The organism is uncultured Thiohalocapsa sp. (genome assembly GCF_913063425.1).
Lineage (GTDB): Bacteria > Pseudomonadota > Gammaproteobacteria > Chromatiales > Chromatiaceae > Thiohalocapsa.
In genome coordinates this window covers 1-56701 of sequence record NZ_CAJXYK010000015.1, presented here as the reverse complement: position 1 = coordinate 56701, position 56701 = coordinate 1, and the positions used below count along the sequence as shown (strand labels likewise).

At 69.7% G+C, this 56701-nt stretch carries 54 protein-coding genes (1 of these 54 cut by a window edge); 24 read left to right on the top strand and 30 right to left on the bottom strand.

Going from position 1 to position 56701, the window contains the following annotated elements:
- Positions 1 to 553, top strand: partial view of a TRZ/ATZ family hydrolase gene (locus QZ607_RS10490; protein ID WP_295882502.1) — the 3' portion only. It extends 803 nt beyond the left edge of the window; 553 of the gene's 1356 nt are visible here — the last part of the coding sequence; its start codon lies beyond the left edge, outside the window; it ends in the stop codon at positions 551 to 553.
- Positions 554 to 711: 158 nt separating this feature from the next.
- Here the strand turns inward: QZ607_RS10490 and QZ607_RS10485 are convergent, their stop codons facing one another.
- The 3 genes from QZ607_RS10485 to ubiG all read right to left on the bottom strand — a co-directional run bounded on the left by QZ607_RS10485 (position 712) and on the right by ubiG (position 3085).
- The gene (locus QZ607_RS10485) at positions 712 to 1608 is read right to left on the bottom strand and encodes a Uma2 family endonuclease (protein ID WP_295882500.1); all 897 of its coding nucleotides are present in this window, start codon (positions 1606 to 1608) and stop codon (positions 712 to 714) included.
- 97 nt (positions 1609 to 1705) lie between these two features.
- Positions 1706 to 2317 (bottom strand): NAD(P)-dependent oxidoreductase, encoded by a 612-nt coding sequence (locus QZ607_RS10480; protein WP_295882499.1) that lies wholly within the window; start codon positions 2315 to 2317, stop codon positions 1706 to 1708.
- A 3-nt stretch (positions 2318 to 2320) separates the two neighbouring features.
- Positions 2321 to 3085 carry a bifunctional 2-polyprenyl-6-hydroxyphenol methylase/3-demethylubiquinol 3-O-methyltransferase UbiG gene (gene ubiG, locus QZ607_RS10475; protein WP_295882497.1) on the bottom strand — a complete coding sequence of 255 codons (765 nt, stop codon included), beginning with the start codon at positions 3083 to 3085 and terminating at the stop codon, positions 2321 to 2323.
- 172 nt (positions 3086 to 3257) lie between these two features.
- Here ubiG and QZ607_RS10470 point away from each other — a divergent pair, with 172 nt between their 5' ends.
- The 5 genes from QZ607_RS10470 (at position 3258) to QZ607_RS10450 (ending at position 8704) form a co-directional block, all read left to right on the top strand.
- Entirely contained in the window at positions 3258 to 3593 is a 336-nt protein-coding gene (locus tag QZ607_RS10470) for a hypothetical protein (protein ID WP_295882496.1), read from the top strand.
- A gap of 13 nt (positions 3594 to 3606) precedes the next feature.
- Complete coding sequence (locus tag QZ607_RS10465) at positions 3607 to 3966, top strand: hypothetical protein (RefSeq protein ID WP_295882495.1); 360 nt, start codon at positions 3607 to 3609, stop codon at positions 3964 to 3966.
- A gap of 84 nt (positions 3967 to 4050) precedes the next feature.
- Complete coding sequence (locus tag QZ607_RS10460; RefSeq protein ID WP_295882494.1) at positions 4051 to 5433, top strand: glycoside hydrolase 100 family protein; 1383 nt, start codon at positions 4051 to 4053, stop codon at positions 5431 to 5433.
- Between the two features lie 800 nt (positions 5434 to 6233).
- Positions 6234 to 7271, top strand: a complete 1038-nt coding sequence (locus tag QZ607_RS10455; RefSeq protein WP_295882492.1) for a hypothetical protein — start codon at positions 6234 to 6236, stop codon at positions 7269 to 7271.
- 395 nt (positions 7272 to 7666) lie between these two features.
- Positions 7667 to 8704: a hypothetical protein gene (locus QZ607_RS10450; protein WP_295882491.1), complete on the top strand. Its 1038-nt coding sequence runs from the start codon at positions 7667 to 7669 to the stop codon at positions 8702 to 8704.
- Positions 8705 to 8723: 19 nt separating this feature from the next.
- Here the strand turns inward: QZ607_RS10450 and QZ607_RS10445 are convergent, their stop codons facing one another.
- Both QZ607_RS10445 and QZ607_RS10440 read right to left on the bottom strand, forming a co-directional pair.
- Positions 8724 to 10247, bottom strand: coding sequence for a lipopolysaccharide biosynthesis protein (locus QZ607_RS10445; protein ID WP_295882489.1), 1524 nt, complete (start codon positions 10245 to 10247; stop codon positions 8724 to 8726).
- Positions 10248 to 10271: 24 nt separating this feature from the next.
- Complete coding sequence (locus QZ607_RS10440; protein WP_295882487.1) at positions 10272 to 11147, bottom strand: FkbM family methyltransferase; 876 nt, start codon at positions 11145 to 11147, stop codon at positions 10272 to 10274.
- A gap of 411 nt (positions 11148 to 11558) precedes the next feature.
- Here QZ607_RS10440 and QZ607_RS10435 point away from each other — a divergent pair, with 411 nt between their 5' ends.
- Positions 11559 to 12725, top strand: a complete 1167-nt coding sequence (locus QZ607_RS10435; protein ID WP_295882485.1) for an acyltransferase — start codon at positions 11559 to 11561, stop codon at positions 12723 to 12725.
- Positions 12726 to 12754: 29 nt separating this feature from the next.
- On the opposite strand, the gene QZ607_RS10430 is transcribed toward QZ607_RS10435, so the two are convergent.
- Positions 12755 to 13300 (bottom strand): peroxiredoxin, encoded by a 546-nt coding sequence (locus tag QZ607_RS10430; RefSeq protein ID WP_295882484.1) that lies wholly within the window; start codon positions 13298 to 13300, stop codon positions 12755 to 12757.
- Positions 13301 to 13396: 96 nt separating this feature from the next.
- Between QZ607_RS10430 and QZ607_RS10425 the strand changes: the two genes are divergently transcribed.
- Positions 13397 to 14743: a YihY/virulence factor BrkB family protein gene (locus QZ607_RS10425; RefSeq protein WP_295882482.1), complete on the top strand. Its 1347-nt coding sequence runs from the start codon at positions 13397 to 13399 to the stop codon at positions 14741 to 14743.
- Between the two features lie 88 nt (positions 14744 to 14831).
- Here QZ607_RS10425 and rnhB read toward each other — a convergent pair whose 3' ends face one another.
- The 15 genes from rnhB to rpsB form a co-directional block, all read right to left on the bottom strand.
- Complete coding sequence (gene rnhB, locus QZ607_RS10420) at positions 14832 to 15467, bottom strand: ribonuclease HII (protein WP_295882481.1); 636 nt, start codon at positions 15465 to 15467, stop codon at positions 14832 to 14834.
- On the bottom strand, positions 15464 to 16624 hold the full coding sequence (gene lpxB, locus QZ607_RS10415) for a lipid-A-disaccharide synthase (protein WP_367268179.1): 1161 nt from the start codon (positions 16622 to 16624) through the stop codon (positions 15464 to 15466). The genes rnhB and lpxB overlap by 4 nt, the downstream gene beginning before the upstream one ends.
- Positions 16621 to 17403 (bottom strand): acyl-ACP--UDP-N-acetylglucosamine O-acyltransferase, encoded by a 783-nt coding sequence (lpxA, locus tag QZ607_RS10410; RefSeq protein WP_295882479.1) that lies wholly within the window; start codon positions 17401 to 17403, stop codon positions 16621 to 16623. The genes lpxB and lpxA overlap by 4 nt, the downstream gene beginning before the upstream one ends.
- Before the next feature lie 3 nt (positions 17404 to 17406).
- Positions 17407 to 17841, bottom strand: a complete 435-nt coding sequence (gene fabZ / locus QZ607_RS10405; RefSeq protein ID WP_295882477.1) for a 3-hydroxyacyl-ACP dehydratase FabZ — start codon at positions 17839 to 17841, stop codon at positions 17407 to 17409.
- 252 nt (positions 17842 to 18093) lie between these two features.
- Complete coding sequence (gene lpxD / locus QZ607_RS10400) at positions 18094 to 19140, bottom strand: UDP-3-O-(3-hydroxymyristoyl)glucosamine N-acyltransferase (protein ID WP_295882476.1); 1047 nt, start codon at positions 19138 to 19140, stop codon at positions 18094 to 18096.
- A 35-nt stretch (positions 19141 to 19175) separates the two neighbouring features.
- On the bottom strand, positions 19176 to 19697 hold the full coding sequence (locus tag QZ607_RS10395) for an OmpH family outer membrane protein (protein WP_295882474.1): 522 nt from the start codon (positions 19695 to 19697) through the stop codon (positions 19176 to 19178).
- Between the two features lie 20 nt (positions 19698 to 19717).
- A complete protein-coding gene (gene bamA, locus QZ607_RS10390) occupies positions 19718 to 22000 on the bottom strand; it encodes an outer membrane protein assembly factor BamA (RefSeq protein ID WP_295882578.1) in 2283 nt (760 codons plus the stop codon).
- 302 nt (positions 22001 to 22302) lie between these two features.
- The gene (gene rseP / locus QZ607_RS10385; RefSeq protein WP_367268178.1) at positions 22303 to 23670 is read right to left on the bottom strand and encodes an RIP metalloprotease RseP; all 1368 of its coding nucleotides are present in this window, start codon (positions 23668 to 23670) and stop codon (positions 22303 to 22305) included.
- Positions 23671 to 23673: 3 nt separating this feature from the next.
- Complete coding sequence (gene ispC, locus QZ607_RS10380) at positions 23674 to 24861, bottom strand: 1-deoxy-D-xylulose-5-phosphate reductoisomerase (protein ID WP_295882472.1); 1188 nt, start codon at positions 24859 to 24861, stop codon at positions 23674 to 23676.
- 16 nt (positions 24862 to 24877) lie between these two features.
- Positions 24878 to 25717 carry a phosphatidate cytidylyltransferase gene (locus QZ607_RS10375; protein ID WP_295882471.1) on the bottom strand — a complete coding sequence of 280 codons (840 nt, stop codon included), beginning with the start codon at positions 25715 to 25717 and terminating at the stop codon, positions 24878 to 24880.
- Entirely contained in the window at positions 25710 to 26468 is a 759-nt protein-coding gene (gene uppS, locus QZ607_RS10370) for a polyprenyl diphosphate synthase (protein ID WP_367268181.1), read from the bottom strand. Before uppS ends, QZ607_RS10375 begins: the two co-directional genes overlap by 8 nt.
- 47 nt (positions 26469 to 26515) lie before the next feature.
- Positions 26516 to 27073, bottom strand: coding sequence for a ribosome recycling factor (gene frr, locus QZ607_RS10365; protein ID WP_295882469.1), 558 nt, complete (start codon positions 27071 to 27073; stop codon positions 26516 to 26518).
- The gene (pyrH, locus tag QZ607_RS10360) at positions 27070 to 27804 is read right to left on the bottom strand and encodes a UMP kinase (RefSeq protein ID WP_295882468.1); all 735 of its coding nucleotides are present in this window, start codon (positions 27802 to 27804) and stop codon (positions 27070 to 27072) included. Before pyrH ends, frr begins: the two co-directional genes overlap by 4 nt.
- Positions 27805 to 28062: 258 nt before the next feature.
- Entirely contained in the window at positions 28063 to 28953 is an 891-nt protein-coding gene (gene tsf / locus QZ607_RS10355; protein ID WP_295882467.1) for a translation elongation factor Ts, read from the bottom strand.
- A 53-nt stretch (positions 28954 to 29006) separates the two neighbouring features.
- Positions 29007 to 29819, bottom strand: a complete 813-nt coding sequence (gene rpsB / locus QZ607_RS10350; protein ID WP_295882466.1) for a 30S ribosomal protein S2 — start codon at positions 29817 to 29819, stop codon at positions 29007 to 29009.
- A 627-nt stretch (positions 29820 to 30446) separates the two neighbouring features.
- Here rpsB and map point away from each other — a divergent pair.
- Positions 30447 to 31226: a type I methionyl aminopeptidase gene (map, locus tag QZ607_RS10345; protein WP_295882465.1), complete on the top strand. Its 780-nt coding sequence runs from the start codon at positions 30447 to 30449 to the stop codon at positions 31224 to 31226.
- Between the two features lie 113 nt (positions 31227 to 31339).
- Positions 31340 to 34033, top strand: coding sequence for a [protein-PII] uridylyltransferase (glnD, locus tag QZ607_RS10340; RefSeq protein WP_295882464.1), 2694 nt, complete (start codon positions 31340 to 31342; stop codon positions 34031 to 34033).
- A 116-nt stretch (positions 34034 to 34149) separates the two neighbouring features.
- Here glnD and QZ607_RS10335 read toward each other — a convergent pair whose 3' ends face one another.
- A complete protein-coding gene (locus QZ607_RS10335) occupies positions 34150 to 34323 on the bottom strand; it encodes a hypothetical protein (protein WP_295882463.1) in 174 nt (57 codons plus the stop codon).
- Between the two features lie 106 nt (positions 34324 to 34429).
- On the opposite strand from QZ607_RS10335, the gene QZ607_RS10330 reads away from it, so the two are divergent.
- Positions 34430 to 34855: a hypothetical protein gene (locus QZ607_RS10330; protein WP_295882462.1), complete on the top strand. Its 426-nt coding sequence runs from the start codon at positions 34430 to 34432 to the stop codon at positions 34853 to 34855.
- Positions 34856 to 35036: 181 nt separating this feature from the next.
- Here the strand turns inward: QZ607_RS10330 and QZ607_RS10325 are convergent, their stop codons facing one another.
- Positions 35037 to 35627 carry a hypothetical protein gene (locus QZ607_RS10325; RefSeq protein WP_295882461.1) on the bottom strand — a complete coding sequence of 197 codons (591 nt, stop codon included), beginning with the start codon at positions 35625 to 35627 and terminating at the stop codon, positions 35037 to 35039.
- Positions 35628 to 35643: 16 nt separating this feature from the next.
- On the bottom strand, positions 35644 to 37050 hold the full coding sequence (locus QZ607_RS10320) for a hypothetical protein (RefSeq protein WP_295882460.1): 1407 nt from the start codon (positions 37048 to 37050) through the stop codon (positions 35644 to 35646).
- Positions 37051 to 37337: 287 nt separating this feature from the next.
- Between QZ607_RS10320 and QZ607_RS10315 the strand changes: the two genes are divergently transcribed.
- From QZ607_RS10315 to QZ607_RS10305, 3 genes are read left to right on the top strand one after another with little or no spacing between them, the layout of a single operon-like run.
- A complete protein-coding gene (locus tag QZ607_RS10315; RefSeq protein ID WP_295882459.1) occupies positions 37338 to 37940 on the top strand; it encodes a DUF938 domain-containing protein in 603 nt (200 codons plus the stop codon).
- 42 nt (positions 37941 to 37982) lie between these two features.
- Complete coding sequence (locus tag QZ607_RS10310) at positions 37983 to 38540, top strand: DUF427 domain-containing protein (protein ID WP_295882458.1); 558 nt, start codon at positions 37983 to 37985, stop codon at positions 38538 to 38540.
- A 34-nt stretch (positions 38541 to 38574) separates the two neighbouring features.
- Positions 38575 to 39060 carry an aminoacyl-tRNA deacylase gene (locus QZ607_RS10305; protein WP_295882457.1) on the top strand — a complete coding sequence of 162 codons (486 nt, stop codon included), beginning with the start codon at positions 38575 to 38577 and terminating at the stop codon, positions 39058 to 39060.
- A 69-nt stretch (positions 39061 to 39129) separates the two neighbouring features.
- Here the strand turns inward: QZ607_RS10305 and QZ607_RS10300 are convergent, their stop codons facing one another.
- From QZ607_RS10300 to QZ607_RS10285, 4 genes are all read right to left on the bottom strand, one after another.
- Complete coding sequence (locus QZ607_RS10300; protein ID WP_295882456.1) at positions 39130 to 40173, bottom strand: phosphoglycerate mutase; 1044 nt, start codon at positions 40171 to 40173, stop codon at positions 39130 to 39132.
- A 171-nt stretch (positions 40174 to 40344) separates the two neighbouring features.
- A complete protein-coding gene (locus QZ607_RS10295) occupies positions 40345 to 41925 on the bottom strand; it encodes a peptide chain release factor 3 (protein ID WP_295882455.1) in 1581 nt (526 codons plus the stop codon).
- A 394-nt stretch (positions 41926 to 42319) separates the two neighbouring features.
- Entirely contained in the window at positions 42320 to 42604 is a 285-nt protein-coding gene (locus QZ607_RS10290; protein ID WP_295882454.1) for a hypothetical protein, read from the bottom strand.
- 103 nt (positions 42605 to 42707) lie between these two features.
- Positions 42708 to 42983 carry a hypothetical protein gene (locus QZ607_RS10285; RefSeq protein WP_295882453.1) on the bottom strand — a complete coding sequence of 92 codons (276 nt, stop codon included), beginning with the start codon at positions 42981 to 42983 and terminating at the stop codon, positions 42708 to 42710.
- A 197-nt stretch (positions 42984 to 43180) separates the two neighbouring features.
- Here QZ607_RS10285 and QZ607_RS10280 point away from each other — a divergent pair, with 197 nt between their 5' ends.
- The gene (locus QZ607_RS10280; RefSeq protein ID WP_295882452.1) at positions 43181 to 44416 is read left to right on the top strand and encodes a DUF1570 domain-containing protein; all 1236 of its coding nucleotides are present in this window, start codon (positions 43181 to 43183) and stop codon (positions 44414 to 44416) included.
- A gap of 30 nt (positions 44417 to 44446) precedes the next feature.
- Here QZ607_RS10280 and QZ607_RS10275 read toward each other — a convergent pair whose 3' ends face one another.
- Positions 44447 to 45532, bottom strand: coding sequence for a nitroreductase (locus QZ607_RS10275; protein ID WP_295882451.1), 1086 nt, complete (start codon positions 45530 to 45532; stop codon positions 44447 to 44449).
- A gap of 381 nt (positions 45533 to 45913) precedes the next feature.
- Here QZ607_RS10275 and QZ607_RS10270 point away from each other — a divergent pair, with 381 nt between their 5' ends.
- The 9 genes from QZ607_RS10270 to QZ607_RS10230 all read left to right on the top strand — a co-directional run bounded on the left by QZ607_RS10270 (position 45914) and on the right by QZ607_RS10230 (position 55172).
- A complete protein-coding gene (locus tag QZ607_RS10270) occupies positions 45914 to 46249 on the top strand; it encodes a hypothetical protein (RefSeq protein WP_295882450.1) in 336 nt (111 codons plus the stop codon).
- A gap of 78 nt (positions 46250 to 46327) precedes the next feature.
- Complete coding sequence (locus QZ607_RS10265) at positions 46328 to 46543, top strand: thiosulfate oxidation carrier complex protein SoxZ (protein WP_295882448.1); 216 nt, start codon at positions 46328 to 46330, stop codon at positions 46541 to 46543.
- A 348-nt stretch (positions 46544 to 46891) separates the two neighbouring features.
- Positions 46892 to 47848, top strand: coding sequence for an AAA family ATPase (locus QZ607_RS10260; protein WP_295882446.1), 957 nt, complete (start codon positions 46892 to 46894; stop codon positions 47846 to 47848).
- 43 nt (positions 47849 to 47891) lie between these two features.
- Positions 47892 to 48809, top strand: a complete 918-nt coding sequence (locus QZ607_RS10255) for a DUF58 domain-containing protein (protein ID WP_295882445.1) — start codon at positions 47892 to 47894, stop codon at positions 48807 to 48809.
- 106 nt (positions 48810 to 48915) lie between these two features.
- Positions 48916 to 49536 (top strand): DUF4381 domain-containing protein, encoded by a 621-nt coding sequence (locus QZ607_RS10250; RefSeq protein ID WP_295882444.1) that lies wholly within the window; start codon positions 48916 to 48918, stop codon positions 49534 to 49536.
- A gap of 25 nt (positions 49537 to 49561) precedes the next feature.
- Positions 49562 to 50608 carry a VWA domain-containing protein gene (locus tag QZ607_RS10245; protein ID WP_295882574.1) on the top strand — a complete coding sequence of 349 codons (1047 nt, stop codon included), beginning with the start codon at positions 49562 to 49564 and terminating at the stop codon, positions 50606 to 50608.
- A 57-nt stretch (positions 50609 to 50665) separates the two neighbouring features.
- Positions 50666 to 51739, top strand: a complete 1074-nt coding sequence (locus tag QZ607_RS10240) for a VWA domain-containing protein (RefSeq protein WP_295882443.1) — start codon at positions 50666 to 50668, stop codon at positions 51737 to 51739.
- Positions 51736 to 53304: a tetratricopeptide repeat protein gene (locus tag QZ607_RS10235; protein WP_295882442.1), complete on the top strand. Its 1569-nt coding sequence runs from the start codon at positions 51736 to 51738 to the stop codon at positions 53302 to 53304. Before QZ607_RS10240 ends, QZ607_RS10235 begins: the two co-directional genes overlap by 4 nt.
- A gap of 335 nt (positions 53305 to 53639) precedes the next feature.
- Entirely contained in the window at positions 53640 to 55172 is a 1533-nt protein-coding gene (locus QZ607_RS10230) for a hypothetical protein (protein WP_295882440.1), read from the top strand.
- Between the two features lie 51 nt (positions 55173 to 55223).
- Here the strand turns inward: QZ607_RS10230 and QZ607_RS10225 are convergent, their stop codons facing one another.
- Positions 55224 to 56594, bottom strand: coding sequence for a glycosyltransferase family 2 protein (locus tag QZ607_RS10225; protein ID WP_295882572.1), 1371 nt, complete (start codon positions 56592 to 56594; stop codon positions 55224 to 55226).
- Between the last annotated feature and the right edge of the window lie 107 nt (positions 56595 to 56701).

The following is a 56701-nucleotide window of genomic DNA, read 5'->3' as shown; positions in this document are numbered from 1 at the left end:
GACAGACACCCAGGTGGTGCACTGCCCGGAGTCCAACCTCAAGCTTGCGAGCGGCTTCTGCCCGGTGCACGACCTGCTCGCGGCGGGTGTCAACGTGGCACTCGGCACCGATGGCGCCGCCAGCAACAATGACCTGAACATGCTCGGCGAAATGCGCACCGCCGCCCTGCTGGCCAAAGGCGTGGCCGGTGCGGCCAGTGTCTTGCCGGCAGCACAGGCCCTGCGCATGGCCACCTGGAACGGCGCCAAGGCGCTGGGGCTGGATGGGGAGATCGGCTCGCTTGAGGTGGGCAAAGCGGCGGACGTCGTCGCCGTGGACCTGGGCGACCCGCACACCCAGCCGGTCTATCACCCCTGCTCCCAGCTCGTCTACGCCGCCAGCAGCCACCAGGTGCGCCACGTCTGGATCCGCGGCCGGCAGGTGCTGCGCGACGGTGCGCCGCTGACGCTGGACCCGCCGGCGATCATCGCCGCCGCCAAGGCGTGGGGCGCGCGAATCGGCGGAGACGAGTCGCGTGGGCGGGTCAGCACACGCCCCCCGGAATCCGGTTGACCATCGGCGGCTCAACCCCTCCACCGTATGGCGGGACCTCGTCTCCAGGCTTAACCCGACGCGAGCCGCCGTTACATATGGCTGCGCTGATGGCCGCCGCACGGCAGTGCGAAGAGACGATCGGCAGAGCGCGGCCCCGCACCGAGGCGACAACCGGCTCAGGCGTCGCCTTCTTTGCCGATCAGCGCCCGCAACCTGCGCAGCTCTGCCTCGGCGGTTTCGGCGCGGCGGGTCTCTTCGGCGAGTTGGCGCTGGGCTGCGTCGGCCTCGGCCTGCGCTGCTTTTGCCTCGGCTTGCGCGGCTTCCGCCCCGGCTTGGGCGGCTTCGGCCTCGGCTTGGGCGGCTTCGGCCTCGGCTTGCGCGGCTTCTGCCTCGGCTTGCGCGGCTTCGGCCTCGGCTTGGGCGGCCTCGGCATGCGCCTTCTCAGCCGCCGCCTCGGCTTGGGCGATCTCGGTATGCGTCAGCAACAGATTGCCGTCGGCGTCCCACCAGCGCAGCCAGCGGGTCTCGACAGTGCGAAAGCTGCCGTCCCACCAGCCGAGGCGCAGGGCCAGCAGGGGGCTCGGGATCTGCCCCGGGGCGGTGGGCGTCAGGGGCCGGTAGCGGCCGTCCACCAGGGAGAAGCCGGCGAAGTCCTCCGGTGCCCAGGGATCGAACCAGAAATACTCGGCGACCCGCAGCCGGTCCTGGTAGATCTGCTTCTTCTCCACCTTGTCCACCTGACGGCTCGTCTCGGAGACCAGCTCAATGACCAGGTCAGGTCCCTTGCCCTCCTGCCAGACCACCCAGCTCTTGCGCTCATGGGGCGAGACACCGAGGACGACGAAGACGTCCGGGCCGCGAAAGTCCTTGCCGCGCAGCTGCTCCTCACTGAAGTACAGGAACATGTTGCCGCCGACGAAGCAATCACCGCGCGCCTCGGCCCAGGGCAGCAGCGCGTCGATGAGCAGGTCCATTTGCAGACGATGGCGCCAGGTCTCCATCGGCTCTCCGTCGTCGCTGGGGAGATCGTCCTCGGTGGGCAACCGCGGGAGTGCAGCTGCGGGGTGGTTCATGACGGTGTCACATGCGGGCCATCAGCGATTCTCAAAATTCCAGCAGAGGGAATGGGTGCGGTCAAGCCGTTGACCGAAAGCCCGGCGCTGCGAGCGCTCAGCTCACCGCCGGCGCTTGTCGGATGTAGCGATCATCGGTGAGCTGCTTGACCACGAAGTCCGCGACGTCCGCCCGCGACACACGCTTGGCCTTGATGGACTTGTCGGTGCCGGCGGCATACGCACCGGTGAGTGGCCCATCGGTGAGCCCGCCGGGGCGAACGATGGTCCAATCCGTGGCGCTTGCCATGATGAGCCGCTCCTGCGCTTCCTTGGCCTGCATGATGCGCTTGAGCGTCAGATTCATGATGACGCGGAAGGCGAGGTTGATCTGGTCGATGCTGTCGCCCACGCCCATGGAGCTGACGGCGATGAGGCGCCGCACACCCTGCTTGTCCATGGCGGCGAGGATGCGCTCCGTGCCGGCGGCTTCCACGGGCTCGTTGCCGGGCTTGGTGCCCAGCACGCAGATGACGGCGTCCGCGCCCTGCACGCAGGCGTCTGTCGCGGCCTGGTCGAGCACGTCGCCCTGGATCACGTTGAGTCCCTCGTGGGGTGCAAGCTTGCCGGGATCGCGGGCGAGGGCCTGGACACTGTGACCTGCTGCGAGCGCCTGTTCCAGCACCTGCGTGCCGGTGCCGCCGGTGGCGCCGAAGAGTGCGATACGCATGGCTCAGGCGCCCCCGGCGGCGTCGGCGCGCCGGAAGACCATCATGTAGTTGATGCCCTTGTAGCCGCTTAAAGAGAAATGGCGGTTGAAGGGATTCACCCGGACGCCGGTTTCGTCGATGACGGCGAAGTCCTCACCGAGCCCTGCCCGCAGCTCCTGCGGCTTCACCAGCTTGCGATAGTGGTGCGTGCCCTTGGGCAGCCAGCCGAGGACGTATTCGGCGCCGATGATGGCGCTGAGCCAGGCCACCGGCGTGCGGTTGATGGTGGCCACCACCATGACGCCGCCTGGACGCACCAGTTGCCCGCAGCTGGCCAGGAAGTCCGGCAGGTTCTCCACGTGCTCCACCACTTCCATGTTGAGCACGGCATCGAATGTCGCGCCGGTGGCGGCGAGGTCGTCGGCGGTGACGAGCTTGTAGTCGATGTCCGCCCCGGACCAGCCGGCATGAATTTCGGCGACGCGGATGTTCTTTTCCGTGATCTCGGTGCCCGTGACCCGCGCGCCGAGGGCGTGCACCGATTCGCTCAGGATGCCGCCGCCGCAGCCGATGTCCAGGATCTCAAGCCCCTCCAGCGGGCGCGCGGCGCCGGGGTCGCGGCCGAAGGCGGCGCAGAGCCGGTCGCGCACATAGTCGAGCCGAAAGGCGTTCAACTTGTGCAATGGCCAGAACGGACCCTGGTCGTCCCACCAGCGATGGGCGAGCTTCTCGAAGTACTCGACTTCGCTGGGGTCGATGTCCGAGGCGCTGAGGTGGGCGGCGGTCATGGCAGGCGGGAAGCTGTGGAGTCGGCGTTGGCGGCGATATCTGGCTGCGCCGCCGCCTTTGCAAGCGCTCGACTTCGAGGCCAGAGCAGCCCAGCACCAAGCCGGGCGACGGGCTGCGGGCTGGTCCGTTAGACTCTGGTGTTGGTGTCCGCCACCGCAGCAAGAGACGACGATGCACAAACGCCCACCGCCCGGGCTGGTCCTGGGCTTGGCCCTGGCAGCCTGCAGCGCCGCCGGCAGCGCCGGGACGGCCCAACGCGTCGAGGTCTTCAAGGCCGACGGCAGCCGCCAGTGCGAGCCGGACAGCGGCATATCGCCTGCCGCCATGCGCAACGATCTGGAGGCCGCCGGCATCCGCGTCCACGCCGCCCGCTCGGCGTCCGACGGCATGCTGCATGTGCAGGTCTGCGGCGCCCCGACGGGGCGGATCAACGTCTTCAGCATCGACGCGGCCGGGCTCGACGCGGCCCGCTCCCTGGGCTTCCAACCCCTGGCCGGGCCGCGTTAGAGCCGGATCGCCAATGCTTCATCGGCTGCAAGGCTTCGCCCGCTGGCTGCGGCCGGCGCGACCGCTGCTCGTTGCGCTCGGGCTCCTGGCCTTTGCGCTCGCGACCTACCTGGTGCTGTTCGGCGACCCGCAGACCAGCGATCCCCTGCTGCTGCCCGCCATCCTGGGGCTGCTCTGGTGCTTGTGCGCCGTGGTGTTCATCAGCACCTTCGAGACGGTGCCGCCGGCGCCGCCGGCCGATGTCACCGGCTTGAGCCGGCTCAAGCGCCGGGTCGCCCGGCTCTGGTACAGCCTGCTGGCGCTTGCCTTCCTCGGACTCACCGTCGCCGCGCTGCTGCTCACCAACCGCCTCCTCGGCGAAGCGCTCGGCTGACCGGGCGCGCACGCGGGTCGGCGCCGCCCGCCGACAGCCTTCCATCCAAACCCCACAGCCACCGCCCCCGACCGGAGCCCGCGCTTGAACGAAGACGCCATCGCATCCGCCTACGAACTGCTGCACAGCTCGGTGATGACCTATGGCGGCGAGCCCGTGGGCACCGTGGCCGCGATCGCCGCGGGGGGTGCCGAGGCCGAGAATTATCACGACTGCTTCGTGCGGGACTTCATCCCGTCGGCGCTCGTGTTCCTGGCCGACGGCGAGGCCGACATCGTGCGTAACTTCCTGCGCACCGTGCTGCGCCTGCGCAGCCAGCACCAGCGCATCCACGGCCACGAGATCGAGCCCGCAGTGCTGCCCGCGAGCTTCCGCGTCGGCATCGACGACGCAGGCCAGGAGCGCGTGCGCGCCGACTTCGGCGACCATGCCATCGGCCGCGTCGCACCGGTGGACGCCATGATGTGGTGGGTCATCCTGCTCAACATCTACTGCCGCGCCACCGGCGACAAGACGCTCGCCATGGAGCCGGAGGTGCAGCGGGCGCTGCGCGGTATCCTGGATCTCACGCTGCGGGAGGGCTTCGAGGTCTTCCCGACCCTGCTGGTGCCGGACGGCAGCTTCATGATCGACCGGCGCATGGGTGTCTACGGCCACCCGCTCGAAATCCAGTCGCTCTTCTACGGCATGCTGGTGAGCGCCATCGAGCTGCTGCGGGACACGCCCGAGTCCCACGACGTGCTGGTGCTGGCGGAGAAGCGCGAAAACATGCTGCGCAACTACATCCAGCTCTTCTACTGGCTGGACATGGAGCGCCTCAACGAGATCCACCGCTACCGCACCGAAGAGTTCGGCACCGGCAGCGTCAACATGCTGAACATCTATCCGGAGTCCATCCCGGAATGGGTGGTGGACTGGCTGCCGGCACGCGCAGGCTATCTGGTGGGCAACCTCGGCCCCGGGCGCATGGACTTCCGCTTCTTTGCCCTCGGCAACCTGCTCGCCATCATCTTCGGCATCACCAGCCAGCGCGAGGCGCAGGGCATCATGCGCCTGTACCAGGACCGCTGGGAGGACCTCGTGGGCAACATGCCCGCCAAGCTGGTCTACCCCGCAGTCGTCGGCAAGGAGTGGATCTTCATGACCGGCAGCGACCCCAAGAACGTGCCCTGGTCCTACCACAACGGCGGCAACTGGCCGGTGCTCATCTGGGCCTTCGTCGCCGCCGCCATGAAGACCGGCCGCGGCGACCTGGCGCAACTGGCCCTGGATGTCGCCGACCACGGCCTACCGCAGGCCAACTTCCCCGAGTACTACGACGGCCGTGCAGGCAATCTCATCGGCCGCCGCGCGCACCTGCGGCAGGTGTGGTCCGCGGCGGGCTACATCCTGGGCCACAAGATCGTCGAGAACGACCAGCTGCTCGACATGTTCTGCGCGGTCGACCAGCGCGACGCGGGCGACTGACGCGGCTGCGGCCGGCCACCGACCAGCGCCGTCCCAACGCCTGTGACCGGCGCCCGTGACCAGCGCCGGTGCCGGTGCCCAGCATGCTGCCCAATCCTGGCGCCCGGCACGGGCATCGCATCCGCAGCGGACCTGCGGTGCGATGCTGGTGCGCGGTCGCGCCGTAGGACCGCCGCCGTCGGCTCCTTGTCCCGGGTGCACGCCGGCTGCTTGCGGCACACCCCTGCCGGGACCTGTCCCACCCACACCAGGCGGTAGACGCCACCCCCCACCAGCCCGGACACAGCCTGCGGGAGGGGCGCGAAGACGGGCCGCTGGATGTCCGTGCTGCCGCTGACCCCGATCCATCCCTGACGAACGGCCGCACGCCGCCGCACTGCCGCCGGCGTGACAGCGCGTCCACCTCGCCCCGGCGTCCGGCCCGTGATATCGCCCCGCCAGCAGCGGATCGCGGTGATGCACTCAGCCCCAGACCGCGTGCAACCCTGGGCGCCGGGCCACGATCCCAGCGCAGCCCCGCGCGTGACGGCCGACGAGCAGAAGCTCATCACCGATCCTTCAAACAGTAATATCACCGATCTCTTTGACAGTTTCTGTACCGACACTGCTAGACTCATCCGCAGTCCATCACCCCTGCCGCAACTCAGTGTTTCACTGATCTTGCGTTCGGCTGGCCCCGGTAGGCGTACCCCAGGGCCTCGGCAGCCGGGGGCCATGCCGCACAGGTCAGTACCCGTACCTGTGGGGTCACGGCGCAGCACCGGCAGAGGGTGTCTGACACGGGAGTTTGCAAGCAGTCCATGTCGCTTGAGATCGGCCAGCCCGACTTCGGCAGCACCTACGCCACCGTCGATGACTTCGTCGCCGGCGACTATGTCCATACCAGCGCCGCGTCTGACGCATCGGTGGAGCTCCTCCATGTGGTGAATCCGGTGGCCGCCAAACCCGGCTCCGATCTGGTGGTCGCCCAACCGGTGACTTTTGCCTCCATGCACAGCGCGCGCCGCTTCGCAGCCCAGGAAGATCCGGCGCTGTCAGTGCGGCTTGCGGCAACTGTGCTGCCCCAGGACGCCGCGGCTGTGCCCGAGGGCATGGAGCGCTTGCCGGACCTGACGCGCACGGTGCTCGACGTCGCAAGCTTCGAGCGCCCGCGTGCGCTCCCGTTGGTGTTCGACATCCTGGGGCGAGCCCAGCGGAGCGCTCCCGCAACCGACGCCGACCTTGCCGCGGTCGTGCTGACCAATGTCGACATCGGGCTGATGCCCCATTTCTATCTGTTGGCCGCAGACCTGCTGCGGCGCGGCTATGACGCCGTCATCGTCAACCGGCGCTCCATCGCGCGGGCCTTCGCCGCCCCGGAGCAGTTGCCGCTGATGTACGCCCAACACGGCAGCTCCCATCCCGGGCTGGATTGCTTCATCATCGAGCGCAGCCTACTGGATCGCTTCGTTACCAACCGCGCCTGCGTTGGCGGCGGCTTCGTCATGCGCGGACTGCTGTTCAATCTCGTGGCCCACGCCGAGCGCCTGCGCATCCTGCTGGATGCCCAGGCAACCTTCCACATCGGCGACGACGCGGCCTGGGCAACATCGCCCTATGCCGATTACGAAGCACACAACAAGGCCGAGGCCCTGAGCGTCTTCAGGAGCCTGTCCGCCGACCCGGTCAAGGCGGAGCGCTTGCGCCGGTTCGCGATGCAGACCAACGAGAACTGGCTGCCGCCCGAGCTGCTCGGCCTGCCGGCGAAGCAGCCAAGCCTGTTGCAGCCGATCAAGTCCCGCCTGCGCGGCGTGCTGCAGCAGGTGGTGAAGGGTCGCAACGCCGGCCAGCCGGGCTGACGCCGGGCACCCACCGCCGCATCAAGGCTGTGGCAACCGCACGCTGCCGCCAGCCAGCCGCGGACCGGGGGCGGTGAACGCCGTCGCAGCCGGCGCCCCGTCTGAACCCCAGGTCAGCCCCGGCCGCGGGCTTTGCTGCCACCGGGGCAACGCGCATGACGGCGCGGAGCATGCCGCGGGCTGCGAGCTGCCCCTATTCGCACGCAGGCATCCTCCCCGGCTGTCAATGGATACGGCCCACCGTATTATTGAAGGCTTACGCTGGGTCGGTATCGACACCCGGGGGTGGCTTGCACCTGGCCCCGCGCTCCGCCCTACACCGCCGGGCGATGCGCATGGCAGCAGCACGACCGGGTCCAGCCCGGCGTCGCCCGCAGCGGAGCCCGCAACAAGCCATGTCGCCAGCGTCCGGTCAGCCCGACTTCAGCCGCACCTATTCCACCGTCAGCGAGTTCGCCGCCGCGGAGTACCTTCAAGCCACCACGGCGCCGGCCACATCGGTGGAGATCCTGCATGTCGTCAACCCCGTGGCGGCCAAGCCGGGCTCCGATCTGGGCAACGCGCAACCCGTGACCTATGCCTCCATGCGCAGCGCGCAACGTTTCGCGCTTCAGGAAGACCCACAGCTGTCGGTGCGGCTCGCGGCGACCGTACTGCCGCGGGACGCCGCCGCCGTTGAAGACGGCTTCGAGCGGCTGCCGGACCTCGACCGCACCGTGCTCGATGTGGCGAGCTTCGAGCGTCCGCGGCCCCTGCCGCTGTTGTTCGACATCGTCCAACGGGCCGCAGCAGCCCCCGCAGCCGAGCATGCCGAGGTCTCCGCGATCGCGCTGACCAACGTGGACATCGGCCTGATGCCGCACTTCTACCTGCTCGCGGCCGACCTGCTGCGCCGCGGCTACGACGCCGTCATCATCAATCGGCGGACCATTGCGGACGGCTTCACGACACCCGAGCAGTTGCCGATGATTTACGCCGACATCGGCAAGTCACATCCGGGGTTCGACTGCTTCATCGTGCGCCGCGAGCTGCTCGGGCAGTTCGAGGCAAGCCGCGCCTGTGTCGCCGGCGGCTTCGTGATGCGCGGGCTCCTTTACAACCTCGTGGCCCATGCCGAGCGTCTGCGCATCCTGCTGGATGCCCATGCCACCTTCCACATCGGCGACGCCGCCCGCTGGGCGGGCCGGGAGTTTCCGGACTACGAGGCATTCAACAAAGCGGAAGCGCTGCGCGTGTTCGAGCGCTTGTCCGCGGACCCTGTCAAGGCCGCACGGCTGCGGGGATTCGCGATCCAAACCAATGAGAGCTGGCTGCCGCGGGAACTGCTCGGGCTGCCACCGGCGCAGCCGCGTGCCCTCGCGCGCATGAAATCGCGGCTGCGCACCGTCCTGTCACGCTTCATGCCGCCCCGCGACGCGGGTCAAGCGCACTGACCCCCAGGCGGCCCGCCCGTCAGCCCACCTGACCCAGTCTGCGGGCACGCGGTGCCAGGCGCGCGAAGAGCGCACGCACGGCATCGAAGATCTGCAGCCGGGTGTTCGCAAGCGGCACATGGGAGCGCCACGCGAGCATGAGTACGCCGACGGCGACCGCATAGGCACCGAATACCGCGGCGCAGAGCGCAACGAGCAGACCGAAGCTCGCGGCCCCGAAGGCCTCCAGCGCGGGCCCCCGGGCCAGGAGCCCGGCGAGGCAGGCCAGCGTCGCGGCAATCATCGCCGGCGCCACGGCATGACCGAGCTCGGTGAAGCCCAGCGCGATGCGCGAGCGGCGCAGCAGCCGCACCAGCAGGACGAAGAACAGGATTTCGCGCAGGGAGATGCCGATGGCGATGGCCATCAGCCCCCAGGGGGCCAGCACGAGCACGCCGACGATGGTGACCAGCAGCACGCCGAGGTGCACGGACGCCGCCTGCCGCACCAGCCCCTGCGCGTTCACGAAGCTGATGAGGGTCACGGACAGCATCAGGAAGACGGCACCGACAACCATGGCCTGCAATGGGTGACCCGCCGCCGCCCAGGCGCTGCCGTAGATGAGCTCGATGGCATCCGGCCCGGCGACACCGAGCACGACGAACAGCGGCATGGTGACCACGGCGATGGCGGAGATGGCCTTGAAGAAGAGCTGTCGCGACCAGCCGATGTCGTCCTGGATACGGGACAGCGAGCCCATCACCAGCGGCCCCAGGCTTTCGGCGAACTGATCCGATGGGATGCGCGCCAGCGAGAATGCCCGGTTGTAGAGACCGAGCTGTGTGGTGCCGAGCAGCGCCCCCACCAGCATGTTGTCCACGCGTTGCGTGGCCAGGGCCAGTACGTTGTTCACCGTCGCGAAGCTCGAATAGCCCACCAGGCCGCGCACCGGCGCCAAGCTCGGCCAGCCCGGGCGCCAGCGCGTGAAGCGCATGAGGATCACCAGGTTGACCAGTGAGCTCACAAAGGCGCTCAGCACCAGGCTGTAAGCGCCCGCCCCCAGCAGCGCGGCGCCGATGGAGAAGGGCGCCGCGACGGTGAGGGTCACGATGTTGAGCACCGCCACCTGATCGAAGCGCATCTCCCGTCGCAGCAGCGCGAGGGCGACAGCGCTGAACGGCATGAGCACGAAGATGCCGCTCATCAGATACATGACGCTCGCAAACCGCGCTGTCCCATAGACGGCGGACAGGGGCTCCGCGATGAGGACAGCCATGCCCATGAAGACCGCGGCGAGCACGCAAATGGACCAGAATGCCGCGTTGACCTGCTCGTCCGTCAATGACCTGGCCTGGACAATGGCCTGCGGCACGCCGAACTTGACGCCCAGAATGAACAGCGTCGTAAAGGCGGTGACGGCAATGAAGATGCCGAACTCGGACGGCCCCAGGAGGCGTGCGAGCACGATGCCGATGACGAACTGGCCGATGGTGACATAGACCTGGTTCGCATAGGTCCAGGCCGCGCCCAGCCTGACCTGCCTGCTGAAGTTGGCGGTGTTCAAAAGGACGTGGACCGACGCGGCGCCTCAGGCCGCCGGCTTCGCGCGCGGGCCGCCATCCGCCCCGGCCCCGGCTCCTGCGCTGATCGCAGAACCGGCCTCGGCACCCCCGTGCGCCGCAATGGCCTCACGCAGCTCCCGGTTGGGCCGGAAAGCGAAGCGTTTGTTGCGCAACAGCACATCACCGGGATAGACGATGAGCACCTCGAACCCGGGCAGGAGCCGGAGCAGCTCGGCCAATGTCGCCTGCCCTTCGTAGAGCTCTTCGTTGCTGTACTCGGTATAGATGAAATGGGTGCGCTCCAACATGTCGCCGGCGCCCTCCAGCACCTCCCGCTCGGCGCCCTGGACATCCATCCACAGGAAATCGATCTGCTCGATGCCTGCCTCACGACACCAGTCGTCGAGGCGCCGCGTTTCGATCTCGAGTGTGGAGTCGAAACGGATGTCCGCATGCTTCTCAAGGTGCTTCTTGGGCTTCTTGATGCTGCCCGAGGCATCCCAGTCCTGACCCGCCGGCGCCTCGTGCGCGCCGGGCTCGCCGCCGCTGCTCTGGTAGAAGGTCGCCGTCCCCTGCGCGTTGGAGAGCGCGAGCTGGAACAGCTGCACCCGCGCTGCGGGGCCGATGCGGGCCTTGAAACGAGCAACGGCGCGCGGGTCCGGCTCGAAGCAGTAGATGGCGGCATCCCCGCGCAGGTCGAGAAACCACTGGGTATGAAAGCCATCGTTGGCACCCACTTCCACGACGACCGGCTTGCGGGCAGTCAGGCAGGCACGCAGCGTCGGGCGGTCCAGCACCGGGGACGGCGGCTTCGGCGGCGCCTTCACCATGCCGCGATAGAGACTGCGCAGGACGCGCTTCACCGCTGGAAACCGGTCCAGCTTGTCACCGACGTAGGTCATGCTCGTGTTTCTCCGGCGTGTCAGCCCGCGGCCCCGCCGCCTGTGCGCTGCCCTGCGCGCACCCTGGGGTCGCTCGAAAGATCGGCGGTACGCCGGCGGCAGCTGCCGGCCGCGGCGCTCTGAGACCACCGCGCGCAGCGGGCGCGCGGCGCTGGCGAATCGGTGGCGTCGAAGGCTCCATGGCCGTTTTCGAAGCTGTCCCGATCGGGGGGAAAGTGTACCCTCCACCGCTGCGGTTGTCTTTGCCCGTGGGTGACGCCGCCAACGCCGTTCCAGGCATCTTCCGAGGGGGGTTGCGTGGCTTGCGCGGCCGGATCTCGGCTGATCCGCTCCGGCACACCCGCCCTCCCGACGCTCGCGCCGCGGACGCGGTGAGCACGGTTGCCCCCAGACTCTATCGGATGCGCATCCATGGCCGACACCAAGCAGATCGACGGGCTCACCAAGTATGCATACATCGATGCGCTGCGTGGCTGGGCCATCCTGGGCGTGATCCTGGTGCACAGCTCGCAGCGGCTCGCTGATCTGCCGCCGATCCTGCACGGGCTGTTCCAGACGGGACAGTACGGTGTGCAGCTGTTCTTCGTCGCGAGCGCCCTGACCCTGGCCTTGTCGCTGTCCAAGCGCCGTGACCAGGATCGGTTTCCGATTCAGGACTACTTCATCCGCCGTTTCTTCCGCATCGCCCCCCTCTACTACGCAGCGATCGTGCTGTACTTCTTTGTGCACGGCCTGAGCAGCGGCCAATGGCCGCCGCCCAGCCACTTCACGAGCGCAGTGGGGCTCAATGTCCTGTTTCTGCATGCCTGGAATCAATACACGGTGAACAGCGTCGTGCCCGGCGGCTGGTCCATCAGTGTCGAGATGACCTTCTATCTGCTGGTGCCCCTGCTGCTCAGCGTCATCCGCGATCTGCGCGGCGCCCTGATTGCCACCGGCCTCGCGCTGCTGCTCTCGGTGACCGCAGCCTACGCCATGCACCTGCTCGCGGGGCTGCCCTGGCCGGTGCCGAACAACAGCTTCCTGTACTACTGGCTGCCGACGCAGCTGCCGGTGTTCATGCTCGGCTTCGCGCTCTTCTTTCTGATCCGGGACACCGGCCGCTCCGGCGCTCGGCCCGCCGCGGACAGCCCCAGGGCATCGCTCGTGCGGCTTGCCGTGGCGGCGGCACTCTTCGGCATCGGGGCCGCCACCATGTCCTACTCCGCACTCGCAGCCCCGGTGGTGTTCGGCACCGCCGCCGTGTTCTTCGCGTGGGCCTTGGCGCTGCATCCCTGGCCCCTATTCGTCAACCGGCTGCTCTGTCACCTGGGCGAGCTGAGCTTCAGCCTGTACGTGGTCCACTTCGTGTTTGCCTGGTATCTCGCGCCGAGCGTCATTCAGCTCCTCACGGGCCCGGCGGGGCTGCCCGAGCACTGGGCCTGGTCGATGCCGGTGTCGGTGGGCCTGACGCTGCTGCTGTCCGCGGCGACGGCGACACTCACCAACCGCTGGATCGAGCAGCCCGGCATCGATTCCGGGCGCCGGCTGATCGGGCTGCTGGAGGGCCGGCGCAAGCGCCTGCGTGCCACCGGCTGAGCGGCGACCCGAGGCAGGCCAAGACGCGGTCAGCGCAGTTCGCGCACCAGGTCCAGCAGCGCCGGGTCGTCCCAGTCGCGCTCGCCCTGCGCGCGGTAGACCAGGCGGCCCTCGGGGTCCACCACGAAGGTCGTCGGCAGGCCTTTCATGGGCCAGCGCTGGGACACGCTCATGTCGGTGTCCATGGGCAGGGGGAAGCTCACCTGCACCTGCTCCGCGAAGGCCTCGATCTCGCCTTTGCTCTCGCCGACATTGACGGCCACCAGCATGACGCCGTCATCACGCAGCTGCTCCCAGGCGCGCTGCATGGCCGGCATCTCGGCCCGGCAGGGCGGACACCAGGTGGCCCAGAAGTTGACGATCACCGGCTGGCCCAGCATGTCCGCCAGCCGGTAGGTTTCGCCATCTGGGCCCGGCAGCTCGAAGCCTGGGGCCTGCGGCGTCTCGGGCATAGGGTCGAGCAGCCCGGCCGCGCCCGCCGAAGCGGTTTCCGCCTCGGCCTGGACGGGAAGCGGCAGCTGCAGCGCAAGCGTGGTCACGGCAGCAAGCAGGCCGGCGGTGATAGAGTGCTTCATGTGGGTATCACCTCCTGAGGCTTGGGCGGCGCACGGGTCTGCACGCGGCGCCGGTGGGCAACCACGGACGCAGTGGCGACTGCGCGCGAGATTACCATGACTGCACTTCGACAAGCGGCCAATGACGGCGTCGCCGGCGTTTGGCGGCACCTGCTGTGGGACGACCCGGCCGATCTGTCCCCCTGGCAGCTGCACCTGCGGCTGCCGCTGCGCATGGCTCACGCCATCGGCCGCGACCTCGCCGCGGGGCGGCTGACGCTCCAGGCCATGAGCCTCGTCTACACCACGCTGCTGAGCCTGGTGCCGCTGTTGGCGGTGAGCTTCTCCGTGCTCAAGGGCTTCGGCGTGCACAACCAGCTGGAGCCCATGCTGCTGCAGGCACTGCATCCCCTCGGCGCCGGCGCGCAGGAGGTCGCCACGCGCCTCATCGACTATGTGGACAACACCAATGTGCGGGTGCTCGGCGCCGTGGGGCTCGCGGTGCTGCTGTGGTCGGTGCTGTCGCTGATCTCGAAGATCGAGCAGGTCTTCAACATGACCTGGCGCGTGGCCGAGCAGCGCCCGCTGGCGGAGCGCTTCAGCCGCTACCTGAGCGTGCTGCTGGTGGGGCCCGTGCTGCTGTTCTCGGCGGTGGCGGCGTCGGCGTCCGTGCGCAGGAATGCCCTGGTGCAGCAGATCGCCGACATCGAGGTACTCGGCTGGCTGCTGCAGATCGCGGAAAGCCTGTTGCCCTATGCGCTCATCACGCTGGCCTTCACCTTCGTCTACAACTTCGTGCCGAATACCCGCGTGCGCCTGGTCCCGTCGGTGATCGGGGCCCTGTTGGGCGGCGTGCTCTGGCTCATGGCGGGCAATCTGTTCGCGCAATTCATGGCGGGCTCGACCCGCTACGCGGCCATCTACTCGAGCCTGGCGATCCTGATCCTGTTCATGATCTGGCTCTACATCGCCTGGCTCATCGTGCTGGTGGGCGCGAACATCGCCTTCTACCTCCAGTATCCGGAGTACCTCGCGAGCCGCGACCGGGACCTCCGGCTCAGTAACCGGCTGCGCGAGCGCCTGGCCCTGCTGCTCCTGGCCGCCATCGTCCGGCGCCACTATGCGAGCGACGAAGCCGCGGACGCCGAGACCCTGTCGCATGGGCTCGGCATGCCGCTCACCAATGTCCGCAAGCTGCTGCACATGCTCGCCGACGGCGGCTATCTGGTCGCCACGGCCACGTCCCCACCGCGTTATGTGCCTGCACAGGCGCCGGAGCAGGTGGCCGTGCGCCGCGTCCTGCGCTATGTGCGCCGGTTCGGCGAGGAGCCCGGGGTGCGCCTGGACCTGCCGCCGGGGACGGCGGTCGCCGGCGTCGAAGACCGTCTGCAGCGCGCCATCGATGAGGCGCTCGGGGAGATGACCCTGAAAGACCTGGCGGCGGCCCAGGAGGTGGGTGTCTGAAGCGGGCAGTCCGCGCCGTGACCCTGTGCCCGCGGGAGGCCCTCGTCATAACCATCCCAGCGCCTGGATCACATGGACGCGGGAGTCGTCACCCCGCCGGTGGCTGCGGACGCACTGGGTCCGTCGGCACGTCGAGCAACGCGCGCACCGGTGCGAAGGAGCGGCGATGGATGGCACAGGGCCCGTGGCGCCGCAGGGACTCGAGGTGCTCTGCTGTCGGATACCCCTTGTGCCGCGCGAAGCCGTACTGCGGGTGCTCGGCGTCCAGCCGCTGCATTTCCCGGTCCCGCGCCACCTTGGCGAGGATGGACGCGGCACTGATGGCGGGCTCCAGCCCGTCACCCCCCACCACGGCGCGGGCGACGCAGGGCAGATCGTCCGGGCAGCGGTTACCGTCCACCAGGGCCAGCGTCGGCGTCACCCGCAATGCCAGCAAGGCCCGACGCATGGCGAGCATGGACGCCTGCAGCACATTGAGCCGATCCACCTCCAGGTGAGTCGCCCAGGCCACCGCGCAGGCAATGGCGGCGGCTTCGATGGCGGGCGCCAGTGCCTCGCGCAGCGCTTCGGTGAGACGCTTGCTGTCATCGAGTCCGTTGGGGATTCGGCCCGGGTCGAGGATCACCGCCGCAGCACAGACCGGCCCGGCGAGCGGGCCACGCCCGGCCTCGTCCAGTCCGGCCACCAGCGCCGGCGTGCCTGGCGTGGTGAGCGGCCCGCTCACGCCGCCCGGCCCCGGGCCGCGAGGAGCTCGACGATGCGCTCAGCGCCGGTGCGGGCGGCATCGCGGCGCAGCTGGAAGTGGATCTCGGCATAGCGCCGGCGGATGTCGGCCCGGCGCGGGGCGTCGTCCAGCATCGCCAGCAGTGCCGGGCCCATCAGATCCGCACGGCAGCGGTTCTGAAGAAACTCCGGCGCCAACGGCTCGCCGGCGAGCAGGTTGGCCATAGCCGCATAGGGCACCTTGATGAGCCGGAGCGCCTGCACCAGCCCATAAGTGACGACATTCAGCCGATACGCCACCAGCATGGGCCGGCGCAGCAGCAGCGTCTCCAGGGTGGCGGTGCCGGAGGCGGTGAGCACCACATCCGCTGCGGCGATGGCCGTGCGGCTGCGGCCCGCAAGGAAGCGCACGTCCAGTGCCGGTGCCAGCCGCGCGCGCTCGGCATCGAACAGCGCCCGCAGGCCCTCCGACACCATGGGTGCCACAAAGCGCAGCTCCGGGCGCTGCTGCCGGCACCACAGTGCCGTCTCCAACATGGGCGCCGCGAGCCGGGACACCTCGCTGCGACGGCTGCCCGGCAGCAGGGCGACGACGCTGTCGGCGGGGGCCAGACCCAGCTCGGTCCGCGCCGCGGGACCCTGGTCCTCAAGCGGAATCTCGTCCGCCAGTGGATGGCCGATGTAATGGGCATCCACGCCGTGCTCGCGCAGGAAGGTCTCCTCAAAGGGGAAGATGCACAGCATCAGGTCCACCGCCCGGCGGATGGCCTTGACGCGCCCCTGCCGCCAGGCCCACACCGTGGGACTCACGAGATGCACGGTGGGAATGCCGCACCGGCGCAGTCGGCGCTCCAGCCCGAGATTGAAGTCCGGCGCATCGACGCCGACGAAGGCCGCCGGCGGTGCCGCGATGAAGTGACGCACCAGCTCCGCCCGCGCCCGCAACAGATCCGGCAGCACCGAGAGTACCTCCACCAGACCCATCACGGAGAGGCGCTCCTGGGGCATCAGGGTCTGGCAGCCAGCGGCCCGCATGCGCGGGCCCGCGACACCGACCAGCTCCACATCCGGCAGGGCCTCGCGCAGCGCGCGCGCCAGCGCCGCGCCGAGCAGGTCGCCGGAGGGCTCGTTGGCGACGATGCCGAGCCGGATGCTCACCGCACGATGCTGCGGCTGCTGTCGGCGACGAAGTCCGCGAGCGGCGTCAGCTCGGGATAGGTCTTGGCGAGCTCATGGATCTGCGCCACGGCGTCCACAAGCTTGAGCTGGCTCAGGTATAGGAGGCGATAGGCGCGGCGCAGGGCAGCGATGGCCTCGGCCGCGAACTGCCTGCGGCGCAGGCCCTCGGCATTGATCCCGCGAGGCTGTGCCGGATGGCCGCCGATGGTGAGATAGGGCGGGACGTCCTTGGCGATCACGGTGCCCATGGCGCTGAAGCTGTGGGCACCGATGCGGCAGAACTGGTGCACGATGGTGAAGCCGCCGAGAATGGCCCAGTCCTGCACCTCCACGTGCCCGCCGAGCGACGCGGCGTTGGCCATGATGACGTTGTTGCCGATGACGCAGTCATGGGCCACGTGGGTGTAGGCCATGAGCAGGTTGTCGTCGCCGATGCGGGTCTCGCCCTTGTCCTGGGCGGTGCCGCGATGCACCGTGGCGTACTCACGGATGACATTGCGGGCGCCGATGACGAGCGAGGTCCGCTCGCCTGCGTACTTCTTGTCCTGCGGGTCCTCGCCCACGCTCGCGAACTGAAACACCCGGGTACCCGCGCCGATGCGGGTCGGCCCCCGCAGCACCGCATGCGGCCCGACCACGCAGCCCGCGGCGAGCTCGACCTCCGAACCGATGATGGCGTAGGGGCCGATCTCGACGTCATCGGCGATGACTGCAGCCGGATCGATGATGGCGGTGGGATGGATCTTCGCAGGCGCCAAGGCTCAGAAATCCCGTGCGGTGCACATGATCTCGGCTGTGGCGACGGCCTTGTCGCCCACCCGCGCCTCGCCGGCGAACTTCCAGATGCCGCGCTTGACGTTCAGCACCCGGACCTCGAGCAGGAGCTGATCCCCCGGCTCCACCGGCTGCTTGAAGCGCGCCTTGTCGATACCGACGAAGTAATACAGCGCCTTCTCGCCCACTTCGTCGGGCCGCGACTCCATGGCCAGCAGGCCGGTGGCCTGGGCCATGGCCTCGACGATGAGCACGCCGGGCATCACCGGTCGCACCGGAAAGTGGCCCATGAAGTGGGGCTCGTTGATGCTGACGTTCTTGAGTCCGAGCAGGCGTTCGTTCGGCTCGAATTCCAGCACCTTATCGATGAGCAGAAACGGATAACGGTGCGGCAGGAGACGCAACACCTTGTGAATATCCATCGTGATCAATGCTGCCTCCAAGGCCCCTGACGAGACGCTGCTGCATGGCGGGCCACCCTGGCGCCGAGCCCTGTCCGCGGCTGCTGGAACAGCGCCCGGAGGCCGGCGATGTGGCAACGGCATTGCCGCATGGTCCCATGGTTGACGTTGTTATTGATCCAGGCGCATCGGCGCCCCCGCGCGATCGCGCATCCTGTCCCAGGCTGCAGCCGGCAGCCGGATCTCCCGACGCCACCACAGGTTGCGGGAATGTTACTCGTTCGGCGGCGCCGTGCCGTCGCCGGCATACGCTGCCAGCGCCTGCTCCAGGCGCTGCACCCGCTGCTGGAGCGTTTCCAGCCGCCGCAGTCGCGCGATGGTGCGGCGCCAGTCGGCGTTGGGCATGGCGGGGATGCCGCTGCTGTAGACGCCGGCCTCGGGCTGCGAGCGCGTCACCATGGCCATGCCGGTGAAGTGGACGTCGTCGCCGATATGCAGGTGGCCTGCCATGCCCACGGCGCCCGCCACGGTGCAGCGCGCGCCGATGTGGGTGGAGCCGGAAATCCCGGCGCAGGCCGCCATGGCGGTATGCTCACCGATGACCACGTTGTGGCCGATCTGTACCAGGTTGTCGATCTTCACGCCGTCGCCGATGATGGTGTCGTCCATGGCACCCCGGTCCACGGTGGTATTGGCGCCGATCTCGACATCGTCACCCAGGCGGACCGCGCCCACCTGCGGAATCCGCTCCCAGCGCACACCGTCGCGCGCAAAGCCGAAGCCCTCGCGGCCGATGACCGCGCCGGGGTGGAGGAGCACACGGGCGCCGATGCGGGCGCCTTCGCACACGACCACCTGCGCCACCAGCCGCGTATCCGCCCCGATGCTGGTGCCGGCACCGATGCTACACTGGGGGCCGACCTCGACACCCGCGGCAATGCTCACGTCGGGGCCGATGACGCAGAGCGGGCCGACCGAGGCCGTGGGGTGGATACTGGCACTCGCATCCACGACGGCGCTCGGATGCACGCCCGCCGCCGGCTTCGGGCGCGGATGCAGCTGCGCCGCCGCGCGGGCGAAGGCGAGCGCCGGATTGTCCGCCACCAGTGCCGCGCAGGGTGCCCGGCTGGCATCGGCGGCCCGCAGCATGACGGCACCGGCACGGGTCTCCGCCAGGCGGGAACGGTGGCGCGCGTCGGCCAGAAAGCTCAGGCACTGTGCGTCCGCCGTGTGCAGCGGCGCCACGCGCTCCAGGGTCACGTCGTCGCCGATCAGCGTCAGGCCCAGGTCGGCCGCGAGTTGGCTCGCCGCGATCGCCACGTATCAGGCCGCTTGGGCTCTGCCCTCGGTGGGCATCAGCGGCTCCGGAACTCTTCCTTGAGGCGCTCGACGACATCGGCGGAGATGTCGATACGCTCGCTGAAGTAGACGACGCCTTCACTCACGATAAGATCGATCTCCTGCTCCTTGGCGATCTGCCGTACCACCTCTTCCACCTGCTTGACGAGCTTGGTGCGAAGCTCACTCTGGCGCAGCGCGAAATCCTCCTGCAGCTCGGCCTTCGCATAGCGCAGGCGGCGCTTGCGGGCGCGGATGTCGTTCTGCAGGCGCTTGACCTCTTCTTCGCTCATCAGCGCGCCGTCGCGCTCGAGCTTCTCGTTGAGCCGGTCCAGGCTCTCCTGCTGGTCCAGAAGGTCTGCTTCGCGCTCGGCCACCTCGGTGCTCAGGGTCTGCCGGGCCTCTTCGTACTGGGGCGACTCCTCCACGACGCGGTTCGGATCGATGACACCGATCTTGAGGCCCTGCGCGGCCGCCTGACCCACCACCAGTCCCCCGACCGCCAGCAGACCGGCCAGCAGCAGCACAGGACGCAGCATGGCGGGGCAAGGTACGAGCATCAGAACGTCTGGCCGAAGGTGAACTGGAAGACCTGCTCCTCGTCCTGATCCTGCTTGTTGAGTGGGTAGGCGAGGCTCAGGCTGAGTGCCCCCACCGGCGAAAGCCACGCGAACGACAGCCCTGTGGAGTAGCGGAGATCACCCAGCTCGAACCCGGTGGGCTCCACCAGATCCGTGTCTTCGGTCCACCAGACATTGCCGAAGTCGAAGAAGGCGCCCACCCGCACGGTATTCTCGAGGTTCTCACCGAGCGGCGGCGGCGCATAGATCTCGATACCACCGGTGAGCTCCAGGTTACCGCCCACCGGATCCTCGTCGATGGTCGTCTCCCGGGGCCCAAGGGTGTTGGCCTTGAAGCCGCGCACGCTGCGCGGACCACCGGCGTAGAAATTCTCGAAAAAGGGCAAGGCATCGGTGCTGCCGTAGCCGTCGCCGTAACCGAGGTCGCCCTTGAGCGCGAGGGTCAGCCGACGGCCGAGCGGCAGATAGTGGCGACCGCGATAGGTCAGGCGGTAGTACTGCAGGTCACTGCCGGGAATGGCCACCTCGCCGAAGAGGCTCTGCAGCGTGCCCTCGTTCGGGAAGATGGCGGAGTCGCGGGAATCGTTGATATAGCTCGCCGTGAGGAAGAAGTCGTTGAACACGTCTCCGTTTTCAGCAACGAAGTCCTGCGCCAGCAGGGACCTGCCGGCGTAGAACTTGGTGTACTGATAGTAGGCCCCGATGCCGGCCCGTGCGGTGTCAGAAATCGGTAGCCCGAAGTTGATGGCCGCTCGGCCCACGTCCGTCGAGTAGTCCGCACCGATGAGCCGGTCGAAATCCGTGGAGCGATAGCTCACGTCGAAGCCGCGGCTGATGCCATCGATGGTGTAGTAGGGGTTGGTGTACGCGAGCCGATAGAGCTGGGCCGTGCGGCTCGTGTTGAACGCGAAGGCCACGCGCTTGCCCGTGCCGAGGAAGTTGGACTGCGACACGCTGGTGTTGAAGATGAGCCCCTCGGACTGCGAGAAGCCAATGCCGGCCATTAGGTTGCCGGACGGGCGCTCCTTCACGGTCACGTTCACGTCCACCTGATCCGCCGTGCCCGGCACCGCCGGCGTCTCGATGTTGACCTCTTCGAAATAGCCCAGGCGCTGCAGCCGCTCGCGGGAGCGCTTCACCAGCTCCGTCGAGAACCAGGCGGTCTCCAGCTGGCGCATCTCGCGGCGCAGCACCTCGTCGCGGGTGCGGGTGTTGCCCTGCATATTGATGCGGCGCACGTAGACCCGCTTGCCCGGGTCCACGAAGAAGGTGACGGCGACGGTGTTGTTGTCCTCGTCCACCTCGGGCACCGCGTTGACGTTGGCGAAGGCGTAGCCCTCGTCGCCCAGGAGCTTGGAAATGCGCTCCGCACTCTCGGTGGCGGTCTTGCGCGAGTAGACCTCCCCGCGGCGCATGTGGATCAGCGGAAACAGCCGCGCCGCCGGGACCGACGGCTCGCCTGCGAGCTGAAGGTCGCTGACACGGAAGACATCGCCCTCGTCCACCGCAATGGTGAGGTAGATGTCCTTTTTGTCCGGACTGATGGAGACCTGCGTGGAGGTGATCTCGAATCCGATGTAGCCGCGGTCCAGATAGAAAGACCGCAGCGATTCCAGATCGCCCGCCAACTGCTGCTTCGAGTAGCGGTCGTTCTTGGTGTAGAAGGAAAGCCAGTTGGTGCTGCCGAGCTTGAATTCCTTCAGCAGCTCCTTGTCTGTGAAGGCCTCGTTGCCGACGATGTTGATCTGCTTCAGGCGCGCGGTGAGCCCCTCGTCGATCTCGATGCGGATGGCGACCCGGTTGCGCTCCAGCGGCGACACGGTGGACTCGATGCCGACGCCGTACTTGCCGGAGGCGAAGTACTGCCGCTCCAGCTCCTGCTCGATGCGATCCAGCACGGAGGGATCGAACACCCGCCCCTCGGCGAGCCCCACTTCGACCAGGCCCTGCTTCAGCACGTCGGTGTTCAGGGACTTGTTACCGGTGATCTCGATCTCGGCGACCGCCGGGCGCTCGCGGACCGCGATGACGAGCACATCGCCGTCGCGCTCCACCGCCACGTCATCGAAGAAGCCGGTGCCGTAGAGGGTGCGGATGATCTGCGCCGTCACATCGTCGCTGACGGTGTCACCCACCTGCACGGGCAGGTAGTTGAACACCGTGCCCGCCGCGATCCGCTGAAGGCCTTCGACGCGGATATCGGCGATCTGGAAGACCTGAGCGAGGGTGGGACCTGCGCACAGAAGCAGCGCCAGCACCATCGGCAGGGCGAGCCGGCGAGCACCGGCGGTTTTGACTTTGGGTTGTGTCACGCTTCCCCCGGACGCGTTGACCGGCTGCATACGACCCGCGGCCATCACAGACATGCCCAGGGCGAGAGGAAGTTTCGGCGGCGCCGCAGCTGCACACTGACAACAATGGCGGCGCGCTTTGTTCGGTTACGTCAAGGCTCGACCGCGAGCTGCTGTGGGAACTGCGTCGGCGCTGTCGTTGGAGCTCTCGCCAGGGATCGCGAATGGTCGCCCGGTCCCCCGACGCGCTCAGTATAGGGCAAGCGGCCCGTCTAGCCAAAGATTCGAGCAATATCCACGTAGAAGGCCAATGTCATCAAGCAAAGTATCAACAACAGACCAAGGCGTTGCCCCTGCTCCTGGACCGACTCGGGCAGCGGCCGGCCCAGCACTGCCTCCACCGCGAAGTACAACAGATGGCCGCCGTCGAGGACCGGGATCGGCAGCAGATTCAGCAGCCCCAAGCTGACGCTGAGCAGCGCCAGGAACTGCAGATAGGGCTCCACGCCGAAGCGGGCGGTCTTACCCGCCGCGTCGGCGATGCCGATGGGGCTGCTCAGATTCTCGACGGACGCGGTGCCCACCAGCATGCGCCCGGCGATCCGCAGCGTCATCACGGACAGATCACCGACCCGCCGCAATGCTTCGCCAAGGGCATCCACCGGCCCATAGCGCACCTGTACCTCAAGGTCGGCGAACAGGTCTTCCGGCACCTCGGGTCCGGCGCCGATGCGGCCCACTTCGCTGCCCTCCTCCAGCGTCACGGCCACGGGCGTCAGATCCAGCACCTGCTCGACGCCGTCGCGCGCCACCCGCACGGCAACCGTCTGCTCGGGGTGCGCCTGCACCGCGTCAACGAGCTCCGCCCAATCCGCGATGGCTGTGCCGTCCAGCGCGAGGATACGGTCACCGGCCGCGAGCCCGGCGGCGGCCGCGGGCTGCTCCGGGACCACCTCTGCAATCACCGGCGGAATGCTCGGTGTCAGCCGCATCAGGCCCACCTGCGCCAGGAAGCCCTGGCCCGGGTCCAGCGGGGCGAGCTCGGCCGAGGGTAGGGTGCGCACGACGCGCGCGCCGTCGGCGGCGGTGACTGCCACAGCCACATCGTCCCCACCGAGGGATGCGGACAGCAGCGCAAACCAGAAGTTGCCCCATGTGGCCACCGACCGACCATCCACGGACTCGATGACATCCCCGGGGGCGAATGCGGCCTTGGCGGCGATGGACTCGGGCTCCACGGCGCCGACCTCCGGGCGCACGCCGGTCTCGCCGGCCATCAGCAGGCCCCAGTAGAGCAGGATCGCGAGCAGGAAGTTCGCCACCGGCCCCGCGGCCACCACCAGGCTGCGCTTCCACAGCGGCTGATTGTTGAAGGCGTATGGCAGGTCCTCCGGCGCGACGTCATCCTCACGCTCGTCCACCATTTTGACGTATCCGCCCAGCGGCAGGGCGGCGATGACGTATTCGGTGTCGTCACCCGGACGCCGCCAGGTGTAGAGCGCCTTGCCGAAGCCGATGGAGAACCGCACCACCTTGATGCCGAGCTTGCGCGCGACCCAGAAATGGCCAAACTCGTGAATGGTCACGAGCACCAGGATGGCCACCAGGAAGGCGGCGACGTTGATCAGGATCGGCAACATGCGCTATGCGACCAGCGCCGCGGCGCGTTGTTCCGCGAGTCGCCGTGCGGCAGCATCGACGCCGAGCACGTGCTCGAGGCCGCTCAGGTCAACGGGCTCCGGCGGCAGGCGGTCCATGGTCTGCTCCACCACCCGGGCGATGTCCGTAAAGCCGATGCGCCCGTCCAGAAAGGCGGCGACCGCCACCTCATTGGCGGCGTTGAGTACCACGGGGGCGGTGCCGCCGTCGGCGGCCGCGCGATAGGCGAGGCGCAGGCAGGGAAAGCGCTCCGGAGCCGGCGGCTCGAAGTCGAGCCGCGCGATGGCGAACAGGTCCAGGGGGGCAACACCGGCGTCGATGCGCTCCGGCCACCCGAGCGCATGGGCGATGGGCGTGCGCATGTCCGGGTTGCCCAACTGCGCCAGCACCGAGCCGTCGGTGTACTGCACCATGGAATGGATGACGCTCTGGCGGTGGACCACCACCTGGATCCGCTCCGGCGCCGTGGCGAACAGCCAGCAGGCCTCGATGATCTCCAGCCCCTTGTTCATCATGGTGGCGGAATCCACCGAGATCTTGCGGCCCATGCTCCAGTTCGGATGCGCCACCGCCTGCTCCGGCGTCACCTCGACGAGGGTCTGTGGGTCGGCATCACGGAAGGGACCGCCGGAGGCGGTGAGCAGGATGCGCTCCACGCCCGACTCGGGCAGGCCGCGGTCATGCGCCGGCGGCAGGCACTGGAAGATGGCATTGTGCTCGCTGTCGATGGGCAGCAGGGTGGCCCCATTGTCGCGGGCAGCCTCCATCAGCAGCGCACCCGCCACCACCAGGGCCTCCTTGTTCGCCAGCATGAGCCGCTTGCCGGCCCGGGCCGCCGCCAGACTCGACATGAGGCCGGCGGCGCCGACGATGGCGGCCATGACATAGTCCACCTCATCCAGGGCCGCGACCTCGGTCAGCGCCTCGGCACCGCGCAGAATCCGGGGCGCATCCGGCATGTCGGCCAACAGCGCTGCGAGCGCGTCCGCCGCGGCGGCGTCTACCATCACGGCGTAGTCGGGCCGGAAGCGCCGGCATTGCCCGGCCAGGCGCTCGGCATTGCGATGGGCCGTCAGCGCGACGACGCGGAAACGCTCCGGGTGTCGGGCGACGACGTCCAGCGTGCTGACGCCGATGGAGCCCGTGGAGCCCAGAATTGCGATGCCTTTCATTGCACCACCCCCAGCATCATTGCACCACCCCCAGCAAGACCAAACCCAGTGCGAATATCGGGGCCGCCGCGATCATGCTGTCGATGCGGTCCAGCACGCCCCCATGCCCCGGCAGCAGTGCCCCTGCGTCCTTGACCCCGCGGCGCCGCTTGAGCCAGCTCTCGAACAGGTCACCGACCACGGAGAGGGCCACGGTGGCCACCCCGAGCAGCGTCAGCACCAGCGTCGTGGCCAGCTCCAGACGCAGCACCAGGCCGGTGAGCAGCAGTGCGAGCCCGGCGGCGGCGAGCGCGCCGTAGAAGCCCTCCCAGGTCTTGCCGGGGCTGAGCCGGGGCGCCAGCTTGTGCCGGCCAAAGCGCCGCCCGACAAAGTACGCCGCCGAATCCGCCAGCGCGATCAGACACATGAGCCCGAGCACCAGCATGGCGCCGCCGGCGGGGTCGCCATGCAGTCCCACCAGTGCGAGCCAGGGCGCGGCGAGCACCGGCAGACCCAGGGCCAGCAGTGCCCGGTCCACCCCCGCAGCGGCCGGGCGCACGTGCAGGCGCGGCAGCGCCGCGGCGAAGCCGAGCCACCACAGCGCCGCCGGCACCAGCAGTGCCTCGCCGGCACCGACGCGCCAGAGCAGCAGCAGCGTCACCCCGAGCACCGCGACGCCCGCGGCACGGGCCGCGGGGTCGTGCACACCGGCGAGCGCCACCCATTCCCAGGCGCCGATCAGGACGATGACCGCCAGGAACACGGCAAACAGCGGTGTCGGCAGCAGCAATACTGCGCCGATGACGACGGGGATCAGCCACGCCGAGGTCCGCAGCCGTGCGCGCAGCGCATCGCCGGGCACGGCCGCCTCAGCCACCCACGGCATCGGCGCTTGCCGCAATCTGCTCGCTCGTGAGCCCGAAGCGCCGCTGGCGGCGGGCGAAGTCGCTCAGCGCTGCACCATAGGCCGCGGCATCGAATTCCGGCCACATCAGATCGGAGAAATAGAGCTCCGCGTAGGCGGACTGCCAGAGCAGGAAGTTGCTGATGCGCTTCTCGCCACCGGTGCGGATGAAGAGATCGGGGTCCGGCACGTCCGGAAAGGAGAGCCGTGCGGCGACGGCTGCCTCGTCGATGGCATCCGGTGTCAGCCGTCCTTCGGCCACTTCCCGGGCGATGGCGCGCACCGCCTGGGTGATATCCCAGCGACCGCCATAGTTGGCGGCGACCTGGAGGGTCAGACGGCGGTTGTGCTGTGTGGCGGCCTCTGCCTCTTTGAACTGCGCCCGCAGGCGCTCGGAGAATGCGGACAGGTCGCCGATGATGCGCAAGCGCACTTCGTGCTCCACCAGCCGCTGCACCTCCACCTGCAGCGTGCTCATGAACAGCTCCATCAGCACCATGACCTCGCCCGGAGGGCGGCGCCAATTCTCGCTGCTGAACGCGAACAGCGTGAGCACACGCACGCCGTGGCGCACGCTCTCCTCGACGACAGCGCGCACGCTCTTCGCACCCGCGCGGTGACCGGCCGTTCGCGGCAGACCCCGCTGGTTGGCCCAGCGCCCGTTGCCATCCATGATGATGGCGACGTGCTCCGGCACACGCCTGGACCTGTCGCCTTGGTCGATGGCCGTGATCTCGCTAGTCACTTGCAGTGCGTCTCGCACGCGCCGGCTCAGATGGACATCAGGTCCGCTTCCTTCTCCTCCAGAATCCGGTCCACCTCTTTGACGAACTGGTCGGTGAGTTTCTGGACGATCTCCTCGCCGCGGTGCTCGTCGTCCTCGGAGATGAGCTTCTCCTTCACCAGCTCCTTCAGCTGTTGGTTGGCATCGCGGCGGATATTGCGCACGGCGACGCGCGCCTGCTCCGCCTCGGCCCGGGCGATCTTCTGGAGGTCGCGCCGGCGCTCTTCGGTGAGCGGCGGCATGGGCACGCGGATCACGGTACCGGCGGTGTTCGGATTGACGCCGAGGTCGGACTGGATAATGGCCTTCTCCACCACCGGGACCATGTTCCGGTCCCAGGGCGTCACCGTCAGTGTGCGGGCGTCCTCGACGGCGACGCTCGCCACCTGGCTGATGGGCACGTCGCTGCCGTAGTAGGACACGCGGACATGGTCCAGCAGTGACGGATGTGCCCGTCCGGTGCGGATCTTTGCGAGCTCGTGGCTCAGCGCCTCGGCGCTCTTGCCCATGCGCTCGGCAGCGTCTTTCTTGATGTCATCGATCATGCTTCGTGTCCAGGCTCGACCAACGAGCCGATGTCCCCCCCGGCGGCGACCCGCTGGAGCGCCCCGGGCTCAAAAATACTCATCACCCGCAAGGGGATACCATTGTCGCGGCAGAGCACGATGGCGGTGAGGTCCATCACGCCCAGACGCTCGCGCAGGGCTTGATCATAGGTGATGCGAGGATAGAACACCGCATCCGGGTGCTGCTTCGGATCAGCGGAGTAGATCCCGTCCACCATGGTCGCCTTGACCATCAGGTCCGCATTGATCTCGACGGCGCGCAGGCTCGCCGCCGAATCCGTGGTGAAGAAGGGATTGCCGGTACCGGCGGCGAAGAGCACCACCCGCCCCTTCTCCAGATGGCGGACGGCACGACGGCGGATGTAATCCTCGCAGACCTGATTGATCTTGAGCGCGGACATGACCCGCGTCGGCACACCGATGCGCTCGAGCGCGTCCTGCATCGCGAGCGCGTTCATCACCGTGGCGAGCATGCCCATGTGGTCGCCGGTCACCCGGTCCATGCCGCGCGCCGCGAGGCCCGCGCCGCGAAAAAGGTTGCCGCCCCCGAGCACCAGGGCGATCTCGGTGCCGCTGCGGGCGCAGTCCGCCACGTCTCCGGCCAGGCGCGCGAGGACGTCCGGGTCGATGCCGCACTCGCCGGTACCGAGCAGCGCCTCACCGCTCAGCTTGACGAGTATCCTGCGCGGTCGTGGCGGTGTTTCGCTCATGGATAGGCAGCGATGAGATGGGCAGCGATGAATGCAGCTGGCTGTTGGCAATGCCGGCGCCCGGGCGTCGCCGCGCGATCGTCAGCCCTGAGCACGAGACGGCGGCGCGTCACGCGAGCATGACGGCATGACGCCAGCCGTGCCCTGGCACAGGATGGCTGTGCATGATACCCGACGACGCGCGCCGGGGCTCGACCACAAAGTCGCGTCCACTGATCCGGCGCAGGTTCAGCCGCCGACGGGGGCAGCGCGTCGCTCTCACTCCGCCTGCTTGGCCTGCGCCTGCACCTCTTCTGCGAAGTTCTCCGCTTTTTTCTCGATCCCCTCGCCCACCTCCAGGCGCGCGAAGGCGGCGACCTTGGCACCGGCCTGCTTGAGCAGCTTCTCGACGGTGGTGTCCGGGTCCTTCACGAACGCCTGCCCCAGCAGCGTCACCTCCTCGGTGAACTTACGCATGCGCCCGCCGATGATCTTGTCTACGATCTCCGGCGGCTTGCCGCTCTCCAGCGCCTGCGCGCGGAAGATCTCCCGCTCACGCTCCAGCGCCTGTGCCGGCACGTCGTCGGCGCTGACGCACATGGGATTGGTGGCGGCGATGTGCATGGCGATGTCACGCCCGAGGGTGGCATCACCGCCGACGAGGTCCACGATGACACCGATACGCACGCCGTGACGATAGCTGTGCAGCTTCCCCTCCGGGGCGTCGAAGCGCACCAGGCGCCGCAGCTGGACGTTCTCGCCAACCTTCGCGATCAGCGCCTCGCGAGCGACATTGACGGTGGTGTCGGCGGCGCCCGCAAGGGGCTGCTCGGCGAGCGCGGACACGTCTGCGGCATCGCTGGCGAGCGCCGTATCCCCCACCGCGTCCGCGAAGCCCACGAAGTTCTCGTCCTTCGCCACGAAGTCTGTTTCGCTGTTGATCTCCACCATGACGCCCTGGCCGGCGTCATCGGCGACGCGCAGGACCACGACACCGTCGGCCGCGATGCGACCGGCCTTCTTCGCGGCCTTGGCCTGACCGGACTTGCGCATGGCCTCGATGGCCGCCTCGATGTCGCCGTCGGCCTCCTGCAGCGCGCGCTTGCACTCCATCATGCCGGCGCCCGTGCGCTCACGCAGCTCCTTCACCAAACTGGCAGTGATTGCCATTGCCTACTCCAGTACTGGAAACGGTAAGAAAGAATCGGTTTGTCGGCAGCGCCTCAGGAGGCCGCAGCGGCTTCGCCGGCGGGCTCCTGCGCAGACGCTGGAGCAGATGCAGGCTCGGCGGGAGCGCTCTCGGCTGCCGCTGCGGCATCCGCCACGTCGTCGCGCCGACCGGCCATGGCCGCGGCGGTGCGGCGGCCGTCGAGCACCGCATCCGCGGCCCCCTCGATATACAGCCGTACGGCGCGGATGGCGTCGTCGTTGCCGGGGATGACATAGTCGATCCGGCTTGGATCGTTGTTGGTATCCACGACGCCCACCACGGGGATGCCGAGCTTGTTGGCTTCGGAGACGGCGTTCTTCTCGTGCCCCACGTCGACCACGAACATGGCATCGGGCAGGCCGTCCATGTGCTTGATGCCGCCGAGACTGCGCTCAAGCTTGTCGCGCTCGCGACTCAGGGTCAGCGCCTCTTTCTTGCCGAAGCGCTCGATGCTGCCATCTTCGAACATGGCCTCCAGCTCTTTCAGGCGCTGGATGGACTGCTTCACGGTCTTGAAGTTGGTCAGCATGCCGCCGAGCCAGCGATGGTTGACGTAGGGCATGCCGCAGCGGCTCGCGTGCTCGCGGATGGCCTCCTGGGCAGCGCGCTTGGTGCCGACGAACAGGACACGCCCGCCGTTCGCGGCGAGCTTGCCCATGTAGCCCATCGCCTCCTGGTAGAGCGGCAGGGTCTTTTCCAGGTTGACGATATGAATCTTGTTCCGCTGGCCGAAGATGTACGCGGCCATCTTCGGGTTCCAGTAACGGGTTTGGTGGCCGAAATGGACACCGGCCTGCAGCATCTGCCGCATGGACACGTCGCTCATGAGATTGCCTCTGCTGGGTTGAACCTCCACGCGCCCCAGGGTGCAACCCGGAGGCCGGGCACCCGGCACCCTGTGTCGGCGCGTGTGTGGCGTTACGGCGACCACGCCACGCCCTGCGCAGGACGGTGGCGCGACATCATCACCAAAGGAATTCGGTCGTTCAGTCGGGTAGTGCCGACCCGTGGCCGGGCCGCACACGAAGCGGCGGGCCCAACACGCGTGGCTTTCAACAGAGAAACCGCGGTGCGTTTGCCCAGTTCCGTCGCGTTTTATACCATGCGGGGTCTTTTGCGGGCAATCTTGCACGCTGCGGGAGACACGCCCATCTGATGGAACAGGGCGCCGGCGAGGACGCCCGGGCGCTTCAGGGCATACCCCAGGGCCTACCCCCGCGGGCAGACCAGGGGCGCCAGCCGCCGGCGGAATGGGGACTGCGGCCCGGCCCGACAGCGACCCGGCGAGTCCCGCCGCAGCCGGGCATGCGCGCATCCCTGCAACTGGTCCCGGCGCGTGGCCGCTGGTCACGGGACGCGCCCACAGCCCGACGGACGCCGGGCAATCAACGCAGCGGCGCTGCCGCCGCGACACTGAGAATATGACGCAAACCTCAAAGCCTCACTGAGCGACATGGCGGTAACCATCAAAACCGAGGCCGAGATCGAGAAAATGCGGGTCGCCGGGCGCCTGGCGGCGGCGGTGCTGGAGATGGTCGGCGAGCACGTCGCGCCCGGCGTGACCACGGGCGAGCTCGACCGCATCTGCCATGAATACATCGTGGACGTGCAGGGGGCCGTGCCCGCGCCGCTCAACTACCGCGGATTCCCGCGCTCTATCTGCACCTCGGTGAACAACCAGGTCTGCCATGGCATCCCAGGCAACAAGCGCCTCAAGAAGGGCGACATCGTCAACATCGACGTCACCGTGATCAAGGACGGTTACCACGGCGACACCAGCAAGATGTTCTTCGTGGGCGAGCCCTCGGTGCTGGCGAAGCGGCTGGTGTCGGTCACCCAGCAGGCCATGTACACCGGCATCGCTGCCGTCCGCCCCGGGGCGACGCTGGGCGACATCGGTCACGCCATCCAGAGCTTCGTGGAGGGCCATCGTTACTCGGTCGTCCGCGAGTACTGCGGGCACGGCATCGGCCGGGAGTTCCACGAGGACCCGCAGGTGCTCCACTACGGCAAGCCGGCGGATGGACTCAGGCTGGAGCCCGGCATGTGCTTCACCATCGAGCCCATGGTGAACGCCGGCAAGCGCCAGGTGAAGCTGCTGCAGGACGGCTGGACCGTGGTCACCAAAGATCGCAGCCTGTCCGCCCAGTGGGAGCACACCATCCTGGTGACGCCGGACGGCTGTGACATCCTCACGCTGCGCGCAGAGGAGCGCACCGCGGCCGCGGCCTGACCGACGACACCGGGCGGCACACCGCTGCGCGCGCCCGCGGGCGGCCACCGAACGGCAGCATCGAGCAACGGGCCCGCAATTCACCCGCAACCATCGCCGCCGGAGCGGAGTCCATGGCCCAGGCCCCAGTACAAGCCCCCCCAGTACAAGCCCCAGCCCAGACCAGCCTTCACGGCGCGGCCAAGAACGGCCCGGGCGGTGCTGCGGCCGTCATCGCCGCCTACAAGGCCGAGCTCGCCGAGGCCCGCGCCGCGCTCTTCGCCCGCTACGAGCGCGGCGAGCCCGTCACCGAGCTCGTCGCCCGCTGGACCCGCGCCATCGATCGGCTCGTCACCGCCGCCTGGCGGCGTTTCCTGCCCGACACGGAGCAGGTGGCGGTGATCGCGGTGGGCGGCTACGGTCGCGGTGAGCTGCACCCGAGCTCGGACATCGATCTGCTCATTCTGGTGGCGGACGAGGCCGCCGAGCGCCTGGGCGAGGTCATCGGCAGCCTCGTGATCTTCCTCTGGGACATCGGCCTGGAGATCGGCCATTCGGTGCGCACGGTGGCGGAGTGCCGGCGCGAGGCGGCCGACGACATCACCGTGGTCACCAACCTGCTGGAGGCACGGCTCATCGACGGCGATGCCGACCTGTTCGAGGATATGCGCGTCGCCGTCGGCCCCGGCAGCATCTGGCCCAGCGCGGCCTTCTTCGCCGCCAAGCGCGAAGAGCAGCGCAAGCGCCGGCACAAGTACGGTGACACCGCCTACAACCTGGAGCCGAATATCAAGGAGAACCCGGGCGGTCTGCGCGACATCCAGATGATTGCCTGGGTCGCCAAGCGCCACTTCGGCGCCGACAACCTGCATCAGCTGGTGGACGAGGGCTTTCTCACCGAGAGCGAGTTCCTCGCCCTGCGCGAGGGCCAGGCGCTCCTGTGGCGCATCCGCTTCGCGCTGCACCGGCTCACCGGGCGCCGGGAGGACCGGCTGCTGTTCGACTACCAGCGCACGCTCGCAGACGAGTTCGGCTACACGGACCAGGGCGACAACCTCGCCGTCGAGCAGTTCATGCAGCAGTACTACCGGGCGGTCATGGAGCTGAACCGCCTCAACGAGATGCTGATGCAGCTGTTCCAGGAAGCGATCCTGCTGCACGACCAGATCGGCCCGCCGGAGCCCATCAACAAGCGCTTCCAGGTGCGCAGCGGGTACCTGGAGGTGACGCATCCGCAGGTCTTCGCCCGCTCGCCCTTCGCGCTGCTGGAGATCTTCCTGGTGCTGCAGCAGCACCCGCAGGTCCAGGGCGTGCGCGCCAGCACCATCCGCCTGATCCGCGAGCACCGCCACCGCATCGACGACGACTTCCGCGAGGACGTGCGCGCGCGCAGCCTGTTCATGGAGATCCTGCGCCAGCCCCAGGGCGTCACCGGCGCGCTGCGGCGCATGAACAGCTGGGGCGTGCTCGCCGCCTACATCCCGGCGTTTGAGAACATCGTCGGGCGCATGCAGTACGACCTGTTCCACGTCTACACCGTGGACGAGCACACGCTGCGGGTGCTGCGCAACCTGCGCCGCTTCACGATCCCGGAGCACCACGGGGAGTTCCCGCTGTGCTCCGCCATCGCGCAGCGCATCCCCAAGCTGGAGCTGCTCTACATCGCCGGTCTCTTCCACGACATCGCCAAGGGCCGCGGCGGCGATCATTCCCTGCTCGGCGCGCGCGAGGCCTGGGACTTCTGTCAGCTGCACTACCTCAGCGAGTACGACAGCCGGCTCGTGGCCTGGCTGGTGGAGCAGCACCTCCTGATGTCCATGACCGCACAGCGCAAGGACATCTCGGACCCCGCGGTGATCCAGGCCTTCGCGGAGCGGGTGAACGACGCCAACCGCCTGGACTATCTCTACCTGCTCACCGTCGCCGACGCCCGCGCGACCAACCCGAAGCGCTGGAGCTCCTGGAAGGACGCACTGCTGCGCGACCTCTACCACGCCACGCGTCGCGCGCTGATGCGCGGGCTCGACAATCCGCAGGCGCAGGACGACCTCATCGAGCAGAAGCAGCGTGAGGCCATGCGGCTGCTCGCCTACGAGGGCATCGACGCCGACGCCTGCCGCGACCTCTGGAGCCGCTTCGGCATGGACTTCTTCACGCCGAGCTCGCCCGAAGAGATTGCCTGGCAGACCCAGCGCATCCTCGCCACCGCGCCGGAGGAGCTGCCGCTGGTGGTGATCCGGCCCCTCGCCTCGCGCGGCTGCACCGAGGTGTTCCTGTTCTCACGCGACGAGCGCAATCTCTTCGTGCGCATCACCGCACTCCTGGACCAGCGTGCGCTCAACATCATGGATGCGCGCATCACCACCACCGACGACGGCCATGCGGTGAACGCCTTCCAGGTGCTGGGACCGGACCATCGGCCCATCGACCAGGGGGACGAGACAGACAGCCTGCGCGAGTCGCTGCTCGGCGCGCTGCGGCGACCGCACGGCGAGCATCCCGTCGTAAACCGCCGGCTGCCGCGCCAGCACCGCCACTTCTCGGTGGAGACGCGTGTCAGCTTCGCCGAGGACACGCGCAACCGCCGCACCATGATGCGGCTCACCACGCTGGACCGCCCGGGTCTGCTCGCGGAGATCGGCGCCGTCTTCGAGCTCTGCGACATCCGTCTGCAAAGCGCCAAAATCGCCACCGTCGGCGCCGAGGTGGACGACGTCTTCTTCATCTCCACCCAGGAGGGCGCCCCCATCACCGGCGAGGACACCCTTACCTGCCTGCGGCAGCAGATCCACGACCGATTGGACGGAAACGGCGACACACGGACGTAAGGTCGCCGCGGCGAGCGCAGCGCGACGGGTCATCGTGGCACGCGCAAACGCGTCGAGGCATCCCCCGGTTTCCGTGAAACATTGACGACGATTGCCGTCTGTCCTAAAACCGACAATCAGCAGTCTCTGATATGGAGCAGCACGGCCACCATGGCCCGCAACGCCCACAACACGTCGTCGCCATGTGCCGTCGCCCGCACACCGACCGGGTCGCTGCCCGAGCCGTGGCCACCGCGGCCACTCGCGGCTGCGGCATCACTCACCTGCGCGCTGTTGGTGGCATCGGCCACGTCGGCAGCAGCGGCGCCGCAGGGCGCGGCACCCGCCGGCGCTGCGCAGGCGCCGGCAGCCCCCGCCGCGGCGACTGAGGGCAGCGCTCAGGACCCCATAGCGCCGGTGCAGCCGCACCGGCAGGGCGAGCCGGCACCGCACGACGTGGTGCCGCGCTGGCTGGAGGCCGTGCGTGCCCAACGCCGCGCCCTACAGGAGCGCCGCCGCGCCCAGCATCAGGCGCGCCGACGCGCCCTGGACCCGATGGGCACGGCCCGGCAGGAAGCACTGGAGCAGGAGTTCCAGCGCCGCAGGCGGGAGATGCGCGACATGATTGCGCAGGACCGCTGGATGTTCCTGAACTTCGGCCCCTGGCTCGCACCCATGCCGTCACCACCGGTCGGTAACGCCCCCGCCGGCGGGCCGTCCGACCCACCTGGAGAGCCACCCGCCGACCCGACCGCGCAGACCGAAGAACACACCGGGGCTGTCCCGCGGCAGATGGAGGAGCTGCCGGAGTGGGACAACGGCTGGTACTTCCGCGGCTGGTAGCGGCTCACGCCCCCGAGCCTGAATCCCCGGGTGCCGGCGACTCGGCTCGCCTCGCTGCACCAGTGCGGGCAGTCGCGCTGCCGCCCGGGTCCGCCGACTTCAGTCGGCAGCCTTGCGCAGGCGGACTTCAGTCCGCCGATGGCAAATGTTCGCCTGACCCCGGCGTCTCCGCAGCGCTGCGCTAGTCGGCCGGCTGTTTACGCCCGCGCCGGTTGTCGGATCCCGGTGTGGCATCGGCGGTGAGCACCGGCACGTCCTGCTGCGCGTAGACCAGCCGCTCGGCCTGTTTCTGCTCGCGGGCGCGGATCACCTTCTCCTGCCGGGAGCGCACGCCGTAGCCCAACGCCGCACCGCCGGCGGCAGAGATGGTGAGCAGGCCGAGGGTCATGAGCTGCGCGAACATCAGCGCCACGCCGACACCGACGGTGCCGCCCACGGCCAGCCCCGTCTTCAGCGTCGCGCCGCCGGAGCTGCGCTTGCGCTGCTTGGCGAGCTTGGCCTTTTCCTTCTCCGCCTGGATACGCAGCTTCTCGCGCTCGCGGGCGTGGCGCTTGTGCTGGCGCGCCACGGCCTGCTCCTTGACACTGCCGATGACGGAGTCGAACCAGAGCGCCACCAGCAGGCCCAGGGTGGCCGCCAACGCGCCGAACAGCCAGCCCGTCTGCTGCAGGTCCGTCATCAGCGCCGTGTAGGTCAAGAGCGCCGTGGCAACCTGCAACAGCAGGATGCCGATGAGGAACTTGAAGACACCGCCGATGCGTGGTCCGAGCATGTGGTACTCCCGCCGCTCAGCGGCCGCGTTGAACAGCGGCCAGGTGGGGGGCGGCCGGCCTGAGGCCCGGCGGCCGTGCCGTGCCGAGGGCCGCGGCCTGCGCACCGTCGTGCCCGCCGAGCATGAACACCCAGTCGCCGGCCGGCGGCGGCGCCGCGGAGCCCATGGTCGGGTCCGGCACCATGCCCATGAGCCGCCCGCGCACCGCCAGGAGGCTGTCCACGCGACCGACTGCCGCAGGCGGGACCTCCCGATCATAGGCGTCCACGACAGTGTACATGTACTCCGGCCCGATCCGGCTCAGGTCCACGATCATCCGCGGCTGCTGCGGGCTGCCCGGCACCAGCCGCGGCTCCAGCGTGGAGACGAGGAAGGGTCCAGGCGCCGTCGCGAGGCGCGCCGCCAGCGCCGGCTCGCCGGCGCGACGCAGGTAAGCCGCAAGCGTGCGTCGCAGGTCTGCCGACGGCACCGGGCCGGTGCGCTCCGCCAAGGGTACACCGGTGCGGCCGGCATCGACTGGCACTACGAAGGTGTGTGCAGCCGGGTGCGCAGCACCGGCGGCTGGATCTGCCGCCAGCACATAGGTCTCGATGACCCGCAGCAGCTCGCGCCAGCCGGCCGCGTCCACGCCACCGGCCTCGCCGCCACCGCCGAACAGCACAAAGGTGTACAAGCCATAGCCGGGCTCGGCGCTGCCGATGAGCTGTGCCAAGCTGCCGGCGCTGTGCGCGGTAGCGCCGGCGGAATCGCCGCCGGGCGGAAAATGCATGAGCGCGACCTCGCCTGCGGTGCCGGCGACGTGCGACAACACGCCGCCCGCCGCCGCGACACGCTCGCGCCCGGCCCGCAGCAGCCCCTCTGCTGCGGCGCGCTCGACGATGAGCGCCGAGGTATCGCCGGTGAGTGCCACCGCGCGGTCGATGACGGGCACGGCGGCATCGGCGCCGTTGCGGGCCACCACGTCGGTGACGATGTCCGCGAGATCACCGCAGCCGCCCAGAATCAGTGCGTCCACCGCGGCCGCGGGTGCCACGCCGTCCGCCTGGAGCTCCGCCACCAGGGCACTCAGCATGGAGGCCTCGGTGACAGCGTCCGGGCGGCTCGCGCAGCGTGCCGCCACGGCCTGGCGCAGCGCCTCATCGCCGTCCGGCAGGGTGGTCGTCGCGCCGGCGCCGGGTATTGGATCGAGCTCGGCGCCGGGCAGCGTCGTCACCAGGTCTCCGGCCGCACGCCCGGGCAAGGGTGTCAGCGTGTCCGCGGAGCGCCTTGCGGCACCGGCACCGGCTTCGCCTGCGCGCGACCCGCCGCCGGCAGCTCCCGCCGCCGGCGGGCGCAGGTCGCGCTCGGCGCGCTCCGGCGGCTGCGCGCAGGCGACCAACAGCAGCGTGGCCGCGGCGGGCAGGACGGTGGCGAATGACGGCATGGCAACGACTGCGTGACGGGAACGGCCCGAGCGCACCCGCAGCCCGGGGCGCCCGCGTTCGGGCCGGATGATAGCGGAATCCGGGGTCCGTCAGCAGCGCCCGCCGGCGGCTTCGGGCCAGGCGGCGGATCGGTGTCGGGGGCGAGGGGCGAGGGGCGAGGGGCGAGGGATTGAAATCCGCGGCGGGTGCGCAACTTCGCCTGGGCGAAGCCATGCATCGCGCGGCGCCGCGGGCCGTGCCGGCTGCGCCGGCCGCGCAGTACCATCCCGGACGCTGAAGGCAAACCATGGACAAGCCCTACTCACCGGCCTGCGACGAGAACAAGGCCCCCATCCTCGCCGTCCTGACCCCGCTGTTCGCGGACCGCCGCCATGTGCTCGAGATCGGCGCCGGCACCGGCCAGCACGCGGTGCATTTCGCCCCCGCGCTGCCGCATCTCACCTGGCAGGCAAGTGACATCGCCGCCCACCTTCCCGGCATCGCGCGCTGGCTCAGTGAGGCCAACCTCCCGAACCTGCCGGCGGCCATAGCGCTGGACGTGGACGGCCGCTGGCCGCAGCCGGATACGCGCTTGCCCTTCGATGCCGTCTACAGCGCCAACACCGCGCACATCATGTCCTGGGCGCAGGTGGAGCGTCTGTTCGCCGGTGTCGGTGCGCTGCTCCCGGCGGGGGCGCCCTTTGCGCTCTACGGGCCCTTCAGCTATGGGGGCCGCCACACCAGCCAAAGCAATGCAGACTTCGACCGCATGCTGCGCGCCCGCGACCCCCTTTCCGGCGTGCGCGACCTGGACGACCTGTCGCGCATCGCCGACGCCGCCGGGCTCGCACTGGAAGACGACATCGCCATGCCGGTGAACAACCGCACCCTGGTGTGGCGCAAGGGCTGACGCCACCTGCCGGCCACCCCCCCGAGCCCCCGGAGGACCACCATGAGCATCGACCCCAACCGCCTGGAGCGCGCCCGGGCCGCCTGGCGCTGGCGCGGACAGACACGCCCGGACTTCGCCGTCGCCCCCGGGCCAGGGCAGGAATCCGTCTGGGATTACCCGCGCCCGCCGGCCTATGTACCGGACAGCCGCCACGTGGAGGTCTACGCCGGCGACAGGCTGCTGGCCAGCACCGACCGCGCCATCCGCGTCCTGGAGACCGGCAGCCCGCCCACCTTCTACCTGCCGCCGGAGTCAGTGGACATGGCGCAGCTCGCGCCGTCACACCGGCACACCTTCTGCGAGTGGAAAGGTCGGGCGGAGTACTTCCACGTCACCGACAGTGATGGGCAGCGCATCGCCAATGCCCTCTGGCGCTATCCGGACGCCTTCGACGATGCCGCGCCCATCGCCGACTGGTTTGCCTGCTATCCGTCTCAGCTGCGTTGTGTCGTGAACGGCGAGACCGTGCGCGCCCAGGCGGGCGGCTACTACGGCGGCTGGATCACCGCGGACGTGGTGGGGCCGTTCAAGGGCGAGCCCGGCACCGGGCACTGGTGACGGCACTGGTAACGGCACAGGGGCGGCGGTCGGCATGGCCAAACGGGAGCCGGTAACCCAGGCGGTGCGGGCGCTGCGGGCGGCGGGTGTCGCCTTCGACGGGTATCCTTACGACTACCAGCAGGGCGGCACGGCCGAATTCGCGGCCCAGCTCGGCGTGGACGAGCACGCCGTCATCAAGACCCTCATCCTTGAGGACGATGCCCACAAGCCCCTGGTCATGCTCATGCACGGCGACCGCGAGGTGGCCACGGGCCTGCTCGCCAAGGCCATCGGCGCCAAGCGCGTGCAGCCCTGCGCGCCCCGGGTGGCCGACAGGCATTCCGGCTATCAGGTGGGCGGGACCTCGCCCTTCGGCACCCGGCACGCCATGCCGGTGTACTGCGAGCGCTCCATCACAAACCTGCCGCAGATCTACATCAACGGCGGCAAGCGCGGCTACATCGTTCGGCTCGCCTCCAGCGACCTGTTGTGGGTGCTGAGGCCGACGCTGGTGGATGCAGCCCAGCCGGGGGCCTGAGGCCAAACGCGGTCGACAGGACCCCGAGCACAGGTCCCTGGTTGATGCCTGCCGAGTCGGTGGGTTTCTTCACAACCGCTCAGGCCCCGGGGGCGCCGCAAGCGCCATCAGGGTCCGCCGGCGAGCGCCCGGCAGCCAGCGCGGCGCACGGAGCCGCCAGCCGAGGTCATCGCCCCGAACCACGCGCTCGTGTCCGTCACAGGCGTGGAGGCGCAGCTCACCGCAGGCGCCGCGGCGCAGTGCCGCCGGCAGCGGTGCGAGCCACTGCTCCAGGCGCTCGACGGCACCGGCCCAGGCGGCGACGTCCCGGTCTGCGAGCGCCTCCTCCAGTGCATCCCACACCACCAGCAGACGCCCATCGGCGCCGGACAGCAGCGTCCCGACATCGGCCCCCGGCTGCGGGCGGTGCGCTGCGTCGCCCGCCGCCGCGAGCCCGCGCAGCAGCGGTGTCGAGCCCACGGCGAGATCCGGCGGCGTGGAGGGCACCCGCCAGCGCCCGCCGCCCCAGCACCAGAGACCGTTCACCGCGGGCCGGCCGGCGGCCTCGCGCGCCTGATTCACCGGGCTCTGGAAGAGCAGCATCTGCGCCTCGCTCATCAGCGCCCCCCAGCGCGAGGCATCGGCACCCGTCGGCAGGTAGGGGTCGATGTGCTGGCCGGTCACCTGCGCGAGCGGCGTCGTACTCATGGCCGGCGGCGTCCCACAGCGCAGATACCAGCGGTCCGCCGCCGGCGCATGCACGCGCAGGCCGTCGTCCGCGAAGTGGGCGTTCAGCTCGGCCACCAGCCCATCCGCCTCGGCCTGGCTGATGCCCAGGTGCCGGGCGTCGAAGAGCCTGAGCAGGTCACGGTCCGGGCGCAGATGCACCGGGTCCGCGTGCAGCCACCAGCCCTGGCGGTCCCAGTCCGGGTCATCCGCGGCCAATGCGTAGGGTGCGCTGGCCTCGGCACCGAACCGGGCCAGGAGCACCGACGCCAGGTCCGCCGCGGCGGCGTCCGGCGTCTCATCGGCCTGATCGAGCAGCAGATCCAGCGTGGGCGTCTCCAGCGGGTCCGGTGTCGGCGGCACCGGGCCCAGAAGCCCCGGGACGATCAGGTCGAGGGTGGCAGGCATGGGCTCGTAGGTACGGAGTCATTACGGGCACGGGGTACGGGGTACGGGGTACGGGGTACGGGTACGGGGTACGGGGTACGGGGTAGGCTCACGGGTGCGAGCGCTGCCGGACGACCCACGAAGACGAGGCCACGCCTCGTACTTCGTATTACGTACTCCGTACTTCCCGCCTTACAGCTCCCGCGTCGCCGAGAACCGGATCTCCGGCCACCGCTCCTCGGTGAGCTGAAGATTCACCCGCGTCGGCGCCAGGTAGACCAGCTGGTCGTCACCGTCCAGGGCCAGGTTGTCGTGGGCCTTGGTCTTGAACTGCTCCAGCAGCTTGGGGTCGTCGCAGTTGACCCAGCGGGCGGTCTGCACGGACACGGGCTCCACCACGGCCTCCACGCCGTACTCGTCCTTGAGGCGGTAGGCGGCCACGTCGAACTGAAGCACGCCGACGGCGCCCAGGATCATGTCGTTGTTCTTGAGCGGGCGGAACACCTGGGTGGCGCCCTCCTCGCAGAGCTGGAGCACGCCCTTCTGCAGCGCCTTGGTCTTGAGCGGGTCCTTCAGCACCACGCGCCGAAACAGCTCCGGGGCGAAGTACGGGATGCCGCCGTACTTGAGCTCCTCGCCCTCGGTGAAGGTGTCGCCGATCTGGATGGTGCCGTGGTTGTGCAGGCCGATGATGTCGCCGGGCCAGGCCTCGTCCACGCGCTTGCGCTCGTCCGCCTGGAAGGTGATGGCGTTGGCCACCTGAACGGTCTTGGCCGTACGCGCATGGCGCATCTTCATGCCCTGTTTGTAGCTGCCGGAGCACACGCGCAGAAAGGCGACGCGATCGCGGTGCGCCGGGTCCATGTTAGCCTGGATCTTGAAGACGAAGCCCGAGAACTTGCCTTCTTCCGGATCGACGCTGCGGGGGCCTGCCTCCCGCGCCCGCGGCGGCGGAGCGTACTCGACGAAGGCATCCAGCAGCTCCCTGACGCCGAAGTTGTTGATGGCGGAGCCGAAGAACACGGGTGTTTGCAGGCCCTTGCGATAGGCATCCAGGTCCAGCGGATGGCTCGCACCCTGCACCAGCTCCAGCTCCTCGCGCAGCTCGGCGGCCTGATCCCCCAGCAGCTCGTCCATGCGTGGGTTGTCGAGCCCCTGGATCACCTCGCCGGTCTGGATCCTCCCGCCATGGGTGGCGCTGAACAGATGCGTGCAGTCGTGGCGCAAGTCGTAGACGCCCTTGAAGCGCTTGCCCATGCCGATGGGCCAGGTCACCGGCGCGCACTGGATTTTCAGAACCTGTTCGATCTCGTCCAGGATCTCGATGGCCTCGCGCCCCTCTCGGTCCAGCTTGTTGACGAAGGTGAGGATGGGCGTGGTGCGCAGCCGGCAGACTTCCATCAGCTTGATGGTCCGCTCCTCGACGCCCTTGGCGGCGTCGATGACCATCAGCGCCGAGTCCACCGCGGTGAGCGTGCGGTAGGTGTCTTCGGAGAAATCCGCGTGGCCCGGCGTGTCCAGCAGGTTGACGATGGACTCGCCGTAGGGAAACTGCATGACGGATGAGGTCACGGAGATGCCGCGCTGCTTCTCCAGCTCCATCCAGTCCGAGGTCGCATGCCGCGCCGCCTTGCGGCCCTTGACGGTGCCCGCCATCTGGATGGCGCCGCCGAACAGCAACAGCTTCTCCGTCAGCGTCGTCTTGCCCGCGTCCGGGTGGGAGATGATCGCGAAGGTGCGCCGTCGCGCGACCTGGTCGTGGAGCTGGGACATGGTCGTTGCCTGGGAGCCAAAGCCTTGAGATAACCGGCAATTTTAACGCCACAGGGACACGCCAACCAGTGCCGCGCATCCTGCCTCCCACCGCGCCGCGCGGCCACACCGCGTTTTGCCCGACCACCATCGAGCCGCTGACTTGCCCAGCACAGGATCTGTTGCTGGACCAAAGCCATGACGCCCTGCATGTCGGCGATGGCGGTCTCCGCAACGCGCCGGACCAGCATATCGACAGCTGTGCCCGGACGGTAAGGAGGGGCCTTGGTCACCCGCGACCTGGACTTCGCGGACGTGCGCCGATACCCGCCAGCGCACACGCCGGGCTACCTGGTGATGCGCGTTGCGGATACCTGGATCGCAACCGATCGGGTCAGGGATGGCACGAGCCCCATCAGTCCCCCAGCTTCTCCACCACCTTCGCCATCAGCGCCTGATTGCTCTTCAGCTGCTCGTTCAGCACCCGCGCCATCTCCAGGCTGTTGTCCTGGAACACGCGCAGATTCTCGCTCTGGATGCGCTGGGTCTCGAGAATGCGGTCGGCCATGTCGCCGATGCGGTCCGCCATCTTGCCGATGCGGTCGGCCATCTTGCCGATGTCGTCGGAGAGCCGGAGGATGGTCTCCTGGATGTCGTCGGCGGCTTCGATGGCGCCGCCCATGGGGTTGTTGCTGTTCATGGTCGGTGACTCCGCGGTTGGACGCCGCGCAGCATGCGGCGAGCCTGCGGCCTGCGCAACGGGTGAATACCCTTGGCCGAGCTGCGGATCAGGCGCCGGGCGCTCAATAGTCGGCGGTATGCGCCTTCTGACGGGCAATCACAACGGCATCCCGGATTGCCTCCCGGGGCGGGCTCGGCCACATACCGTCGTGGCGCAGGGCGTTGCTGCCGAAGCCCGGTCGGTCATCGGCGGGCTCCAGCGAGCCGTCCTGCTTGACCAGGAAGAGTCCCTCGGTACTGGCGGTGTCGCTGCGCACGATGATGCGTGCCACGGACGCCTCTTCCCCGTAGTCCACCTGGTAGAGATAGGTATGCCCTCGGTGCCGTTTGATGTACAAGCCTGCCCTCCTCCAGTGCTGTCATTTTTTCGTCATGTGCACCCACGCGAGCCTACCCCAAAAGCCCCGGGCAGGCGACGCCGCGCCGACACCCTGACGGCGTCCGCAGTCTGGAGCACAAGCCGTTGACGCCCGGCTTCCCGGCGCCGATGATCCGGCCGGGAGCACCGACAAGCCACCCGAGGAGCGACCCGACCATGCCGGCCCTGCTGCGGATCACAGCCCTGGTGCTGCTGGTGGTCATCGTCGCCTGGCAGCTCTCCACCGACGATCAGCGCCGCCGCCTGCTGGTGGCCTTCGGTGTCGCCGACTCCCTGGAGCAGGCGGCCCTCACGGGGCTCACACTGGTGGGGCCCGGTTTCCAGATCGAGCTGCTGGAGCCCCTGCCGCCGGTGCAGCGCTATGTGGCCATCCGGCAGCGTGGGGATGGGTCGCCCAGCTCGGCCCCCACCTCGGCGCCCAAGTTGGCCACAAGCCCGGCCACAAGCCCGTCGCCGCGGGCTGGGACGCGCGGCAGCATCGGCCACGGCGGCGACCCCTGTGCCGTGGGCACGGCGCGCAACCCGACTCGTGCGGGCGCGCCCACCAAGGTGCACCGCTATGTCGATGCGGACGGCCGGGTGGTGTTCTCCGACCGTGCCCCCGCAGCTGCCGAGACCCAGAAGCTGGCACTGGCGGGGGACACAGGCGTCGGCCGCTTCTCCGCGGAGTACGATTTCGATGGCCTCACGCCCCCGCTCGGCTTCCAGCACCAGTTGGAGATCGACCTGGACGGCGTCTTCCACTTCCTGGCCGACGACCTCGGCCTGCGCGGCGTGCAGCCGGTGCACCTGCGTCTGCGCATCGTCCACGGCCAGCCCCGCTTCGCGCGGCTCGCCAGTGCCACCGGACTCGACACCACCAGCGGCTTCTACACGCACAAGGACAACCTCGCCGTGGTGCGCTGGATGGGCGATGCCCGCACCCGCGCCGTGGCCCGCCACGAGATCGCACACCTGGCGCTGGGCAACTGGCTGGGGCGCACGCCACTGTGGCTGAACGAGGGCCTCGCCGAGGTGGTGGAGCGCATGCGCTTCCAGCAGAGCTTCGCCATCGCCGACGCCCCAGCGCGCAGGATCGCCCGGCTGCGGCGGCTGGAGCGCGCCGACCGCCTGCCGGCGCTGCAAACTTTCCTCACGAGCAACCGCGCCGACTGGAACGGCTGGGGCAACGACCTCGCCTACCCCTACGCCTGGTCCCTGGTGCATTTCCTGTTGCAGGAGCCCGCCCGCCAGCGCACCGTCACCGGCCTGCTGAACCAGCTGGCAGCGCACCGCTGCCGGCCCTTCGACCACCTGGCCTACCTGGAGCGGGACTATATCGGTGGCCTCCCGGGCCTGCGGCGGGACTGGCGCCGCTGGCTCGCGGGCGAGGCGGCGCCGCTCCACTTCTGACGCCGATGTTGGGGGGTGGCGACCGCTCGATCATGCCGGCGGCGTCGGTGCGCTCACAGTCTGCGACACGGGATCCTCAGGCCCCCGCTGGTCCAGCAACACGTCCTCCAGCGGTCGCCGCAGGCTGAAGGGCGCCTCCGGCCCATGGCCCAGGCGCAGCAGCAGCTGCGCGGTCTCGCCGTGCAGGCCAAGCGCCCCATGCAGTGATGCGCGCAACGACGGCACCTCGATGGGCTGGTTGATGAAGGCGGTGCGGATGCCGAGCGCCGTCGCCTGCAGGGCCAGACGCTCATAGGCGCGGCCGGCATCCACCCAGGCTCCGGGGCTGTCCGCCGACGCCACGACGACAGCGAGCAGCGGTGAGCTGCGGATATTCGCGGTGTCCGTCTCCGCCTGGCCACGCCCGGTCAACAGAAAGCGCAGCAGCGGCCGGGCCAGCCACCGCGGCAGCGACGGCTGGCCCGCGGGCGTGCTGGCGAGCCCGTCGCCTGTCTCCAGGGCCTCCGCGTCGGTGAAGCGCAGCCAGCGGATGAGCTCACGGCGAAAGGCCGGGTCCGTCAGCTGGGTGACGTCGCCGGCGCGGACGAAGTCGATGACGGTGTCCCGCAGCGCCGGGCTGTCGAGGAGCAGCGTGCGCGCCGTGCCGCACGCACCCGCCTGCGCCAGCAACGCCCGGTGCTCACGGGCGATGGCTCGACCGTCGAAGGGCCGCCGCGTGCATTGGCGGCGCACGAGCGCCGCGGACAGATCTGTCGCACCCAGCGCCGCCGACGGCTCGAAGTCGACCCGCAGGCCCTGCGGCTGCTGCGCGAGCTGCACACTCGCCGCATGCCCCTGCGCGGCGGCGGCATGCACGAGGTTCTCTGCCGCGCAGCCGAGGCTCCGCCACAGGTGCGCATCGTCCGGGTCCACCGCGGGGCAGCGACGGCGGAAGTCCGGCAGCACCTCGATGGCCTGCGTGCGCAGCCGGAACAGCCAGGGCTGGGTGTTGTGGCTGGATGCGGCAAGGGTGGCGAGGCGCACCAGCTCATGCAGGTCGAGGGCGCCCCCCACAAGCTCCAGCGCCGGCCGCCGCTGCGCGGCCGCGGCAACCGCGTAGGCACTCGCATTGTCCATGCTGCCCTCCGTTGTCCGGTGATGCCCCTGTCATGGCGTTGCCGGCGCCGTCGCCCGCCCCGGCAGTGTGCGATCTTTGGCCGAGCCCGGTCCAGCCCCCAGCCACGTGCAACCGCTGCGGACGGCGCCTTCGGGGAGCACCGCTCCAGAGCATCGGTCACTCCCCCAAAGTCCGAATCTGACGGCATCCAGCGGTCGTTTCTGACAGGCTGAGCGTCAGAAAGGCGCAGTAATCCACTCGGGCATGCGGCTACGCTGTAATCAGGTCGCTGGCCCGAGCAGGACGCAGACGAAACCGACCCGATGAGCCTGAAGGACAGCAGCCCGAGCTCGGACACGTCGTCCGGAGCACCCGTAGTGCCTGCCCGAGAGGAACGTGCGATGAACCATCCTATACCGACGAAGCCGCAACTGTGCCTGTCCGCCGCCCTGATGGGGCTGTGTACCTGCATCGGCACCGCCGCTGCCGCCGATGTGTCCGAGATCGAGCTGCGGCGGCTGTTCGCGCCCACCGAAGCCGAGCTCGCCGCGGAGGCCGATGGGCGGATCTACATCTATGACGGGCTCACGGACATGGACGTGCAGCGCGCGCTGAACGAAGAGTTCGAGCGCGTGGACAACATGATGTTCATCCGCACCCGCAAGACCGACGAGAGCGGGGAGGTCAAGCGCGATGCCGACACCGGCGCGGTGGAGTACGAGGACGACGGCTGCTGAAGCCCGCTCCGTTGCTGCCCCGACGCAACGGGGCAGACGCAGCGGGGCAGCCCCCCTGACACAGGAGACCAGCACATCATGCAACGACGACGAGCCGATTCCGCGCCACTACATCCAGGCCCTGTGTGCGAGCACAACGGCGCGCCGGTGCTCGGCATGGACTGGGGCTGGGGCGTCTCCGCGAACCCCTATGTCGCCTTCCAAATTGCGTCAGGCGCCGCCGGCGACCGGGTGACCCTGCGCTGGCACGACAACCGCGGCGACACCGGCGAGCTCAGCACCACCGTCGTCTGAGCCCGCACCGGCGCTTCCCAACCCGCGCCGGCGCCGATGGGGCGGCAGCATCCGCCCCACACGCCCGGCGTCCGGCCCGAGCCCCTCCCTGCCGGTGTCATGGGATCGCACGCCCGGCGACCCCGCCCCGCGCCTGCCCGCAGGCCCGGGACCCACCCGAGCGCCGAATCGAGCGGCTCCCCGGCCGGCGCGGGCGCATCAGCATATTCAAATATTGGCGAAACCCTTATGCCACATGGCATAAGCCGCAATCGGCTTGCGCCGATCCGCCAAAAGCCGCAGCATTAGCGGTCTTGGGAATGCTCATTATTTGCAGACCCAAACCAGAACCAGCGAGCAGTATCCAGCATGACCCCGGCAGACCTGAACCCTGTGCGCGAGCACATCGCGGCACGCATCATCGGCCAGCATCAATTCATCGACAGCATGCTCGTATGCCTGCTGAGCGACGGCCACCTGCTGGTGGAGGGCATGCCCGGGCTCGCCAAGACCACGGCGGTGAAGGCGCTGGCCGAGGCCATCGAGGGCGACTTCCACCGCATCCAGTTCACGCCGGACCTGCTGCCGTCGGACCTCATCGGCACCGATATCTACCGCCACGAGCAGGGCGAGTTCGAGTTCCGCCCGGGCCCGCTCTTTCACAACGTGCTGCTGGCGGACGAGGTGAACCGCGCGCCCGCCAAGGTGCAGTCGGCGCTGCTGGAGGCCATGGCCGAGCACCAGATCACCGTCGGCCAGCGCACCTATCCGCTGCCCAAGCTCTTCATGGTGCTCGCCACCCAAAACCCGGTGGAGCAGGAGGGCACCTACCACCTGCCGGAGGCGCAGCTGGACCGCTTTCTGATGCAGGCGGTGGTGACCTATCCCACGCGCGAGGAGGAGCTCGAGATCCTGGCGCTGGACAGCCGCCAGCAGACGGCACCGGCGCCCGAGCCCGCGGCGCCGCTGAGCCAGGAGCAGCTGTTTCAGATGCGCCGGGACGTGGCCGAGCTGTACCTGGACCCGAAGCTGCACAGCTACATCGTCGACCTGGTGCAGGCCACCCGCCATCCGAAGCTCTACGACGCCGACCTGGCCCGTTGGTGCCGCTTCGGCGCCTCGCCGCGGGCCAGTATCGCACTGGCCCGCTGTGCCCGTGCCCGCGCCTGGCTCGACGGTGACGAGTTCGTCGCCCCGCACCACATCCAGATGGTGGCGCCCGAGATCCTGCGCCACCGCCTGCTGCTCACCTTCGAGGCCGAAGCCGAGGGCATCACCACGGACGAGTTCGTGAATCGGTTGCTGAACCTCGTCGCAATCCCATGATGCGGCGATGCTTCGGCGCCGGCAGCCGGAACTTGAGCACCGAATGAGCCTGTACCCCCGCCTCGACGACCTGCTGGAGCTCCGCCACCAGGCCCACACCCTGGGCGTGTCCTCGCACCACCTGGTGAACTCCACCTTCGCGGGGCTGTACGCCTCGGTGTTCCGGGGGGCCGGTATCAATTTCGAGGAGGTGCGCGAATACCGCGAGGGCGACGACATCCGCCACATGGACTGGAAGGTCACCGCGCGCTTCAACGAGCCGCACCTCAAGGTGTTCCGCGAGGAGCGCGAGCGCAGTGTCGTGCTTTGCGTGGACCGCGGCCCGCACATGGGCTTCGGCACCCGCGGCACTTTCAAGTCCGTGCAGGCGGCGCGCGCCGCGGCGCTCATCGGCTGGGCCGCGAGCCGGCTCAACGACCGCGTCGGCGGCATCGCCTTCGGCGACCCCGTGGCGGGACTCCAGCACTTTCGCCCCGCCCGCGGCCGCCGCGCGCTCTGGCAGCTGCTGCGCACCCTCACCCAACCGGCAGCGGAGCGCAGCGCGTCCGTGGACGCCCTGCCAGGTGCGCTGCGCCGCACCAGCCGCGGTCTGCCCACGGGCTCTCTGGTGTTCGTCATCGCCGACCTGAACCGCGAGGCGCGGGACCTGGAAGGCGTGCTCGGCAACCTGGTGCAGCGCAGCTCCGTGGTGCTGCTGCCGGTGGACGACCCGGCGGACTGGCAGATCCCGGCCATGGGCAGCGTCACCTTCACCGCCACCGACGGCACCCTGGTGGAGATCGACACCGACGACGCCGACGCCGCGCGTGCCTACCAGACCGCCTGGCAGCAGCGGCGCGACACGCTCAAGGCCATCGCCAACCGCCTCAATGTCATCCTCATGCCCATCCGCACCGATGCGGACATTCACCTGAGCCTGATTCACAGTCTGGAGCAACGTGCCCGCGCGCGAAGCGTCTGACGCGAGGTGGCGAGTTTGGAGGAGCGACTATCGAGAAAGCCCATCGCAGCCGCCGCCCCCTCGCTCCTCGATCCTCGCTCCTCGCTCCTCGCTCCTCATCAAAACCATGGACCCCACCCAACTCCGCGACATCCACGTGCAGATGGGCCACCTCTGGTGGCCGCCGGCGCCGGGCTGGTGGCTCCTCGCCGGCGCTCTGGTCCTGCTGGGGCTAGCCTTGTGGCGCTACGACCCGCGCTGGCGGCTCTATGTGCCGCTGCCGGTGATCACGCTCGGCACCTGGCGCTGGGAGGCGGCGCAGGGGCTGCGGTCGCTGCGCGGGCGCCTGGCGCGCGAGCCGGTGAAGCCCATCGCCGCGGAGCTGTCCGAGCTGCTGCGGCGCATCGCCATGGCCCGCCACGGCCGTGCCGCCTGTGCCGGACTCCATGGCGATGCCTGGCTCGGCTGGCTCACCGACAATGACCCAAAGGGCTTCGACTGGCGCCACGACGGCGCAGCGCTGCTGACCGCCGCCTACGCCCAGCCGGGCGCCGCCAATGCCCAGCGCGAGGCCATCCGCCGGCTGCTGGATGCGGCCATGGAATGGGTCGCCGCGCCGGACCCCAAGCCCGCGCGGCGCCGGCGCCAGCGCCGCCTGCCGGGCTGGCTGGGCCGGCCGCTGCAAAGCGTCCGCCAGCGGCTGCGGCGCCGGCGCCCGGCGACCGCCACGGCACGGGAGACGGCCTGACGCGAGGCCTCGGCAACCCATGACCCTGTTCGAGTTCCAATGGCCCTGGCTGGCGCTGCTGCTGCCCCTGCCGCTGCTGCTGCCCTTCCTGTGGCGCGAGCACGAGGACACAGCGCCGCAGGAGGAGACCCTGCAGGGCGAGCGCATCACCCTGCTGCACCCCCATGTCGATCAGCTCAAGGCGGCCTACCAGGCGCGGCGGCCGCGCCGGCAGCTGGCGGGCTGGCTGTACCGTCTCCTGCTCTATCTGCTCTGGGCCGGGCTGGTGCTGGCGCTGATGCGCCCGCAGTGGCTGGTGCCCCACACCGAGGTCTCCGCCCCCGGCTACGACCTGATGCTGGCCGTCGACGCTTCGCACTCCATGGACGCGCTGGACTTCACCGTGGAGGGCCGGCAGGTGAGCCGGATGCAGGTGGTGAAGGGCGTCATGGGCCGCTTCATCGATGCCCGCGCCGGGGACCGCATCGGGCTCATCATCTTCGGCAGCGGCGCCTACGTGCTCTCTCCGCTCACCATCGACCGCGCCGCGGTGCACATGCTGCTGGAGCGCGTGGTGCCGAGCATCGCCGGCGGCAGCACGGCGCTCGGCGATGCCGTGGCGCTGGGGGTGAAGAAGCTCCGGGACCGCCCGCCGGGCTCGCGGGTCATGATCCTCATCGCCGACGGCGACAACACCGCCGGCAGCTTCCAGCCGCTGGACTCGGCCCAGCTCGCGCGCATGGCCGGCGTGCGCATCTATGTCATCGGCGTCGGCAGCAATCAGGAGCGTATCCCCATCCTGCACGAGGGCAAGATCGAGTATTGGGACGACCTCACCATGGACGAGGACACCCTGCGGCGCCTCGCCGAGATCACCGGCGGCGCCTATTTCCGCGCCACCGACACCCGCGCCCTGGAGGAGATCAGCCGCCGCATCGCCGAGCTGGAGAAGACCGAGACCGAGACCCGCACCGCCTACCTGCCGGAGCCGCTGTATCGCTGGCCGCTGGGGCTGTCGCTGGCGGCGCTGCTTGCGCTCGGGCTGTTCCCGGAGGGCCGGCGGCGCTTCATCGTGCGCCAGGCCAGCAGCTGATGCGCCGGTGCAATGACGGCGTCAGTTCGGCACAGTGCGCCCGCTGACAGGATCACCATGAACGAAACCGGCTTCCATTTCGCCGAGCCCGCCTGGTTCTGGGGCCTGCTGGCGCTGCCGCCCGTCGCCTGGTGGCTCTGGCGCAGCGCCGCACGGGCCGCGAAGGCACCGGTGCATCGCTATGCGGACCCGGACCTGCTGCCGCACCTGACGGGCACCCGGGCGCTCGCGGGCACGGAGCGCTGGGGGCGCTTCTTCGCGTGGTCGGGCCTGTGGCTGCTGCTGCTTACTGCCATGGCCGGCCCACGCTGGGACTACACCGACGTCCGCCTCTTCCAGCCGGGCGACAATCTGCTGATCCTGCTGGACGTTTCCCGCTCCATGGAGACTGCGGACGTGGCCCCGAGCCGCCTCGGCCGCGCCCGGCAGGAGATCCAGGACCTGATCATGCAGAACCGGCGCCTGCGGCTCGGGCTCATCGCCTTCGCATCGTCGCCGCACGTGGTGGCGCCGGTCACCGAGGACAGCCGCACCATCCTGCTGGCCCTGCCGGCACTGGCCACGGACCTGGCGCGCCTCCAGGGCAGCCGGCTGCACGCGGCCCTGGACCGGGCGGAGATCCTGCTCGATGCCCTGCCCGCCGACAGCGCCCGCTCGCTGCTCCTCATCAGTGACGGCGACTTCGACGAGCCCGACCTTGCCGAGCGGGTGACACAGCTCGCCGAGGCCGGCATGGTCGTGCATGTGCTCGGCATCGGCAGCGGCGCCGGCGGCGACGTGCCGGGCCCCCGCGGCGCGCCACTGGTGGGGCCGGACGGCGCCCCGGTGCGCTCCGCCCTGGATGCCGAGCAGCTGCGCGCCCTCGCCGCCGCCGGCGGCGGCCTCTATCGCCACGCCGACTACCGCGACGAGGACACCGCGGACATCCTGAAGGCCGCCGCCCGCAGCAAGCTGCCGCCACAGGCCACCGACGAGCGCACCCGCATCTGGCACGAGCGCTACTACCTGCCCGTGCTGCTGCTGCTCGCGCTGCTGTTGCCGCGCTTCAAGGGCCGCGCCCGCCGCCACCGGCAGGCCGGCCCGCAACCGGCCGCCGCCGCGGCGGCGCGGCCTGCCGAGGAGACGGCATGAGCGCCCGCCTCGCCGTCCTGCTGCTGGTGGCGGCGGTGCTCGGCGCCGGCGTCGGCCAGGCCGGCATGTTCCGCAACGCCGAGCAGAGCGCCATGGAGCGGTTCGAAGCCGGCGACTTCGACGCGGCAGCCGCCGGCTTCGATGATGCCTACCGTCGCGGCGTCGCCCTCTACCGCGCCGGCCAGTATCGTGCCGCCGAGGTGGCCTTCAGCGACGTGGAGCGCGAGGCGGTGCGTATCACGGCGCGCTACAACCTGGGCAACGCCCGCTTCAAGCAGGGCGACTACACCGGCGCCATCGACGCCTACGAGCAGGTCCTGGCCGAAGCGCCCGGCCATGCCGACGCCCACTACAACCTGACCCTGGCGCGCTCCCAGCTGGCGAAGCTGGAGCAGCAGGCCTTCCAGGAGGAGTCCGAGCAGGAAGAGCCAGAGGCCCCGCAGCCCGAGACATCGGAAGAGACTCGCGAAGAGACCCCCGACGAGACTGATCAGCCACCGCAGCAGGACCAGCAGCAACAGCAGTCCGAGCAGCAGCAACAGGAGCAACGGGCGTCCGAGCAGCAGCAGTCCGAGCAGCAGCAAGAGGAACAGCAGGCGTCCGAGCAGGAACAGGGCGAGCAGCAGCAAGAGGACCAGCAGGGCGAGCAACAGCAGCAGGCGTCGCAACAAGGCGACGAGCAGCAGGAGCAGCAGCAGGCGGGCGGCGAGCAAGAGGACCAGCAGCAGACCGGCCAACAGCAGGCGGAGAGCGAGTCCGGCGGCGGCGAGCAGCAGGACGCGGCCGGCAGCGCGGGCGCGGACAGCGACGCGCAGCGCGGCGAGGCGGGCGAGGAGGCCGCGGGCGAGACCGGCGGCGACGAAGACACCGGCCGTGAAGCAGGCCCACGCGACGAGACCCCAGAGGAAGGCGGCGACGAGGAAGACGAGCAGGACGCCGCAGGCGGCGAGCAGGAGCAGCGCGAAGACGCCGATGGCGCCATGGATGAGGCGCAGACCGAGGGCGAGGCCGAGCGCGGCGGCGTCGAGGGCGGCGAGGAGCCCGGCCGCGCCGCGGGCGAGGACGCAGACAGCCTGATGCCCGCCGGCGGCGACGACGAGCCGCCCCAGCCCAACGATGAAACCGGGGACGAGACGGGCGGCAGCGAGACGCCGGAGACACCCGAAGCGGCACAGCGCCCGGGCGACGAGGTCCGCCCGGACAGCGAGGCGCCCGGCACGGGCACCGATGACACCAGCCCCGAGCGCGCCCGCCGCGGCGAGGGCGTACCGCCCGACCAGTCCCCACCGGACATGGACGATCTCGCCGGCGACCGCGATGCCGTCGAGCGCTTCGACCAGCTGGGCGATCAGCCCTGGGCGGGCCTCGGCCCCGAGGCGGGCATGAGCGAGGCCCCCGCCCTCGGCGGCGAGCAGGTACTCGGCCCCGGCATGCTCATCATCGAGCAGCGCCTGGAGCAGGTTGAAGGCGACCCCTCCATGCTGCTGCGCAACCAGTTCATGCTGGAGGATGTCCGGCGCATGCGCGAGAGCGGCGGCCGGGTGCAGGAGAGCCGGCCATGGTAAGGGTGCAGGGACCAGGGTCCAGGGCCCCGGGCCGCGGGCTGCGGGGCGCGTCCGTGGGACGCCGGGCTCGGCTGCTGCTTGGCGTCCTGCTGTTGGCCGCAGCGGCCACGGCAACCGCCCAGCCGCCCTACCAGACCTGGCAGTTCCGGCCCGTTGAGCCGGGGAATGCCCGTGGCATACCGCCGCAGCCCGCGCCGCCGCCGCCCCCGCAATCCGCGGGCGAGGCAGCGCCTGCGGGCGCAGCCCCCGCTTATGGCCAGCCGATGTGGCCCGGCTTTCGTCCCGGGGTACAGCCGGGCGCAGCGCCCGGCCAGGGGCGGCAGGCGCCGCCGGGGATGCCCTTCCAGCAGCCGCCGCCGGGCCAGCCCTTCGGCCAGCCACCCGCGCAGCAGCGCTCCGCCCCCGGGTCCTACCAGGCAGGTCCGTACCAGCCGGCACAGCGTCCCGCAGGTGGCTGGTACGACCCACGCGGCGGCACCGGCGCCCTGCGCCCGCAGCTCGAGGTCCTGGTGGCGGAGCGCGACCCCTATGTGCAGCAGAACGTGCTGGTGCGCCTGCGGGTGGTGAGTGCCGGCAACCTGGCCACCGCGTCGCCGGAGCTCGCCGGCGTCGAGGATGTGCTGCTGGAGCAGCTGGCGGGCCCCACCACCAGCACCCGGGGCGGTGCCGGCAGCCAGGAGATCGTCAACGAATACGTGCTGGCCATGACGCCCCTGCGCGCGGGCCCGCTGGAGGTCGGCCCCCTCAAGGTGAGCGGGACCCTGGCCGGCGGGGTGCCCTTCGAGGCGGTGGCGCGCCGGCCCATCGCACTCGATGTGCGCCCCCCCATGCCATCGGTGCGGCCCTGGCTGCCGGTGCGGACCCTGCGCATCGAGGCCGAGCTGACGGACGCCGATGCCATGGCCCGGGGCCGGCCGGCGACGCTCACGGTGGAGCTTGAGGCGGAGGGCGCGGTGGGCGACCAGCTGCCGTCCATGGAGCCCATGCTGCGCGCCGAGGCGTTTCGGGTCTACCGCGAGCGCACGGTCACCGACACCCGGCTCACCGACAACGACCGAGCGCTGGTGGGTAAGCGCATCGAGGTCTACACCCTGGTGCCCCAGACCGGCGGTCGCCTGCAGCTGCCGGAGCTGAGGCTCGCCTGGTGGAACGTGGAAACGGCGAGCCGCGAGGCCTCCTCGGTGCCCATCCGCGTCTACGACGTCGCCGGTGAGCCCGGGCCCTTCGGCTTCGCGCGCTCGACCGACAATCAGGCCGCAGCGGACTGGTACAAATACTGGCTGCCGGTGGCGGGCCTCGCGCTGCTGCTCATCGGCTACTGGGGCGGTGTGTGGCTGCACGCACGCGTGCCACCGGGGCAGCGCGGCGCCCTCTGGCCCCAGGTGAAGCGCCTGAGCGCAGGCGGCTTGCGGCAGGCGGGCCGTGGGCTCGCCGCCGTCGGCCGCGTGCTGCACCCGGGCCCCATGCTGCGCCGACTGGGCGCGGCAGCCGGCCGCCTCGCCCCCTTGAGCACGCGGGTGTATCAGTGTGCCCGGGCGGCGGACGACGCCCCGGACCCGGCGGCCTGGTGCCAGGCGTTCCAGCAGCAAGCCTGCCGACGGCTCGCCGTTCATGCCCGGGAGCCCCTGCCGCGCATGGCGGACCGCATCACGACGCTGCGCCCGGGGGCGGACCGCGCGCGGGTACAGGCACTAATGCAGCAGCTCGACAGCGCCCTCTACAACCAGGGCAACATGGCCGACTTTCCCCGCTGGAAGCGCGAGCTCCGCCGGGCACTCAGACCCGGCACGGGCGCCCTGCGCAGTCTCCTGCCGGGGCATGTCCGCCGTGCCCGGCTGCCGGTACTGAACCCCCGGCCCGCCGGCTGACCGCGCACACCAGCGCGCGGGCGGGGTCCCGACAAGCCGCCCGCAGGCTCGCTACCGGCGCGAGTCGCGCCGCAACAGCCCCGCCGGTGCCGGGTCGGCGTGCGCTGCCCACGGCTTGGGCTCCTGTGGCGGAGCGCCCGCCTGCGCCGGCAGGGACACCACCTCGGCCGGGAAGGCCCCCACGGTATCCAAGGCAGTGGTGGCGTCTGCCGCCGCCTGCGCGGGCGCGGGCACGCCGGCGCCATCGCTGCGGCGCAGCAGCAGACCGACGCAGAGGAGTCCGCCGATGGCGAGTCCGAGCGGCGGCAGCGCCAGCGGCTGCCGGGTCAGCACGAACACCAGCAATCCCACGCCCGCGACGAGCTCCGGCAACCCGCTCAGCACGCGCGCCGCCCAGCCGGAGCGTACGGGTCGCGCAGCGCTTTTCGGCGTGCGCACGAAGGCGCTCGGGATGCCAAGCAGGGCTTCCAACGCCGCCCGGGCGTTGGACAGCAGGAGTCCGCTGCTCAGCATCAGGGCCAGAACGGCTTCCCGCGCGAGCACGGGCAGCGGTGCCGGCTGCGCCTGCCCGAACCGGCCGCCGGCAACCAGCAGGGCCAGCGGGCCCAGCAGGCCGACGCTGGTGGTGACGAGCGCCACCCCCATGAGCACGGGACTCGGGGCGACGGCGCCTGCGATGAAGGGCAGGGCCGCCGCCAGGCACAGGGTGCCGACGAGGAAGCTCAGGGGCTGGGCGAGCTGCAGGCTGATGAAGGCCTTGTGCCCCACGGCCATGGGGGCCGCCCACACCCGTGGCGCGAGCTTTACCAGGCATTGCACGAAGCCCTTGGTCCAGCGGAACTGCTGCGCCCGCCAGGCGCGGGCGGACGCGGGCAGCTCCCCCGGTACACCCAGGTCCTCAAGATAGGCGGAGTCCCAGCCCGCCAGCCGGGCGCGCAGGCTCAGGTCCAGGTCTTCGGTCAGGGTGTCTCCGGACCAGCCGCCGGCAGCGTCGATGGCGGCACGCCGCCAGACCCCGCAGGTGCCGTTGAAGGGCACCGGCAGGCCCAGACGGTGCCGGACCGCCTGCTCGATACCGAAATGGCCGTCCAGCAGCCGCGCCTGTGCACGCGTCAACACAGACGCACTGCGATTGGCATGCAGCCATCTGGCCTGCACATGACCCAAGCCCGGGTCCGCCAGCAGGACGCCGAGGGTGCGGCGCAGAAAATCAGAGCTCGGCCTGAAATCGGCGTCGAATACGGCAACAAAGGGCGCCTGACAGACGCGGAGCCCGGTGGCCAGCGCCCCGGCCTTGAAGCCGCTGCGGTGCACGCGGTGATGCAGCGACACCCGCCAGCCCCGCAGCCGCAGCCCGGCCACGGCATGTCGGCTCATTGCCAGCGAGCCGTCCGTGCTGTCGTCCAGTACCTGAATCACCAGCCGCTCCCGTGGCCAGTCCAGAGCCGTGATCCTACATAGAGCAGTTCAGAGTTGCTGAACGCAGCCTAACTTGCTGAAATCCCGGCACAAGGAGGTGCCCATGAACG

Bases quoted from the DNA above. Each gene is read 5' to 3' on its own strand.
- QZ607_RS10485 (WP_295882500.1), bottom strand. From the start codon at position 1,608: ATGAACCACCCCGCAGCTGCACTCCCGCGGTTGCCCACCGAGGACGAT.
- QZ607_RS10480 (WP_295882499.1), bottom strand. From the start codon at position 2,317: ATGCGTATCGCACTCTTCGGCGCCACCGGCGGCACCGGCACGCAGGTG.
- ubiG (WP_295882497.1), bottom strand. From the start codon at position 3,085: ATGACCGCCGCCCACCTCAGCGCCTCGGACATCGACCCCAGCGAAGTC.
- QZ607_RS10470 (WP_295882496.1), top strand. From the start codon at position 3,258: ATGCACAAACGCCCACCGCCCGGGCTGGTCCTGGGCTTGGCCCTGGCA.
- QZ607_RS10465 (WP_295882495.1), top strand. From the start codon at position 3,607: ATGCTTCATCGGCTGCAAGGCTTCGCCCGCTGGCTGCGGCCGGCGCGA.
- QZ607_RS10455 (WP_295882492.1), top strand. From the start codon at position 6,234: ATGTCGCTTGAGATCGGCCAGCCCGACTTCGGCAGCACCTACGCCACC.
- QZ607_RS10450 (WP_295882491.1), top strand. From the start codon at position 7,667: ATGTCGCCAGCGTCCGGTCAGCCCGACTTCAGCCGCACCTATTCCACC.
- QZ607_RS10440 (WP_295882487.1), bottom strand. From the start codon at position 11,147: ATGACCTACGTCGGTGACAAGCTGGACCGGTTTCCAGCGGTGAAGCGC.
- QZ607_RS10435 (WP_295882485.1), top strand. From the start codon at position 11,559: ATGGCCGACACCAAGCAGATCGACGGGCTCACCAAGTATGCATACATC.
- QZ607_RS10430 (WP_295882484.1), bottom strand. From the start codon at position 13,300: ATGAAGCACTCTATCACCGCCGGCCTGCTTGCTGCCGTGACCACGCTT.
- QZ607_RS10425 (WP_295882482.1), top strand. From the start codon at position 13,397: ATGACTGCACTTCGACAAGCGGCCAATGACGGCGTCGCCGGCGTTTGG.
- fabZ (WP_295882477.1), bottom strand. From the start codon at position 17,841: ATGGATATTCACAAGGTGTTGCGTCTCCTGCCGCACCGTTATCCGTTT.
- QZ607_RS10395 (WP_295882474.1), bottom strand. From the start codon at position 19,697: ATGCTGCGTCCTGTGCTGCTGCTGGCCGGTCTGCTGGCGGTCGGGGGA.
- bamA (WP_295882578.1), bottom strand. From the start codon at position 22,000: ATGGTGCTGGCGCTGCTTCTGTGCGCAGGTCCCACCCTCGCTCAGGTC.
- rseP (WP_367268178.1), bottom strand. From the start codon at position 23,670: ATGTTGCCGATCCTGATCAACGTCGCCGCCTTCCTGGTGGCCATCCTG.
- ispC (WP_295882472.1), bottom strand. From the start codon at position 24,861: ATGAAAGGCATCGCAATTCTGGGCTCCACGGGCTCCATCGGCGTCAGC.
- frr (WP_295882469.1), bottom strand. From the start codon at position 27,073: ATGATCGATGACATCAAGAAAGACGCTGCCGAGCGCATGGGCAAGAGC.
- pyrH (WP_295882468.1), bottom strand. From the start codon at position 27,804: ATGAGCGAAACACCGCCACGACCGCGCAGGATACTCGTCAAGCTGAGC.
- tsf (WP_295882467.1), bottom strand. From the start codon at position 28,953: ATGGCAATCACTGCCAGTTTGGTGAAGGAGCTGCGTGAGCGCACGGGC.
- rpsB (WP_295882466.1), bottom strand. From the start codon at position 29,819: ATGAGCGACGTGTCCATGCGGCAGATGCTGCAGGCCGGTGTCCATTTC.
- map (WP_295882465.1), top strand. From the start codon at position 30,447: ATGGCGGTAACCATCAAAACCGAGGCCGAGATCGAGAAAATGCGGGTC.
- glnD (WP_295882464.1), top strand. From the start codon at position 31,340: ATGGCCCAGGCCCCAGTACAAGCCCCCCCAGTACAAGCCCCAGCCCAG.
- QZ607_RS10325 (WP_295882461.1), bottom strand. From the start codon at position 35,627: ATGCTCGGACCACGCATCGGCGGTGTCTTCAAGTTCCTCATCGGCATC.
- QZ607_RS10320 (WP_295882460.1), bottom strand. From the start codon at position 37,050: ATGCCGTCATTCGCCACCGTCCTGCCCGCCGCGGCCACGCTGCTGTTG.
- QZ607_RS10315 (WP_295882459.1), top strand. From the start codon at position 37,338: ATGGACAAGCCCTACTCACCGGCCTGCGACGAGAACAAGGCCCCCATC.
- QZ607_RS10310 (WP_295882458.1), top strand. From the start codon at position 37,983: ATGAGCATCGACCCCAACCGCCTGGAGCGCGCCCGGGCCGCCTGGCGC.
- QZ607_RS10305 (WP_295882457.1), top strand. From the start codon at position 38,575: ATGGCCAAACGGGAGCCGGTAACCCAGGCGGTGCGGGCGCTGCGGGCG.
- QZ607_RS10300 (WP_295882456.1), bottom strand. From the start codon at position 40,173: ATGCCTGCCACCCTCGACCTGATCGTCCCGGGGCTTCTGGGCCCGGTG.
- QZ607_RS10295 (WP_295882455.1), bottom strand. From the start codon at position 41,925: ATGTCCCAGCTCCACGACCAGGTCGCGCGACGGCGCACCTTCGCGATC.
- QZ607_RS10290 (WP_295882454.1), bottom strand. From the start codon at position 42,604: ATGAACAGCAACAACCCCATGGGCGGCGCCATCGAAGCCGCCGACGAC.
- QZ607_RS10280 (WP_295882452.1), top strand. From the start codon at position 43,181: ATGCCGGCCCTGCTGCGGATCACAGCCCTGGTGCTGCTGGTGGTCATC.
- QZ607_RS10275 (WP_295882451.1), bottom strand. From the start codon at position 45,532: ATGGACAATGCGAGTGCCTACGCGGTTGCCGCGGCCGCGCAGCGGCGG.
- QZ607_RS10270 (WP_295882450.1), top strand. From the start codon at position 45,914: ATGAACCATCCTATACCGACGAAGCCGCAACTGTGCCTGTCCGCCGCC.
- QZ607_RS10265 (WP_295882448.1), top strand. From the start codon at position 46,328: ATGCAACGACGACGAGCCGATTCCGCGCCACTACATCCAGGCCCTGTG.
- QZ607_RS10260 (WP_295882446.1), top strand. From the start codon at position 46,892: ATGACCCCGGCAGACCTGAACCCTGTGCGCGAGCACATCGCGGCACGC.
- QZ607_RS10255 (WP_295882445.1), top strand. From the start codon at position 47,892: ATGAGCCTGTACCCCCGCCTCGACGACCTGCTGGAGCTCCGCCACCAG.
- QZ607_RS10250 (WP_295882444.1), top strand. From the start codon at position 48,916: ATGGACCCCACCCAACTCCGCGACATCCACGTGCAGATGGGCCACCTC.
- QZ607_RS10240 (WP_295882443.1), top strand. From the start codon at position 50,666: ATGAACGAAACCGGCTTCCATTTCGCCGAGCCCGCCTGGTTCTGGGGC.
- QZ607_RS10235 (WP_295882442.1), top strand. From the start codon at position 51,736: ATGAGCGCCCGCCTCGCCGTCCTGCTGCTGGTGGCGGCGGTGCTCGGC.
- QZ607_RS10230 (WP_295882440.1), top strand. From the start codon at position 53,640: ATGCCCTTCCAGCAGCCGCCGCCGGGCCAGCCCTTCGGCCAGCCACCC.